This is a genomic window from Comamonas sp. C11 (assembly GCF_024496285.1).
Taxonomy (GTDB): domain Bacteria; phylum Pseudomonadota; class Gammaproteobacteria; order Burkholderiales; family Burkholderiaceae_C; genus Comamonas; species Comamonas testosteroni_F.
In genome coordinates, this window is record NZ_CP101743.1 from 566,137 (window position 1) to 623,807 (window position 57,671).

A 57,671-nucleotide genomic window follows, 5' to 3' on the forward strand; every position below is an offset into this window, starting at 1 on the left:
CTCGGTGACGGGCTTCGAGCTGATGGAGAACAGCAAGTTCGGCATCACCCAGTTTCAGGAGCGCCTCAACTTCCAGCGCGGCCTGGAAGGCGAGCTGACGCGCTCCATCCTGGCGCTCAATGCCGTGCAAAGTGCTCGCGTGCATCTGGCACTGCCCAATCAGAACGGATTTTTCCGTGAGCAGCAAAAGCCTTCGGCTTCCGTGCTGCTGAGCCTGCATCCTGGTCGAATGCTGGACCGTGCGCAGATTGCGGGCATCGTGCATCTGGTGGCATCCAGCGTGCCCGAGATGGAGCCTGCTGCCGTCAGCGTGGTGGACGACACCGGCAAGCTGCTTTCGCAGTCGCCTGACGGCAATGCCGGCGGCGTGGACATGCAGCAGTTCCTCTACACCCAGCAGGTGGAGCAGCAATATGTGCGCCGCATTCTGGACATTCTGGAGCCCGTGGTCGGCAAGAACAATGTGAAGGCCCAGGTTTCGGCCGAGCTGGACTTCAGCCAGACCGAATCGACTTCCGAACAGCATCGTCCGAACCAGTCCGCCGACGGCGGGGCCGTGCGCAGCCAGCAGGTGATGGAGACCAATGGCGAGAAGACGGCCACTCCACCTACTGGCGTGCCTGGCGCGACCAGCAACCAGCCTCCTCAGAACTCCACCGCACCCATCAACGGAGCCAATCCTGCGCCGCAGGCTGCGGGTGCAGGCCAGGGCAACGCCCAGGGCAACAAGCGCGAGTCCATCACCAATTACGAAGTGGACAAGACCGTCAGGGTCACACGCGGCAGCACCGGCACCGTCAAGCGCCTGACGGCTGCGGTGGTGGTCAATGCCCCGTTGGCTGCTGCGGCTGGCACCGATGCGGCGACAGCGGCAACGGCAGCAGCTGTCAGCTCCGGCCTGCGCCCTCTGACGGCGCAGCAGCAGGAGCAGTTGCTCACGCTGGTGCGCGAGACCGTGGGCTATAGCGCCGACCGAGGCGACTCGGTGAATCTGGTCAGTGCACCCTTCATGGACAGCGGTGCCGCTCCGGCCGAGCTGCCGATGTGGAAGGATCCCGAAATTCAGGCCATGGCCAAGAGCCTGGGCGTGCCGATTGCGCTGGCGCTGTTTGGTGCCCTGGTGTTGCTGGGCCTGGTGCGCCCCTTGCTCAAGGGGCGCAATACCGGCCCCGGCGCTCAGCTCAATGCCATTGAAGCCGAGGCGCTGGACAGGCCGGCTCTACCCGCCCCTGTGAAGGAGCTGTCGCCGACCAAGGAGCAGGAGCGACTGGACCAGGCCCGTCATCTGGCCAAGCAGAACCCGATTGCGGTGGCGAACATCGTGAAGACATGGATTAACGGTGAGGGGTGACGAAGTCACCCCCTGAGGCGCGTTGCGCCTTCCCCCTTCTCTCTTTGGGAGGGGGACGATGCCCTCGCTGCGGGGCGGCGGGGCCGCCTAGGCCCTTGCTCGGCATCCCCGGCATGGGACGGTTGAATAACTAGTAGAGAGTTTTGAATATGGACGATAGAGGTCTGAACGACGCTGCCATCTTGCTGGTCTCCCTCGGCGAGGAAGAAGCGGCCGAGGTGTTCAAGCACCTCACGCCCAAGGAAGTGCAGAAGCTGGGCGAGACGATTGCCCGCATGCGTGGCGTGACGCGGGAAAAGGTTGATTTCGTGATCGACCGCTTCACCAGCGATGCGGCGTCGCAGAGTCTGCTGGTCGACGATGCCAGCGACTATGTGCGCTCGGTGCTCAAGCGTGCCCTGGGCGATGACAAGGCGGCGCTGCTGATCGACCGCATCATGCAGGGCGGCGACATCTCGGGCATCGAAAGCCTGAAGTGGATGGACCCGCTGTCGGTGGCCGAGCTGCTGCGCGGCGAGCATCCGCAGATAGTGGCGGCGATTCTGGTGCACCTGGAATATGAGCAGGCTGCGGCCGTGCTGATGCAGTTCCCCGACCGCGCACGCAGCGAGGTCATGCTGCGCGTGGCCACGCTGGAAGGCATTCAGCCCACGGCGCTCAAGGACCTGAACGAAGTGCTGTTCAAGGTGCTGGCAGGCGGCGACAAGGTGCGCAAGACCTCGCTGGGCGGCGTCAAGACTGCAGCCGAAATGCTCAACCAGATGGGTGGCAATGCCGATGTGGCGGTGCTCGATACCATCCGCAACTACGACCCCGAGCTGGCGCAGAAGATCATGGACAAGATGTTCGTCTTCGACGACCTGGTCAAGCTCGACGACCGCTCGGTGCAGCTGGTGCTGCGCGAGGTGGTGTCCGAGACGCTGATCGTGGCGCTCAAGGGCGGCTCCATGGAAGTGCGCGACAAGATTCTGGCCAATATGTCCATGCGTGCGGCAGAGTCGCTGCGCGAGGACCTGGAAGGCCGCGGCCCCATGCGTCTGTCCGAAGTGGAAGCCCAGCAGAAGGAAATCCTCAAGGTCGTGCGTCGTCTGGTCGAGGAAGGCCAGGTAACCATCGGCTCTGGCCCGGAGGACAGCTATGTCTAAGGGCCAGCCTCCGCGCTCGCACTCGCGCTTTATTCCGCAGGAAGAGATCGACGACAGCACCGTGGTGCAATGGCGCTTCGGTGCAGTGGGCGCGCAGAGCGGTGGTGTCTTCGCGCCTGCACAGCCGGCGGCCTTCATCCCGGCTGGGGTAGAGCACTTCAACGGTTTTTTCCCCTCTATTGCCCATCAACCGCAGGCGCAACCAGAGGTGCAGGCCGTGGAGCCGGTGGAGCCGGCTGCCCCGGCTTTCGACGAGGAGCAGCTGCAGCAGATGCTGGAGCAGGCACGTGCCGAGGGCCATGCACAGGGCCTGGCCGAAGGCCGCACACAGACGCAGCAGCAATGGCAGCAGCATCTGGACGACCATATCAACGGCGCGGGCCGCGAGAGTGCGAAGCGTGTCGATGGCGTGTTGCAGGGCCTGGAAGACAACTTCAAGCAGCTGCAGTCGGGCATGGCCCAGGAGTTGCTGAATCTGGCCTGCGATATTGCCCGCCAGGTGGTGCGCCAGGAGCTGCGCAGCCAACCCCAGGCCTTGCTGCCCGTGATTCGCGAGGCGCTGGACATGCTGGTCGACGAGAGCCGCCCGGTGACCGTTCGTCTGAACCCCGCAGACTTTGAACTGCTCGATGAAGCCCTGCGTGCCGAGCATGGTGCGCACAGCCGCATCCAGTGGCTGGGCGATGCCTCGATTGCCCAGGGCGATGTCAAGGTGGAGTCGGGTGGTGCCGAGATCGACGGCGGCCTGGACAAGCGCTGGCGTCGCGCCGTGGCGGCTCTGGGTCTGGTCTCCACCTGGTATGACGGAGACAAGGCATGAACCCCTGGCAGCAGTTCATGAGCCAGGCGCGCGCACGCTATGCCGAGCCTGTGCCGCTGGAATGCCAGGGCCGTCTGACCCGGTTGACCGGCATGGTGCTGGAGGCTTCGGGGCTGCGCGTTCCCGTCGGGGCGCAATGCCATATTCATCAGCATGGGCAGGAGCCTGTGCTGGCCGAGGTGGTCGGCTTTGCCGGCGAGCGCGCCTTTCTGATGCCTGCGGGCGATATTCAGGGTCTATCCAGCGGCGCCATGGTGACGCCGGCAGCCCCCTTTGTTCCCGTGCCCCAGCTGGGCGTGCTGGAGACCGAGAAAGTCAGCCAGACCGTGGGCGTGCTGCGCCTGCCCATGGGGGATGGCTTGCTGGGGCGGGTGGTGGATTCGCAAGGCATTCCGCTGGACCATGCGGGCGAGCTGGGCAGCGTGGTGCCCGAGGTGCTGGACCGCAACCCCATCAACGCCATGGACCGGGATCCCGTGCGCGAGTCGCTGGATACCGGTGTCAAGGCGCTGAACGCGCTGCTGACCGTGGGTCGCGGCCAGCGTCTTGGCCTGTTTGCCGGCTCGGGTGTGGGCAAGTCCGTGCTGCTGGGCATGATGGCGCGCTACACCCAGGCCGATGTGATCGTGGTGGGCCTGATCGGCGAGCGTGGCCGGGAGGTCAAGGAGTTCGTCGAGGACATCCTGGGCGCCCAGGACCGCAGTCGCGCCGTGGTGGTGGCTGCCCCCGCCGATGCGCCGCCGCTGCTGCGCATGCAGGGCGCCAGCTACGCCACGGCGATTGCCGAGCACTTCCGCGACAAGGGAAAGCATGTGCTGCTGCTCATGGATTCCTTGACCCGCTATGCCATGGCCCAGCGCGAAATCGCCCTGGCCATCGGCGAGCCGCCGGCTACCAAGGGCTATCCGCCATCCTGCTTTGCCAAGCTGCCCGCGCTGGTGGAGCGCAGTGGCAACGGTCTGCACGGCGTAGGCTCGATCACGGCCTTCTACACCGTGCTGTCCGAGGGTGACGATCAGCAGGACCCGATTGCCGATGCGGCTCGCGCCATTCTCGACGGTCACGTCGTGCTCTCGCGGGCCCTGGCCGAGACCGGGCATTACCCGGCCATCGATATCGAGCAGTCGGCGTCTCGCGTCATGCACAACGTGGTCTCGCGCGAGCATTTCGAGCTGGCGCGTCGCTTTCGCGCCGTCTATTCGCGCTACCAGAAGGGGCGCGATCTCGTGCAGGTCGGTGCCTATGTGCCGGGCTCCGACCCGCAGCTGGACGAGGCGATTGCGCTGCAGCCCGCCATGACCGGGTTTCTGCAGCAAAGCATGTTTGAAAGCTCCAGCATGGAGCAAAGCCTGGCCGGCATGGCGCAAGCCATGCAGCGGGGCTGAGCATCAACGGGTTAGCCAGAGGGAGAGTCGCAGATGTCGTCCTTGAATGCCTTGAACGTCGCCATTGAAGCCGCAGAGCGCAAGCGTGACGAGGCCCGCACCGCCATGCAGGAGCGCCAGCGTGCTCAGCAGGCGGCGCAGGCCCAGATGGATCAGCTGCAGGGCTATGTCCTGGAGATGCAGGCGCGCTGGGGGGCCCAGGAAGGGATGGCCGTGCAGCCCGAGGTCATGCATCACCAGTATCAGTTCATGGAGCGCCTGCAGCATGCCATCGGCTTGCAGACCCGGGTTGTGGCCGACCAGAACATTCGCCTGGAGACCGCACGTCAGGCCCTGCTGGCGGCCGAGCTGCGCGTGACCAGTCTGCAGAAAGTGGTGCAGGCCCGCCGCCGTGATGTGGCACTGGCCCAGATGCGCCGCGAGCAAAAAGATACCGACGAGCGCGCCACCATGGCCTTTTTTCGACGCAGCTTCGGCCTGCAACTTCAGGAGGCCTGAGCATGGCGGAAACCAGAATTGATGGCCCGCGCAGCGGTGAATCTCGCACCGGCAAGGCCATGGCGCAGTCCATGAGCTCGGCCAAAAGCGCTACGGCGGAGGCAGGCGAGCCCGGCCAGGGCTTTTCATCGCTGCTGGCATCGCTGGATGGATTCGTGGCTGCAGGCCTGCCGCAGGCGGCGCAGCAGCCTGCCGAGGTGCAGGACGTGAAGCAGGCACCAGGCGAGCAGGATGCGCTGCTGATCGCTCAAGGCCATGCGCCGTGGATGAGCCTGGTCGGACAGACCGCCCAGCTGGATGGGCAGGGTGATGCCGATCTGCGCCAGGGCGTGGCCACCGACTTTCTTTCGGGCAGAGGCCATGCCGCGCAACTGGCCCATCGCCAGGCTTTGCAGCTCGGGTCCGGGCAGGCCCATGCCGCATTCATGGGCAAGGATTTGCAGTCAAATCAGGCTCAACTATATACAGTGCAAGCGCAAGCAGCTATTAATTCTGATGAGGCTGCCTTGCAGCCGCAGCGGGATGCAGTCGCGCAGGGGCAGGACAGCGTGCACAGCGCGCTGGCTTCGGCGACTGAAGAGGTGCCTGCTGCGCGCCTTGAGCCTGCTGCGCACAAGGCGCAGGCATTGCCGCAGCAGGGCATCGGCCTGCAGGGCATGACGGCCGTGCAGCCCCAGGCCCTGGAAGGTCTCAAGGATTTGCTGCGTGCGGCCCGCTCGTCCCAGCAGGATGACGCTGCGCCACAGGGCAAGACGGCGGCAGTGCAGGGCGGGGCCGACTTGCAGGCCGCAGCGGCAGCCGTAGGGGCAGCCATGGGAGCGTCGAGCGCGGGCATGCAGGGCGGTGGCCAGAACAGTTCAGACTTCGGCCAGAACCTGGCGGGGCAGGATGCCGCACCTGCAGAGCGCGAGCAGGAGGTTTCCGAGCAGGTGGCGTTCTGGGTGCATCAGAAAACGCAGAATGCCGCGCTGTCGATCCAGCATGAAGGCAAGGCTATCCAGGTCCAGGTGCAGTTGAACGGCCAGGAGGCTCATGTGCGCTTTGCCGCAGGCGATGAGCAGGCTCGCCAGTTGCTGGCCGACGGTCAGGCTCAGCTGCGCGAGCTTTTGCAGGCCCAGGGGCTGAATCTGAGCGGCGTCAGCGTGGATGCGGGCGGTGCCGATGCCCGGTCCGGGGGCGACAGCCAGGGCGAGGGCGTCCAGCACGGCCAGGCCAGGGTGGCCCGGGTCTCGGTCAATGCTGCCGAGCTGCCCATGGGCGCAGCCGGTGCGCGCAATGGCGCGCTGCCGGTGCAGTCTGGCGTGGACCTTTTTGTGTAAATGATCAGAGCCGGCTCACGGAAACGGTGAACCGGACATGGCGCGAAACCCGGAATGAAGCCGGGTTTCGCGCTTTTATTCGGGCAATGGTCAGCAGGGCGGGCGGCGAATAATTCAGGCGTGGATCTTCCGTGTCGCGGCAATGGCTGCGAGGTGGATGCAGTCCCCCACTCTTGAGGAATACCCGCCGTGTCAGCCAATCCCAATGCCGCCCCTGTCGCACCTGCTCCTGCCAAAAGCAAGAAGCTGATCGTCATCGTGGCCATCGTTGCCGTGCTGGCCATTGTGGCTGCCGCAGCCTATGTGCTGATGATGCAGCGCCAGCACAGCAGCGCCGATGGCGAAGAAGAAGTCAGCGCCAAAGCCACAGTGCCCACGTTTCTGCCGCTGGACAATATGGTGGCCAATCTGGCCGACCCCGGCGGCGACCGTTTTGTGCAGCTGGGCATCACGCTTGAGCTGTCCGACGAAAAGACGGCTTCCACCGTCAAGCAATACCTGCCCAGCATCCGCAACGGCATCCTGATGCTGGTGTCCCAGCGCACGGCCGACGAGCTGCTGGCGCGCGAGGGCAAGGAAAAGCTGGCTGCCGACATTCTGACCGAGGTCTCGGCACCGCTGGGCTTCGGCCCGGGCGCCAAGAAGCGCTCGCGCGACGATGAAGAGGCCGACGAAGACAGCCCGCGTGCCAATCGCAAGGGGCCTGTGCGTCGCGTGCTGTTCTCCAGCTTCATCATTCAGTAAGCAGGGAGGGAGTGCATGAGCGATTCTTTTCTCTCCCAGGAAGAGGTTGATGCTCTTCTTGAAGGCGTTACCGGCGAAAGCCAGCGCTCCGAGGTGGTGGAGGTCGATCTCGGCCAGGTCCGCAGCTACGACATCTCCAGCCAGGAACGCATCGTGCGTGGGCGCATGCCCACCATGGAAATTGTCAACGAGCGATTTGCCCGCAACTTCCGCATCGGCCTGTTCAACTTCATCCGCCGCAGCCCCGAGGTTTCCGTCGGCACGGTGACGGTGCAGCGCTACAGCGCCTTCCTGCGCGAGCTGGCCGTTCCGACCAATTTCAACATCATGGCCATTCGCCCGCTGCGCGGTAATGGTCTGATTGTCTGCGATCCCTCGCTGGTGTTCGGCGTGATCGACACGCTGTACGGCGGCACGGGTCGCCTGCAGACCCGCATCGAGGGGCGCGACTTCTCGACCACCGAGCAGCGCGTGATCAACCGCATGGTCAATGTGATCTGCGAGGAATACAAAAAAGCCTGGCATGGCATCTATCCGCTGGAGCTGGCCTATCAGCGCTCGGAAATGCAGCCGCAGTTCGCCAACATCGCCACGCCCAGCGAAATCGTGGTCTCCACGGCGTTTCAGCTGGAGATCGGCGATATCTCGGGCTCCATCCACATCTGCATGCCCTATGCGACGCTGGAGCCGATTCGCGACGTGCTGTATTCGTCCACTCAGGGCGACGCCATCGAAGTGGACCGCCGCTGGGTCAAGGTGCTGACGCGGGAGATTCAGGCCGCCGAGGTTACGCTGGTGGCCGAGCTGGCCCGCGCCGATGCCACGGTGGAGCAGCTGCTGGCCATGCGCCCGGGTGACTTTATCGAGCTCGACCGCGAGCCGCTGATTCGTGCCTCCATCGGTGGGGTGCCGGTTTTCGAGTGCCAGTACGGCACGCACAACGACAAATATGCAATCCGCGTGGAACGCAGCCTGCGCGGTGGCGAGACCAGCTGGATGGGAGAGAAGCATGGCAATTGATGACAACAACAAGCCCGCAGGTGACGATCCGTTCTCCGGCTGGGCCGAGGCGCTGGAAGAGCAGCGTCAGCATGACCAGGCCGTCGAAGGCCCCGAACTGTCCGACCAGGGCGGGCCGCTGGCGGGTGACGCCGCTCGCAGCTATGGCGATGTGCCGGTGCACGATATCAATATGGTGCTGGACATTCCGGTTCAGCTGTCCGTGGAGCTGGGCCGCACCAAGGTGCCCATCAAGTACATTCTGCAACTGGCTCAGGGCTCGGTGGTGGAACTTGATGCCCTGGCCGGCGAACCCATGGACGTGCTGGTCAACGGCTACCTGATCGCCCAGGGCGAGGTGGTGGTGGTCAACGACAAGTTCGGTATCCGCCTGACGGACGTGGTGACACCGTCCGAGCGTCTGCGCCGGGTCAGCCGTGGTTGATAACGCGGCCAACTCTGCGGCAGCGGCTCCTTCCATGTGGCCCACGCTGCTGCTGGTCATCCTGTTTGTGGCTGTCATGGCGGCGCTGCCCTGGCTGGTGCGTCGTCTGCAGCAAAAAAACCTCCTGCCCCGTGGCATGGGGATGGCCCGTGGTGCCGCCTCGGTTCCGGCGCAGGTGCTTGGCACGCTGGCCATTGGCCCGCAGCAGCGGGTGGTGACCGTGCAGCTGGGTGAAGGGGAGCAGGCCGTGCGCCTGGTGCTTGGTGTGACGGCGCAGCAGATCCAATGCCTGCATGTGCTGCAAGACCCATCCGCATCCTTGCAATCTGCCCGTGCGGCCCATTCACCTGGCGTCTCATCGTTCACCGACTCGCTGATGCGCGCGCAGGCCGACGAAGCGGCCCGGAATTCTGGAAATGTCTAAATTCGTCTCTCGTGCTGCTGCCGCTGTCCTGCTGGCCATGCCCCTGATGGCCGCAGCCCAGGGCGCACCCGCCAGTCTGCCGCTGCTGGTAGGCCAGGGCGCGGGCGGCACCAGCTATTCGGTGCCCATCCAGACACTGCTGTTTTTCACGGCACTGTCGTTCCTGCCCGCCATCTTGTTGTTGATGACGGGCTTTACCCGCATCGTCATCGTGCTGAGCCTGCTGCGCCAGGCGCTGGGCACGCAGTCCGCGCCGCCCAATCAGGTGGTGATCGGTCTGTCGCTGTTTCTCACCATGTTTGTGATGGGGCCCACGCTGGACAAGGTCTATCAGGAAGCCTATCTGCCCTACACGCAAAACAGCATCAGCTTCGAGCAAGCCATGGACAAGGCCGAAGCACCCATGCGCGGCTTCATGCTCAAGCAGACACGCCAGTCGGACTTTGCGCTGTTCAAGCGCCTGGCCAAGCTGGATGCGAATGTCACGGCGGAAACAGCACCTCTGCGGGTGCTGGTGCCGGCCTTTGTGACCAGCGAGCTGAAAACGGCTTTTCAGATCGGTTTCATGATCTTCATTCCGTTTCTGATCATCGATATGGTGGTGTCCTCCATCCTCATGTCGCTGGGCATGATGATGCTCTCGCCCGTGCTGGTGGCCCTGCCTTTCAAGCTCATGCTGTTTGTGCTGGCCGATGGCTGGAATCTGATCATCGGCTCTCTGGCGGCAAGCTTTGCTACATGAGATACCCCTGAGGCGCTTGCCTAGGCGGCCCCGTGCCTTCCCCAAGGGGGACGGTATCTGCTGCGAGGCGGCTCTTGCTCGATGCCTCTTACGTGGGCTGCGCTAGTTTCAAGTGCGTTTAATCCTGTCGCTGATCGGGGGAGAAAAACAATGACTTCTCAATTTGTTCTGACCTTTGGCCGCGAGGCGCTGACCCTGCTGCTCATGATCTCCATGCCTGTGCTGGGCGTGGTCATGGGCGTGGGTCTGCTGGTGAGCGTCTTTCAGGCTGTGACCCAGGTGCATGAGGCCACGCTGGCCTTTGTGCCCAAGCTCATCGCTGCCGTGCTGGTGTTTGCCGTGGCGGGACCGTGGATGCTGTCCACGCTGGTGGATTTCATTCGTCGCACCATAGAAAGCATTCCAGGTTCGGTGGGATGATCTCCTTTAGCGAAGCCCAGATTGCAGCCTGGCTCTCGCCACTGATCTGGCCGTTTGTGCGCGTGCTGGCGCTGTTCACCACGGCGCCCGTGTTTTCTCAGAAAGCCATTCCCATGCGGCTCAAGGTCGGGCTGGCTTTCCTGGTTGCGCTTTGCGCGCAGCCCGTGCTGGGCGAGCAGACGGTGGTCAGCATTGCCTCGGCCCAGGCACTGGGCACTCTGGTGCAGCAGGTGGTGATCGGCTTGTCCGTGGGCTTTGCCGTGCGTCTGGTGATGGCGGCCATCGAAGTCGCCGGTGAAGTGGTAGGCCTGCAGATGGGCTTGAACTTCGCGTCTTTCTTCGACCCGACCAGCAATGCCCAGCTCAGTGCCGTGGCGCGCTTCATGGTGCAGATCGCCACCTTGCTGTTCATCGTCATCAACGGTCATCTGCTGGTGCTGATGGCGGTTCTCAAGAGCTTTGAAGCCTTCCCCGTCGATGGCAACTTTCTGCAGGCCATCTCCCAGATGCGGATCCACGAGATGGGCAGTGCCGTCTTTGCCAGCGCTTTCTGGATTGCCCTGCCCATGATTGCCATGCTGCTCTTCGTCAACCTGGTGCTGGGGATCATCTCCCGGGTCGCGCCACAGATGAATATCTATGCCGTGGGCTTTCCTGTCACCTTGACTGTGGGTCTGCTGGGCTTGACGGCGACCCTGCCCTTGCTGGAGCAGCCCCTGGTGGCTCTGCTGCTAAAGGGGATGGCAGTCTTCGGGGTTTAGCGCGAAGCACTATCTGTTTGATAGCTTGGTGCGCTTTATGGCAAGGGGATAAGGCCGCTTTGGCCTCAAGCGAAAAAGCTGACTCGATGCGGGCGCACAAGCCAGTGATGAGCAGCCAGCGCATGGCCTGCAGCGCGGTTCAGGGTGTATCGATCAGTCCGTTCTTGATGGCATAGGCGGTCAGCTCCGCGTTGCTGCCCATGCCCAGCTTCTCCAGCACCCGTGCCCGGTACACGCTCACCGTCTTGGGGCTGAGCATCAACTCCTGCGCAATATCGGTCTGGCGCTGACCGCTGGCAATCTTCAGCAGCGTCTGCATCTCGCGCTCGGACAAGGTTTCATGCGGCACGGGGGCGGCTGGTTGGGCCAGGCTGTCGGCCAGCATCTGGGCCACTTCGGCAGTCAGGTATTTGCGTCCGCTGTGGACGGTGCGCACGGCGTCGATCAGCAGCACCGGATCCCCTGCCTTGTTGGCATAGCCGGCCGCGCCAGCCTTGATGCTGCGCAAGGCGTACTGGTCTTCGGGATACATGGAGACCATGATGACGCGGATCTGCGGATGCGTTTCGCGCACGCTGGCCAGCACTTCCAGGCCGCTGCGGCCCGGCATATTGATGTCCAGCAGCAGCACATCGCAAGCAGCGTCGCGCAGTTGCTCACGCAGTTCGGCATAGCTGCCGGCTTCTGCGGTGACGCTGATGTCCGTCGCCTCTGCCAGGGTGTCGCGTATGCCCCGGCGCAAAATGGCATGGTCGTCGCACAGCACCACGTGAATCAAGGTCGCTCTCCCAGGAAGTCAGATGGCAGACCGGACAAGCGCGCGGTTGGGTGGCTCATGCCTGGTTCTCTGCCAGAGGAATGGTGAGAATGATAGAGGTTCCTCGGCCGGGGTGGCTGCTCACATCCAGCCAGCCTTGAATTGTTCGTGCGCGCTCACTTAATCCCCGAAGTCCGAAAGATTGAGGCTTGTTGCGATCATCCTGGCTCAGGCCTATGCCGTTGTCTGTTACTTCCAGTGTCAAAAAACCTTCGTGGTCGGACAAATCCAGCGTCACCTGGCTGGCTTGTGCGTATTTGCTGATATTGGTCAAGGATTCCTGTGCCGTACGGTAGACCACCACCTGCTGCGCGGCGGCTATTTCCATATGCTCACGGCTGGTGTGCAACTGGGCGGGTATGCCGGTGCGGCGCTCGAAGTCCAGGGCCAGCCATTGCACGGCCGCCACCAGCCCCTGGTCCAGCACGGGTGGGCGCAGGTTCTGCATGATGCGCTGGCTGGCTCCCAGTGCGTGTTCCAGCATCTCCAGTGCCGACCTGGCATGCTCGCGCGGCTTGCCTTCGGGGCTGTTGCGGATCAGCCAGGCCAGGTCAAACTTGACGGCCGTGAGCGAGCCGCCGATGTCGTCGTGAATCTCGCGCGAGATACTGGCGCGCTCCTGCTCGATGCTGGTGTGCAGATGTTCGGTCAGCTCGGCCAGGCGCTTTTCGGACTCGGCCAGCTGTAGTGCGGCGCGGCGGCGGGCTCGCCTCGCCTCATGAACCTCCATGGCGCGCTTGACGACATGGGGCAGACCGTTGATCTGGTCCTTGAGCAGATAGTCGCTGATGCCCAGCCGCATGATGTCCACGGCGGCGGATTCGCCGATAGCGCCCGACAACAGCACAAAAGGAGGGGCATCGGCACGGGTTCGCACCAGGTCCCAGACGTCGAGAGCCGTGAAGCCGGGCAGATGATAGTCCGCCAGAATCAGGTCGAAATCCTGTGTCTCCAGGGCGCCCTGTACCTCCTGCAGACTGTCCACTGCCGTGAGCGAGCAGGGCAGCTGCCCGCGCTTGAGGCTCAGGCGTGCCAGAGCCTGATCTGCGACAGAGTCTTCAATATGAAGGATTTTCAGGGTCTGATTCCGGAATTGCATATCGCCAAGGACGCTATCATTGGATACATTTTGGAACATCGAGGGTAGTCGTCAAGTGTGGCCGTGTGGTCGCAGGGCGGGCTGCCGGGCGGTTCATTTCGTGGAGCATGACGGCGTGGCTGTCATGATGGTTTTACGCAGTTGGAGTAACAATGCAGACGATGCAAAACCCTTCGGGTGTGCCTGCAGTTGCCGTGCCGGTGATGGTGGCTGCGGAGCTGCAGGATGCCTTGCTGGTCACGCTGCGTGATCTGCAGCGTCTTGAAGGGCTGCTGGACCATGCCACGCACAATCTGCTGGAGCGCTTTGAGCAAGTCAACGGGCAATTGTCGCAGCCTGCCTTGCCCGATTCTGCAGCACTGGCTACAGCACGTGAGTCGCTGCGGCTGGCGGTGACCGAGCTCCAGTTTCACGATATGTCGTCTCAGCTGATTGCCCATATGGCACATACCTTGCAAGCCTGCGCTTTCAGGCTCGGGGCTGCCGCCATGGGCAGGGACGAGGATGAGGCGGAGTCCGCCATCAGTCTGCCAAACCTGCCCGAAAAGCCCAATCCCGTCACGCAAAGCGAGATGGATGCCGGCTCTGTGGAGCTGTTTTGAACTTCTACCCTGTTTTCCGTTGCCCGTCTGTTGGAGCTGTACATGCGATCGATTCTGGCTGTTGATGATTCCCCCTCGATGCGAAAGATGGTGTCTTTCACATTGAGCAGTGCTGGTTTTAAGGTGGTGGAAGCCGTCGACGGTGTGGATGCGCTGGAAAAAGCGCAGGCGCAAAACATTGATCTGGTGCTGGCCGACCAGAACATGCCGCGCCTGGACGGCATCGGTCTCACGCGCAAGCTACGTGAAAACCCGAAGTTCAAGGGCACGCCGATCTTGATACTGACCACGGAATCCAGCGATCTGATGAAGCAGGCGGGCCGGGCCGCAGGTGCCACAGGCTGGTTGGTCAAGCCCTTCGATCCCAATCGATTGATCGAAGTTATTCAAAAAGTGCTGCGTTAAGCCGATAACAACGAATCACAGCAGGAAACACCATGGCGGATACACACCAGGATGGCGCAGGTTCGGGCGCAGACTTCGACCTTAGCCAGTTCTATCAAATCTTTTTCGAGGAAGCCAGCGAGAACCTCGACCAGATGGAGCAGATGTTGCTCAGCCTGGACCTTTCGGCCGCCAACGATGAAGAGCTCAACGGTATTTTCCGCTGCGCCCACTCCATCAAGGGCGGTGCGGCGACCTTCGGCTTCTCGGATGTGACCGAGCTCACGCACCGCATGGAGTCCCTGCTGGACCGCCTGCGCCGCCACGAAATCACGCCTATCCCCGAGATGGTCGATGTGCTTCTGGAGTCGGCGGACGCCAGCCGCAGCTTGCTGGCACGTCACCAGTCCGGCGACGAGGGCGAGCCGGTTTCGACTGCGGAACTGGTGGTGCGTATCGAGGCCCTGGCCCAGGGCCTGACCGAAATCCCCCAGGTCAATCGCAGCGCGGGAGCTGCCGGGCCTGTGCAGTCGGCTGCCGCTGTTGCCTCGGTGGCGACGGATACGCCTGCTCCAGCACCGGCCCCCGCAGCCGCCCAGGTTGCAGAGCCAGGTCCTGTGATCGGTACCGAGCCTCCCGAGGGCGCGCGCGAGCTGACTATCGAGATCGGCCCGCTGTCCCGGCTGGAGCTGGGCGACGCCATCAAGGAGCTGTTCCGCGATATTCCGGGCCTGGGCACGATTCAGGACCAGGTCGGCACCAAGGCCGATCACCGCCTGTTCAAGGTCAGGACGGTGTCCACCGATGACGAACTGCGCGATCTGTTTGTCTTCCATGTCTCCAAGGAGCAGGTGCAGATCAGCGATGCCGCCCAGCCGCAGTCAGCAGCCGAGCCGGTAGTCGAGCCGGTAGTCGAGCCGGAAGCCCTGGCGGATGAAGAGGCGGCCATGCCGCCCCACAATCTGCCGGCCGAAGAAGCCTACGGCTTTTTTGCGGGCGCTCCGGGCAGCCCCGAGGCCCAGCAAAATCAGGAGCATGCCGCACTTGGCGGCGCTGGTGGCGTGGCGCAAAAGGCGGCACCCAAGGCCGCTGCTGCGCATATGGAGTCCACCAGCATCCGTGTCGATGTGAAGAAAGTGGATCAGCTCATCAATCTGGTGGGCGAGCTGGTCATCACCCAGGCCATGCTGGCGCAGAACAGTCAGGGGCTGGACCCGACGACCTATCAGCAGCTGCTGGCCGGCCTGGCCGATCTGGATCGCAACACGCGCGACCTGCAAGAGTCTGTGATGTCGATCCGCATGATTCCCATGTCCACCGTGTTCAGCCGCTTCCCGCGCATGCTGCGCGATCTGGCGGGCAAGCTGGGCAAGAAGATCGATCTGGTCACGCTGGGTGAGGCCACCGAGCTGGACAAGGGACTGGTCGAAAAGATCACCGATCCGCTGACCCATCTGGTGCGCAACAGTGTGGACCACGGCATCGAGATGCCCGAGGACCGCATCGCTGCGGGCAAGTCAGAGCATGGCACGCTGACGCTGGCGGCATCCCACCAGGGAGGCTCCATCGTCATCGAGGTGCGCGACGACGGCAAGGGCATGAATCGCGAGAGGATTCTGAACAAGGCCCGCGAGCGCGGCATGGATGTCTCCGACAGCATGCCCGACAGCGATGTCTGGCAGCTGATCTTTGCGCCGGGCTTTTCGACGGCCGATGTGGTCACCGATGTCTCGGGCCGCGGCGTGGGCATGGACGTGGTCAAGCGAAACATCACCTCGCTGGGCGGCACGGTCGAGATCGAGTCCGTCGCCGGCGTGGGCATGAAGGTGGCGGTGCGCCTGCCGCTGACGCTGGCCATCATGGACGGCATGTCCGTCGGTGTGGGCGAAGAGGTCTATATCCTGCCGCTGTCCTCGGTGGTCGAGTCCTTCCAGGTCAAGGCCGACGATGTCAACACCGTGGCCAACGGCACGCAGCTGGTCAAGGTGCGCGACGAATACATGCCGGTGATCGCGCTGGAGCGTACTTTCCAGGTGCCGCGCGCCGATGAAAGCCAGACCAGCAACATCATGGTGGTGGTCGAGGCCGAAGGCAGCCGCGTGGCGCTGCTGGTCGACGAGCTGCTGGGCCAGCATCAGGTGGTGGTGAAGAACCTGGAAAGCAATTACCGCAAGGTGCCCAATGTATCGGGTGCCACCATTTTGGGCGACGGATCCGTGGCGCTGATTCTGGATACGGGCGCTCTGGTGCGCCGTACCCGCCACTGAGGCAGCCGACCCGAACAACGCAGAGAGAGCCGACATGAACATCATCAACAAGACTGCCGAAGGCGTGGCCACCGGGGCGCGCGAATATCTGACCTTCCGCCTGGGCGAGGAGGAATACGGCATCGACATCCTCAAGGTGCAGGAAATCCGTGGCTACGAGCAGCCCACGCGCATTGCCAACGCGCCCGAGTTCATCAAGGGTGTGGTCAATCTGCGCGGCACCATCGTTCCCATCGTGGACATGCGCCTGCGCTTCAACTGCTCCGAGGTGGAGTACAACGCCTTCACCGTGGTCATCATCCTGAACCTGCGCAATCGCGTGGTCGGCATTGTGGTGGACTCGGTCAGCGATGTGATGGAGCTGCCCGCCGATGCCGTGCGTCCTGCACCCGATATCGAAAGCGCCATCGACAGCGGCTGCATCCTGGGCCTGGGTTCGGTGGGCGAGCGCATGCTGATCCTGCTGGACATCGAGAAGCTCATGGGTAATGTCGACATGGGCCTGGTGGCCTCCGAAGCCTGAGCGCGCCAGAGGCCCGTGTGCTGAACCTGGGACGTAATGCTTCATTCGCAGCATCCCCTGCCAGGCCTGAGCAGGATGATGAGGCGCTGCCGGGCGGCATGTCCGGCCCGCTGGCGCAGGGGCGCGAGTTCGTCTGGTCCAACCGCGACTTTGCCCGTGTCCAGGCCCTGATCTACAAGCGTGCCGGCATCAGCCTGCATGATGGCAAGCACGCCATGGTCTACAGCCGTCTGTCGCGCCGCCTGCGCGAGACTGGGCATGAGAGCTTTGTCAGCTATCTGGACTGGCTGGAGAGCATCAACGATGGCCCTGAATGGCAGGAATTCGTCAATGCGCTGACCACGAATCTGACCTCGTTCTTCCGCGAGCAGCATCACTTCGACATCCTGGCCCAGCATCTGCGCAGCCACAAGCCCGGCGGCAATGGCTGGAAGGTATGGTGCAGCGCGGCCTCCACGGGAGAGGAGCCTTATTCCATCCTGATGACAGCGGTCGAGAGTCTCGGCGCCTCGGCCAGCTTTCAGCTCATGGCCAGCGATATCGACTCGCGCGTGCTGGAGACCGCCTCGCGCGGCATCTACCGGGCGGAGAGCCTCAAGGGCGTGAGCACCGAGCGGCTGCACCGCTTTTTCCTGCGCGGGCGCTCTGCCAACTCGGGCATGGTGCGGGTCAAACCCGAGCTGCGCCGCATGGTGGACTTTCTCAACGTCAACCTGATCGCCGGCGATTGGCCGTTCCGGGAGACGTTCGACATCGTCTTCTGCCGCAATGTGATGATTTATTTCGACGCACCGACCCAGCGTCGCGTGCTGGAGCGCATTCATCAGGTGATGCGTCCGGGTGGGCTGCTGTTTGTCGGTCATGCCGAGAACTTCAGCGATTCGCGCGATCTGTTCGCGCTCAAGGGCAAGACCGTCTATGAGCGCCAATGAAGCTGAAGGGCAGGGCTGCAAGTCATGAGGAATCTGAGCTCTCCGCTGGATCTGCCAGGTGCTGGCGCTGCCAGACCCCTGCGCGGCAACAGCTTCGTGCCCCAGGGTTATCCTGATCCGGCCATGCCGGCGCCGGTCTCATCGCTGGAGCAGCTCAAGCGCCAACCGCGCCAGCCGGGCGAGGCCTCGTTCTTCTACTACGACCCGCACTTCCAGCTCAATTCGGCCAAGGTGCTGCCGGGCGAATATTTTGTCTCGCGCGACGAGATGGCCATCGTCACCGTGCTGGGCTCCTGCATCGCGGCCTGCCTGTGGGATCGCTTTATGCGCATCGGCGGCATGAACCACTTCATGCTGCCCGACGGCGACAGCAACGATGTGTCGGGGCGCTATGGTTCGTACGCGATGGAGCTGCTGATCAATGAGATGCTCAAGCTGGGTGCGCGTCGAGAATCCATGCAGGCCAAGATTTTTGGCGGCGCCCAGGTCATGGCCAATTTCACGACCATGAATGTGGGGGAGCGCAACACCAGTTTTGTGACAGAGTATCTGCAAACCGAGCGCATTCCCATCGTCTCCGAAGACGTGCTGGATATCTATCCGCGCAAGGTGGTGTTTTTCCCGTCCACGGGCAAGGCCATGGTCAAGCGCCTGGCCCATGCCCATCCCGAGGCCTTGGTGCAGCAGGAAATCAGCCGCGGCAGCGCGGCTGCGGTGGCGCGCAATACGGCGGGCGGTTCGGTGGATCTGTTTTGAGGAAGGTTGAGCGTTGTTAAAGCCAAAAATCCGGGTGATCGTGGTGGATGACTCTGCGCTGGTGCGCAGTCTTCTGGCCGAGATCATCAACCGCCAGCATGATATGGAGTGCATCGGCTCGGCCAATGATCCGTTGATCGCACGCGAAATGATCCGCGATCTGAACCCCGACGTCATCACGCTGGATGTGGAAATGCCCCGCATGGACGGCATTGATTTCCTGGGGCGGCTCATGCGCCTGCGTCCCATGCCGGTGGTGATGATCTCCACGCTGACCGAGCGTGGCGCCGAAGTCACCATGCGCGCCCTGGAGCTGGGCGCCATTGATTTTGTGGCCAAGCCCCGCGTCGGCGTGGCCAACGGCCTGCAGGAGCTGGCCAGCCAGATCGTGGACAAGATTCGCGTGGCCGCCGTGGCCCAGGTGCACCGCCTGCCGGTGGTTCCGCACGGCGTTGCTGCGGCCGCGGGTGCGGGCGCCAAGCCTGCTGCGCCGCGTGCGCCGGTGGCACCCAGCCTGCTGGGACGTATCTCGACCGAAAAAATCATCGCCATCGGTGCCTCCACGGGAGGGACGGAAGCGATTCGTGAGGTGCTCACGCACCTGCCGGCCGACTGCCCGGCCATCGTCATCACCCAGCACATGCCGCCGGGCTTCACCACCAGTTTTGCGGCGCGCCTCAACAGCCTGTGCCAGATGACGGTCAAGGAAGCCACGCATGGCGAGCGTTTGCTGCCCGGTCACGCCTATATCGCCCCTGGTGGCAAGCATTTCTCCATCACGCGCAGCGGTGCCAACTATGTGGCCGTGGTCGATGATGCGCCGCCCGTCAACCGTCACAAGCCCTCGGTGGAAGTGCTGTTCAAGTCCGTGGCCGCCAGCGCCGGGCGCAATGCCTACGGCATCATGCTCACTGGCATGGGGGCCGATGGTGCCACCGCCATGCGCGAGATGCGCGATGCCGGCAGCTACAACCTGGTGCAGGACGAGAGCACCTGCATCGTCTTCGGCATGCCCCGCGAAGCCATTGCCCACGGTGCGGCCGACGAGGTGCTGCCTCTTCCGCAGATCGCTCATGCCCTGCTGACCAAGCTGCGTGGCGGCTCGGATCAGGTGCACCACCGCATCTAAGATTGCATAAAAAGAGAGCGCTTTGCGCTTGTCAGGTAATGACTTCAGGCTTATAGAGCTTTGAAATCAAGACTTGACCGGCGCAAGGCGCTCTCTTATTTGATGGTCTGATTATTCGGACAGCAAGGTCCAGCGCTCCAGCGCCTCCATCAGTGCTTCATCGATCTCCGCGTCGCGCTGGTGCATGGCGACGGCCTTGGCATTGTCGCTGGCAAACAGGCTGCCGTCGGCCAGCGCCTGCTGGATCTGCTTTTGCTCGGCCTCCAGTGCGGCAATCGTGGCCGGCAGGGCTTCCAGCTCGCGCTGATCCTTGTAGCTGAGCTTCTTCTTGGGGCTGGCCGCGGCGTCGGAGCGGCTTGCGACGGGCTTGGGCTCCTCCTTGGGGGTGGACTTGGCCTGTGCGGCTTCGGCCATGGCCTTGCTGCGGCGCGATTGCTCCATCCAGTCCGTTACGCCACCTTCGTATTCACGCCAGTGGCCGGGGCCCTCCCAGGCAATCGTGCTGGTGACCACGTTGTCGAGGAAAGTGCGGTCGTGGCTGACCAGAAAGACCGTGCCGTCATAGCTTTGCAGCAGGTCTTCCAGCATGTCCAGCGTCTCGATGTCCAGGTCGTTGGTTGGCTCGTCCAGCACCAGGACATTGGCCGGGCGCGCAAACAAACGGGCCAGCAGCAAGCGGTTGCGCTCGCCGCCTGACAGCGATCGGACCGGGGAATGCGCACGCGCCGGAGAGAACAGAAAGTCCGCCAGATAGCTCTTGACGTGCTTTTTCTGGCTGCCGATCTCGATCCACTCGCTGCCGGGGCTGATGAAGTCCTCCAGCGTGGCATCCAGATTCACCTGATGGCGCATCTGGTCAAAGTAGGCCACTTGCAGATTGCCGCCCAGGCGCACCTGGCCGCTGTCCGGAGCCAGCTCGCCCAGGATCATCTTCAGCAGCGTCGTCTTGCCTGCGCCGTTGGGGCCCAGCAAGCCGACCTTGTCGCCACGCAAAATGGTGCCGCTGAACTTCTCGACGATCTTCTTTTCGCCAAAGGACTTGCTGACATCGGTCAGCTCGGCCACGATCTTGCCCTGATAACCGTCGCCCTTGCCGGATGCGATATCCATATTCACGCTGCCCAGCACATCTCGGCGCTGGGCACGGCTGGCACGCAATTCCTGCAGACGGCTGATGCGGCTCTGGCTGCGGGTGCGGCGGGCTTCCACGCCCTTGCGAATCCAGACTTCTTCCTGGGCCAGCAGCTTGTCCGCCTTGGCGTTGATGACGGCTTCCTGGCTGAGCTGCTCTTCCTTTTGTAGCACGTACTGAGAGAAGTTGCCCGGGTAGGTGCGCAGAACGCCCCGATCCAGCTCCACGATGCGAGTGGCAATACGGTCCAGAAAGCTGCGGTCGTGGGTGATCGTGATCACACTGCCCTTGAAGGCAATCAACAACTCTTCCAGCCACTCGATGGAGTCCAGATCCAGGTGGTTGGTCGGCTCGTCGAGCAGCAATACATCGGGGCGGGCCACCAGGGCCTGGGCCAGTGCCACACGCTTGCGGGTGCCGCCAGACAGGCTGCCCACCAGGGCGTTCGGGTCCAGATGCAGACGCTGCAATGTTTCCTCTACGCGCTGCTCCCAGTTCCAGGCGTCATAGGCCTCGATTTGCGTCTGCAGCTCGTCCAGATCCTCGCCCTCGCCACCGGCCAGATAGCGCTCACGAATCGCAATCACGGCCGCAATGCCGTCGGATGCCGACTCGAAGATGGTGTGCGCAGGGTTCAGATCGGGCTCCTGTGCCACATAGGTAATGCGGATCCCGTTCTGCACCTGGAGCTGGCCATCATCGGCCTTTGCCAGGCCGCCCAGAATCTTGAGCAGCGAAGACTTGCCGGCGCCGTTGCGGCCGATCAGACCGACGCGCTCGCCGGTCTCCAGGGAAAAATTAGCGTGGTCCAGTAGAGCCACGTGCCCGAACGCCAATTGAGCGTCTAACAAAGTAATCAGTGCCATCGTGCCTGCATTATCGTTGGCCTCCATAGAGACAGCGGCCGTGAGGCCGCTGTCTCTATCTCTGGCAGTGGATGCAACGGTCGCAAAGACCACTCTGGCAGATGAATCTTTTGTGTCAGAAGCGGCGTGGCTAGGGTTTTACCTATGCTATAGTTCAGTCCATCGCAGCAAACGACTGCCTCGCAAAACTCCAAAGTTCTTGCGCAGGAATGAAAAAGTTGTGATACACTGCAAGGCTTCGCTGATCGCAGCAAGCAACGAGATTCAAGATCGGTTCTTCTGATTTTGCGCTCGGTTCCTTAAAAAAATACAGCCGATAAGCGTGGGCGTTTGAGGGCAAGCAGCCAGTTCTTCGGAACAAACTCTTCGGAGTTATCAAACGCTCACAAAAACAGTAATGAGGAAGAATTTATTCTTCTTGATTCCGTCAAGTGAGTGAGCAGTCGAAAGACTTTAAATTCAAGATCGAACTATAGAGTTTGATCCTGGCTCAGATTGAACGCTGGCGGCATGCTTTACACATGCAAGTCGAACGGTAACAGGTCTTCGGATGCTGACGAGTGGCGAACGGGTGAGTAATACATCGGAACGTGCCTAGTAGTGGGGGATAACTACTCGAAAGAGTAGCTAATACCGCATGAGATCTACGGATGAAAGCAGGGGACCTTCGGGCCTTGTGCTACTAGAGCGGCTGATGGCAGATTAGGTAGTTGGTGGGGTAAAGGCTTACCAAGCCTGCGATCTGTAGCTGGTCTGAGAGGACGACCAGCCACACTGGGACTGAGACACGGCCCAGACTCCTACGGGAGGCAGCAGTGGGGAATTTTGGACAATGGGCGAAAGCCTGATCCAGCAATGCCGCGTGCAGGATGAAGGCCCTCGGGTTGTAAACTGCTTTTGTACGGAACGAAAAGCCTGGGGCTAATATCCCCGGGTCATGACGGTACCGTAAGAATAAGCACCGGCTAACTACGTGCCAGCAGCCGCGGTAATACGTAGGGTGCAAGCGTTAATCGGAATTACTGGGCGTAAAGCGTGCGCAGGCGGTTTTGTAAGACAGTGGTGAAATCCCCGGGCTCAACCTGGGAACTGCCATTGTGACTGCAAGGCTAGAGTGCGGCAGAGGGGGATGGAATTCCGCGTGTAGCAGTGAAATGCGTAGATATGCGGAGGAACACCGATGGCGAAGGCAATCCCCTGGGCCTGCACTGACGCTCATGCACGAAAGCGTGGGGAGCAAACAGGATTAGATACCCTGGTAGTCCACGCCCTAAACGATGTCAACTGGTTGTTGGGTCTTAACTGACTCAGTAACGAAGCTAACGCGTGAAGTTGACCGCCTGGGGAGTACGGCCGCAAGGTTGAAACTCAAAGGAATTGACGGGGACCCGCACAAGCGGTGGATGATGTGGTTTAATTCGATGCAACGCGAAAAACCTTACCCACCTTTGACATGGCAGGAACTTACCAGAGATGGTTTGGTGCTCGAAAGAGAACCTGCACACAGGTGCTGCATGGCTGTCGTCAGCTCGTGTCGTGAGATGTTGGGTTAAGTCCCGCAACGAGCGCAACCCTTGCCATTAGTTGCTACATTCAGTTGAGCACTCTAATGGGACTGCCGGTGACAAACCGGAGGAAGGTGGGGATGACGTCAAGTCCTCATGGCCCTTATAGGTGGGGCTACACACGTCATACAATGGCTGGTACAAAGGGTTGCCAACCCGCGAGGGGGAGCTAATCCCATAAAGCCAGTCGTAGTCCGGATCGCAGTCTGCAACTCGACTGCGTGAAGTCGGAATCGCTAGTAATCGTGGATCAGAATGTCACGGTGAATACGTTCCCGGGTCTTGTACACACCGCCCGTCACACCATGGGAGCGGGTCTCGCCAGAAGTAGGTAGCCTAACCGCAAGGAGGGCGCTTACCACGGCGGGGTTCGTGACTGGGGTGAAGTCGTAACAAGGTAGCCGTATCGGAAGGTGCGGCTGGATCACCTCCTTTCTGGAAAAATGCTGCTTCAAATTGAACGTCCACACTTATCGGTTGTTGGAACAAGCCAGGTGGCCTGCTGAGTGACGGCGGGCTGCATGGAATGGGTCTGTAGCTCAGCTGGTTAGAGCACTGTGTTGATAACGCAGGGGTCGTTGGTTCGAGCCCAACTAGACCCACCAAGATTCCAATATCTGGTCAGAGGATCCCGGGGGATTAGCTCAGCTGGGAGAGCACCTGCTTTGCAAGCAGGGGGTCGTCGGTTCGATCCCGTCATCCTCCACCAAAAATGATAGCGCTAATGGTGCTATAATCGTTGGCTCAGCAGATGTGAAGCGCAAGCGAAGCAAAAGCAGAGTGAAAGCGAAAAAACCAAATTCAATATAAAAGCAGTCTGCATCAGACTGCTTTTATATTGATCTTTGATCAATAGGCTGTTCTTTAAAAATTCATAGAGTCGAAATCAGCGTTGCTGGTGGAAAGCACAAACCAAGGTTTGTGCACCGTGCCGCCAGCAACATTTTGATTGCGTCAAAACAGATATTTTGCGAATGCAAATGTATCTAGTAATGACGAATATTCTCTAAGCTGCGTCGAAAGATGCAGCCAAAGATATTCACATTACGGCATAACGCGTGAGGTGCAAGACCTCACCAGTCTTTGAACACCAGGCTTTGATTCTCGACGAGAGAGTCCAAAGTTATAGGGTCAAGTGACTAAGAGCATATGGTGGATGCCTTGGCGATGATAGGCGACGAAAGACGTGATAGCCTGCGATAAGCTTCGGGGAGCTGGCAAATAAGCTTTGATCCGGAGATTTCTGAATGGGGGAACCCACCTCGCAAGAGGTATCGTGCACTGAATACATAGGTGCACGAAGCGAACCTGGAGAACTGAAACATCTAAGTACCCAGAGGAAAAGACATCAACCGAGATTCCGATAGTAGTGGCGAGCGAATTCGGAAGAGCCTTGCAGTGATAGTCGATCAGTTAACAAAACGGCATGGAAAGGCCGACCATAGTGGGTGATAGTCCCGTATGTGAAAACCGATCGGTGGTACTAGGCTGCAGACAAGTAGGGCGGGGCACGAGAAACCCTGTCTGAATATGGGGGGACCATCCTCCAAGGCTAAATACTCATCATCGACCGATAGTGAACCAGTACCGTGAGGGAAAGGCGAAAAGAACCCCGGGAGGGGAGTGAAATAGATCCTGAAACCGTATGCTTACAAAAAGTCGGAGCCCTTAGGGGTGACGGCGTACCTTTTGTATAATGGGTCAGCGACTTACATTCAGTGGCAAGCTTAACCGAATAGGGGAGGCGAAGAGAAATCGAGTCCGAATAGGGCGACTAGTCGCTGGGTGTAGACCCGAAACCAAGTGATCTATCCATGGCCAGGATGAAGGTGCCGTAACAGGTACTGGAGGTCCGAACCCACTAATGTTGCAAAATTAGGGGATGAGCTGTGGATAGGGGTGAAAGGCTAAACAAACTTGGAAATAGCTGGTTCTCTCCGAAAACTATTTAGGTAGTGCCTCAAGTATTACCGTCGGGGGTAGAGCACTGTTTAGGCTAGGGGGTCATGGCGACTTACCAAACCTATGCAAACTCCGAATACCGACGAGTACAGCTTGGGAGACAGAGCACCGGGTGCTAACGTCCGGACTCAAGAGGGAAACAACCCAGACCGCCAGCTAAGGTCCCTAAAATTGGCTAAGTGGGAAACGAAGTGGGAAGGCTAAAACAGTCAGGATGTTGGCTTAGAAGCAGCCATCATTTAAAGAAAGCGTAATAGCTCACTGATCGAGTCGTCCTGCGCGGAAGATGTAACGGGGCTAAGCCAGTTACCGAAGCTGCGGATTTGCAATTTATTGCAAGTGGTAGGAGAGCGTTCTGTAAGCCTGTGAAGGTGTCTGGTAACGGATGCTGGAGGTATCAGAAGTGCGAATGCTGACATGAGTAGCGTTAAAGGGGGTGAAAAGCCCCCTCGCCGTAAGCGCAAGGTTTCCTACGCAACGTTCATCGGCGTAGGGTGAGTCGGCCCCTAAGGCGAGGCAGAGATGCGTAGCTGATGGGAAACAGGTCAATATTCCTGTACCGATCAATAGTGCGATGTGGGGACGGAGAAGGTTAGCTCAGCCAACTGTTGGATATGTTGGTTCAAGCCTGTAGTCGTGCCTGGTAGGCAAATCCGCCAGGCTTAGATGAGGGGTGATAACGAGTCTGCTTGCAGACGAAGTGAGTGATACCCTGCTTCCAGGAAAAGCCACTAAGCTTCAGCTATTGACGACCGTACCGCAAACCGACACTGGTGCGCGAGATGAGTATTCTAAGGCGCTTGAGAGAACTCAGGAGAAGGAACTCGGCAAATTGACACCGTAACTTCGGGAGAAGGTGTACCCCAAGTAAGTGAAGTTGTACAAACGGAGCTCAAAGGGGTTGCAAAAAATTGGTGGCTGCGACTGTTTAATAAAAACACAGCACTCTGCAAACACGAAAGTGGACGTATAGGGTGTGACGCCTGCCCGGTGCTGGAAGATTAAATGATGGGGTGCAAGCTCTTGATTGAAGTCCCAGTAAACGGCGGCCGTAACTATAACGGTCCTAAGGTAGCGAAATTCCTTGTCGGGTAAGTTCCGACCTGCACGAATGGCGTAACGATGGCCACACTGTCTCCTCCTGAGACTCAGCGAAGTTGAAATGTTTGTGATGATGCAATCTCCCCGCGGAAAGACGGAAAGACCCCATGAACCTTTACTGTAGCTTTGTATTGGACTTTGAACGGATCTGTGTAGGATAGGTGGGAGGCTTTGAAGTGCGGTCGCTAGATCGCATGGAGCCAACGTTGAAATACCACCCTGGTGCGTTTGAGGTTCTAACCTGGATCCATTATCTGGATCGGGGACAGTGCATGGTAGGCAGTTTGACTGGGGCGGTCTCCTCCCAAAGCGTAACGGAGGAGTTCGAAGGTACGCTAGTTACGGTCGGACATCGTGACGATAGTGCAATGGCATAAGCGTGCTTAACTGCGAGACTGACAAGTCGAGCAGATGCGAAAGCAGGACATAGTGATCCGGTGGTTCTGTATGGAAGGGCCATCGCTCAACGGATAAAAGGTACTCTGGGGATAACAGGCTGATACCGCCCAAGAGTTCATATCGACGGCGGTGTTTGGCACCTCGATGTCGGCTCATCTCATCCTGGGGCTGTAGTCGGTCCCAAGGGTATGGCTGTTCGCCATTTAAAGAGGTACGTGAGCTGGGTTTAAAACGTCGTGAGACAGTTTGGTCCCTATCTTCCGTGGGCGCTGCAGATTTGAGGAAGCCTGCTCCTAGTACGAGAGGACCGGAGTGGACACACCTCTGGTGTACCTGTTGTCACGCCAGTGGCATCGCAGGGTAGCTAAGTGTGGAAGAGATAACCGCTGAAAGCATCTAAGCGGGAAACTCGTTTCAAGATGAGATCTGCCGGGGCCTTGAGCCCCCTGAAGGGTCGTTGTAGACCACGACGTTGATAGGCTGGGTGTGGAAGCGCAGCAATGCGTTAAGCTAACCAGTACTAATTGCCCGTGCGGCTTGACCCTATAACTTTGGGTAAGCCTGGAAAAATAAAGACAGAACGCAAGTTCTAGTTATGCCGAAAAGGCGCAATCGAAAAGCTGATCGAAGACTCTATGAATTCGTTGGACTGAAGGTGAGCGAGATTAAGAAGTTAATCGAGGCGCCGTCAATCTGACAAAAAGTTTATGCCTGATGACCATAGCAAGTTGGTACCACTCCTTCCCATCCCGAACAGGACAGTGAAACGACTTAGCGCCGATGATAGTGCGGGTTCCCGTGTGAAAGTAGGTCATCGTCAGGCTCTTACGCCAAAACGCCTGGCTCACGCCAGGCGTTTTCTTCTCCCTCCTTGTGCTAAGGGGCGAGAAGAAAACGCAAAAACGTTTTAAAAGTGCTGTGAAAACAGTGCTACAATAGAAGGCTTCGCTGATCGCAGCAAGCAACGAGATTCAAGATCGGTTCTTCTGATTTTGTACTCGGTTCCTTAAAAAAATACAGCCGATAAGCGTGGGCGTTTGAGGGCAAGCAGCCAGTTCTTCGGAACAAACTCTTCGGAGTTATCAAACGCTCACAAAAACAGTAATGAGGAAGAATTTATTCTTCTTGATTCCGTCAAGTGAGTGAGCAGTCGAAAGACTTTAAATTCAAGATCGAACTATAGAGTTTGATCCTGGCTCAGATTGAACGCTGGCGGCATGCTTTACACATGCAAGTCGAACGGTAACAGGTCTTCGGATGCTGACGAGTGGCGAACGGGTGAGTAATACATCGGAACGTGCCTAGTAGTGGGGGATAACTACTCGAAAGAGTAGCTAATACCGCATGAGATCTACGGATGAAAGCAGGGGACCTTCGGGCCTTGTGCTACTAGAGCGGCTGATGGCAGATTAGGTAGTTGGTGGGGTAAAGGCTTACCAAGCCTGCGATCTGTAGCTGGTCTGAGAGGACGACCAGCCACACTGGGACTGAGACACGGCCCAGACTCCTACGGGAGGCAGCAGTGGGGAATTTTGGACAATGGGCGAAAGCCTGATCCAGCAATGCCGCGTGCAGGATGAAGGCCCTCGGGTTGTAAACTGCTTTTGTACGGAACGAAAAGCCTGGGGCTAATATCCCCGGGTCATGACGGTACCGTAAGAATAAGCACCGGCTAACTACGTGCCAGCAGCCGCGGTAATACGTAGGGTGCAAGCGTTAATCGGAATTACTGGGCGTAAAGCGTGCGCAGGCGGTTTTGTAAGACAGTGGTGAAATCCCCGGGCTCAACCTGGGAACTGCCATTGTGACTGCAAGGCTAGAGTGCGGCAGAGGGGGATGGAATTCCGCGTGTAGCAGTGAAATGCGTAGATATGCGGAGGAACACCGATGGCGAAGGCAATCCCCTGGGCCTGCACTGACGCTCATGCACGAAAGCGTGGGGAGCAAACAGGATTAGATACCCTGGTAGTCCACGCCCTAAACGATGTCAACTGGTTGTTGGGTCTTAACTGACTCAGTAACGAAGCTAACGCGTGAAGTTGACCGCCTGGGGAGTACGGCCGCAAGGTTGAAACTCAAAGGAATTGACGGGGACCCGCACAAGCGGTGGATGATGTGGTTTAATTCGATGCAACGCGAAAAACCTTACCCACCTTTGACATGGCAGGAACTTACCAGAGATGGTTTGGTGCTCGAAAGAGAACCTGCACACAGGTGCTGCATGGCTGTCGTCAGCTCGTGTCGTGAGATGTTGGGTTAAGTCCCGCAACGAGCGCAACCCTTGCCATTAGTTGCTACATTCAGTTGAGCACTCTAATGGGACTGCCGGTGACAAACCGGAGGAAGGTGGGGATGACGTCAAGTCCTCATGGCCCTTATAGGTGGGGCTACACACGTCATACAATGGCTGGTACAAAGGGTTGCCAACCCGCGAGGGGGAGCTAATCCCATAAAGCCAGTCGTAGTCCGGATCGCAGTCTGCAACTCGACTGCGTGAAGTCGGAATCGCTAGTAATCGTGGATCAGAATGTCACGGTGAATACGTTCCCGGGTCTTGTACACACCGCCCGTCACACCATGGGAGCGGGTCTCGCCAGAAGTAGGTAGCCTAACCGCAAGGAGGGCGCTTACCACGGCGGGGTTCGTGACTGGGGTGAAGTCGTAACAAGGTAGCCGTATCGGAAGGTGCGGCTGGATCACCTCCTTTCTGGAAAAATGCTGCTTCAAATTGAACGTCCACACTTATCGGTTGTTGGAACAAGCCAGGTGGCCTGCTGAGTGACGGCGGGCTGCATGGAATGGGTCTGTAGCTCAGCTGGTTAGAGCACTGTGTTGATAACGCAGGGGTCGTTGGTTCGAGCCCAACTAGACCCACCAAGATTCCAATATCTGGTCAGAGGATCCCGGGGGATTAGCTCAGCTGGGAGAGCACCTGCTTTGCAAGCAGGGGGTCGTCGGTTCGATCCCGTCATCCTCCACCAAAAATGATAGCGCCCAAAGGTGCTATAATCGTTGGCTCAGCAGATGTGAAGCGCAAGCGAAGCAAAAGCAGAGTGAAAGCGAAAAAACCAAATTCAATATAAAAGCAGTCTGCATCAGACTGCTTTTATATTGATCTTTGATCAATAGGCTGTTCTTTAAAAATTCATAGAGTCGAAATCAGCGTTGCTGGTGGAAAGAGTTGAAAAATACTCACCGTGCCGCCAGCAACATTTTGATTGCGTCAAAACAGATATTTTGCGAATGCAAATGTATCTAGTAATGACGAATATTCTCTAAGCTGCATCGAAAGATGCAGCCAAAGATATTCACATTACGGCATAACGCGTGAGGTGCAAGACCTCACCAGTCTTTGAAACCAGGCTTTGATTCTCGACGAGAGAGTCCAAAGTTATAGGGTCAAGTGACTAAGAGCATATGGTGGATGCCTTGGCGATGATAGGCGACGAAAGACGTGATAGCCTGCGATAAGCTTCGGGGAGCTGGCAAATAAGCTTTGATCCGGAGATTTCTGAATGGGGGAACCCACCTCGCAAGAGGTATCGTGCACTGAATACATAGGTGCACGAAGCGAACCTGGAGAACTGAAACATCTAAGTACCCAGAGGAAAAGACATCAACCGAGATTCCGATAGTAGTGGCGAGCGAATTCGGAAGAGCCTTGCAGTGATAGTCGATCAGTTAACAAAACGGCATGGAAAGGCCGACCATAGTGGGTGATAGTCCCGTATGTGAAAACCGATCGGTGGTACTAGGCTGCAGACAAGTAGGGCGGGGCACGAGAAACCCTGTCTGAATATGGGGGGACCATCCTCCAAGGCTAAATACTCATCATCGACCGATAGTGAACCAGTACCGTGAGGGAAAGGCGAAAAGAACCCCGGGAGGGGAGTGAAATAGATCCTGAAACCGTATGCTTACAAAAAGTCGGAGCCCTTAGGGGTGACGGCGTACCTTTTGTATAATGGGTCAGCGACTTACATTCAGTGGCAAGCTTAACCGAATAGGGGAGGCGAAGAGAAATCGAGTCCGAATAGGGCGACTAGTCGCTGGGTGTAGACCCGAAACCAAGTGATCTATCCATGGCCAGGATGAAGGTGCCGTAACAGGTACTGGAGGTCCGAACCCACTAATGTTGCAAAATTAGGGGATGAGCTGTGGATAGGGGTGAAAGGCTAAACAAACTTGGAAATAGCTGGTTCTCTCCGAAAACTATTTAGGTAGTGCCTCAAGTATTACCGTCGGGGGTAGAGCACTGTTTAGGCTAGGGGGTCATGGCGACTTACCAAACCTATGCAAACTCCGAATACCGACGAGTACAGCTTGGGAGACAGAGCACCGGGTGCTAACGTCCGGACTCAAGAGGGAAACAACCCAGACCGCCAGCTAAGGTCCCTAAAATTGGCTAAGTGGGAAACGAAGTGGGAAGGCTAAAACAGTCAGGATGTTGGCTTAGAAGCAGCCATCATTTAAAGAAAGCGTAATAGCTCACTGATCGAGTCGTCCTGCGCGGAAGATGTAACGGGGCTAAGCCAGTTACCGAAGCTGCGGATTTGCAATTTATTGCAAGTGGTAGGAGAGCGTTCTGTAAGCCTGTGAAGGTGTCTGGTAACGGATGCTGGAGGTATCAGAAGTGCGAATGCTGACATGAGTAGCGTTAAAGGGGGTGAAAAGCCCCCTCGCCGTAAGCGCAAGGTTTCCTACGCAACGTTCATCGGCGTAGGGTGAGTCGGCCCCTAAGGCGAGGCAGAGATGCGTAGCTGATGGGAAACAGGTCAATATTCCTGTACCGATCAATAGTGCGATGTGGGGACGGAGAAGGTTAGCTCAGCCAACTGTTGGATATGTTGGTTCAAGCCTGTAGTCGTGCCTGGTAGGCAAATCCGCCAGGCTTAGATGAGGGGTGATAACGAGTCTGCTTGCAGACGAAGTGAGTGATACCCTGCTTCCAGGAAAAGCCACTAAGCTTCAGCTATTGACGACCGTACCGCAAACCGACACTGGTGCGCGAGATGAGTATTCTAAGGCGCTTGAGAGAACTCAGGAGAAGGAACTCGGCAAATTGACACCGTAACTTCGGGAGAAGGTGTACCCCAAGTAAGTGAAGTTGTACAAACGGAGCTCAAAGGGGTTGCAAAAAATTGGTGGCTGCGACTGTTTAATAAAAACACAGCACTCTGCAAACACGAAAGTGGACGTATAGGGTGTGACGCCTGCCCGGTGCTGGAAGATTAAATGATGGGGTGCAAGCTCTTGATTGAAGTCCCAGTAAACGGCGGCCGTAACTATAACGGTCCTAAGGTAGCGAAATTCCTTGTCGGGTAAGTTCCGACCTGCACGAATGGCGTAACGATGGCCACACTGTCTCCTCCTGAGACTCAGCGAAGTTGAAATGTTTGTGATGATGCAATCTCCCCGCGGAAAGACGGAAAGACCCCATGAACCTTTACTGTAGCTTTGTATTGGACTTTGAACGGATCTGTGTAGGATAGGTGGGAGGCTTTGAAGTGCGGTCGCTAGATCGCATGGAGCCAACGTTGAAATACCACCCTGGTGCGTTTGAGGTTCTAACCTGGATCCATTATCTGGATCGGGGACAGTGCATGGTAGGCAGTTTGACTGGGGCGGTCTCCTCCCAAAGCGTAACGGAGGAGTTCGAAGGTACGCTAGTTACGGTCGGACATCGTGACGATAGTGCAATGGCATAAGCGTGCTTAACTGCGAGACTGACAAGTCGAGCAGATGCGAAAGCAGGACATAGTGATCCGGTGGTTCTGTATGGAAGGGCCATCGCTCAACGGATAAAAGGTACTCTGGGGATAACAGGCTGATACCGCCCAAGAGTTCATATCGACGGCGGTGTTTGGCACCTCGATGTCGGCTCATCTCATCCTGGGGCTGTAGTCGGTCCCAAGGGTATGGCTGTTCGCCATTTAAAGAGGTACGTGAGCTGGGTTTAAAACGTCGTGAGACAGTTTGGTCCCTATCTTCCGTGGGCGCTGCAGATTTGAGGAAGCCTGCTCCTAGTACGAGAGGACCGGAGTGGACACACCTCTGGTGTACCTGTTGTCACGCCAGTGGCATCGCAGGGTAGCTAAGTGTGGAAGAGATAACCGCTGAAAGCATCTAAGCGGGAAACTCGTTTCAAGATGAGATCTGCCGGGGCCTTGAGCCCCCTGAAGGGTCGTTGTAGACCACGACGTTGATAGGCTGGGTGTGGAAGCGCAGCAATGCGTTAAGCTAACCAGTACTAATTGCCCGTGCGGCTTGACCCTATAACTTTGGGTAAGCCTGGAAAAATAAAGACAGAACGCAAGTTCTAGTTATGCCGAAAAGGCGCAATCGAAAAGCTGATTGAAGACTCTATGAATTCGTTGGACTGAGGGTGAGCGAGATTAAGAAGTTAATCGAGGCGCCGTCAATCTGACAAAAAGTTTATGCCTGATGACCATAGCAAGTTGGTACCACTCCTTCCCATCCCGAACAGGACAGTGAAACGACTTAGCGCCGATGATAGTGCGGGTTCCCGTGTGAAAGTAGGTCATCGTCAGGCTCTTACGCCAAAACGCCTGGCTCACGCCAGGCGTTTTCTTCTCCCTCCTTGTGCTAAGGGGTGAGAAGAAAACGCAAAAACGTTTCAAAAGTGCTGTGAAAACAGTGCTACAATAGAAGGCTTCGCTGATCGCAGCAAGCAACGAGATTCAAGATCGGTTCTTCTGATTTTGCACTCGGTTCCTTAAAAAAATACAGCCGATAAGCGTGGGCGTTTGAGGGCAAGCAGCCAGTTCTTCGGAACAAACTCTTCGGAGTTATCAAACGCTCACAAAAACAGTAATGAGGAAGAATTTATTCTTCTTGATTCCGTCAAGTGAGTGAGCAGTCGAAAGACTTTAAATTCAAGATCGAACTATAGAGTTTGATCCTGGCTCAGATTGAACGCTGGCGGCATGCTTTACACATGCAAGTCGAACGGTAACAGGTCTTCGGATGCTGACGAGTGGCGAACGGGTGAGTAATACATCGGAACGTGCCTAGTAGTGGGGGATAACTACTCGAAAGAGTAGCTAATACCGCATGAGATCTACGGATGAAAGCAGGGGACCTTCGGGCCTTGTGCTACTAGAGCGGCTGATGGCAGATTAGGTAGTTGGTGGGGTAAAGGCTTACCAAGCCTGCGATCTGTAGCTGGTCTGAGAGGACGACCAGCCACACTGGGACTGAGACACGGCCCAGACTCCTACGGGAGGCAGCAGTGGGGAATTTTGGACAATGGGCGAAAGCCTGATCCAGCAATGCCGCGTGCAGGATGAAGGCCCTCGGGTTGTAAACTGCTTTTGTACGGAACGAAAAGCCTGGGGCTAATATCCCCGGGTCATGACGGTACCGTAAGAATAAGCACCGGCTAACTACGTGCCAGCAGCCGCGGTAATACGTAGGGTGCAAGCGTTAATCGGAATTACTGGGCGTAAAGCGTGCGCAGGCGGTTTTGTAAGACAGTGGTGAAATCCCCGGGCTCAACCTGGGAACTGCCATTGTGACTGCAAGGCTAGAGTGCGGCAGAGGGGGATGGAATTCCGCGTGTAGCAGTGAAATGCGTAGATATGCGGAGGAACACCGATGGCGAAGGCAATCCCCTGGGCCTGCACTGACGCTCATGCACGAAAGCGTGGGGAGCAAACAGGATTAGATACCCTGGTAGTCCACGCCCTAAACGATGTCAACTGGTTGTTGGGTCTTAACTGACTCAGTAACGAAGCTAACGCGTGAAGTTGACCGCCTGGGGAGTACGGCCGCAAGGTTGAAACTCAAAGGAATTGACGGGGACCCGCACAAGCGGTGGATGATGTGGTTTAATTCGATGCAACGCGAAAAACCTTACCCACCTTTGACATGGCAGGAACTTACCAGAGATGGTTTGGTGCTCGAAAGAGAACCTGCACACAGGTGCTGCATGGCTGTCGTCAGCTCGTGTCGTGAGATGTTGGGTTAAGTCCCGCAACGAGCGCAACCCTTGCCATTAGTTGCTACATTCAGTTGAGCACTCTAATGGGACTGCCGGTGACAAACCGGAGGAAGGTGGGGATGACGTCAAGTCCTCATGGCCCTTATAGGTGGGGCTACACACGTCATACAATGGCTGGTACAAAGGGTTGCCAACCCGCGAGGGGGAGCTAATCCCATAAAGCCAGTCGTAGTCCGGATCGCAGTCTGCAACTCGACTGCGTGAAGTCGGAATCGCTAGTAATCGTGGATCAGAATGTCACGGTGAATACGTTCCCGGGTCTTGTACACACCGCCCGTCACACCATGGGAGCGGGTCTCGCCAGAAGTAGGTAGCCTAACCGCAAGGAGGGCGCTTACCACGGCGGGGTTCGTGACTGGGGTGAAGTCGTAACAAGGTAGCCGTATCGGAAGGTGCGGCTGGATCACCTCCTTTCTGGAAAAATGCTGCTTCAAATTGAACGTCCACACTTATCGGTTGTTGGAACAAGCCAGGTGGCCTGCTGAGTGACAGCGGGCTGCATGGAATGGGTCTGTAGCTCAGCTGGTTAGAGCACTGTGTTGATAACGCAGGGGTCGTTGGTTCGAGCCCAACTAGACCCACCAAGATTCCAATATCTGGTCAGAGGATCCCGGGGGATTAGCTCAGCTGGGAGAGCACCTGCTTTGCAAGCAGGGGGTCGTCGGTTCGATCCCGTCATCCTCCACCAAAAATGATAGCGCTAATGGTGCTATAATCGTTGGCTCAGCAGATGTGAAGCGCAAGCGAAGCAAAAGCAGAGTGAAAGCGAAAAAACCAAATTCAATATAAAAGCAGTCTGCATCAGACTGCTTTTATATTGATCTTTGATCAATAGGCTGTTCTTTAAAAATTCATAGAGTCGAAATCAGCGTTGCTGGTGGAAAGCACAAACCAAGGTTTGTGCACCGTGCCGCCAGCAACATTTTGATTGCGTCAAAACAGATATTTTGCGAATGCAAATTTATCTAGTAATGACGAATATTCTCTAAGCTGCGTCGAAAGATGCAGCCAAAGATATTCACATTACGGCATAACGCGTGAGGTGCAAGACCTCACCAGTCTTTGAACACCAGGCTTTGATTCTCGACGAGAGAGTCCAAAGTTATAGGGTCAAGTGACTAAGAGCATATGGTGGATGCCTTGGCGATGATAGGCGACGAAAGACGTGATAGCCTGCGATAAGCTTCGGGGAGCTGGCAAATAAGCTTTGATCCGGAGATTTCTGAATGGGGGAACCCACCTCGCAAGAGGTATCGTGCACTGAATACATAGGTGCACGAAGCGAACCTGGAGAACTGAAACATCTAAGTACCCAGAGGAAAAGACATCAACCGAGATTCCGATAGTAGTGGCGAGCGAATTCGGAAGAGCCTTGCAGTGATAGTCGATCAGTTAACAAAACGGCATGGAAAGGCCGACCATAGTGGGTGATAGTCCCGTATGTGAAAACCGATCGGTGGTACTAGGCTGCAGACAAGTAGGGCGGGGCACGAGAAACCCTGTCTGAATATGGGGGGACCATCCTCCAAGGCTAAATACTCATCATCGACCGATAGTGAACCAGTACCGTGAGGGAAAGGCGAAAAGAACCCCGGGAGGGGAGTGAAATAGATCCTGAAACCGTATGCTTACAAAAAGTCGGAGCCCTTAGGGGTGACGGCGTACCTTTTGTATAATGGGTCAGCGACTTACATTCAGTGGCAAGCTTAACCGAATAGGGGAGGCGAAGAGAAATCGAGTCCGAATAGGGCGACTAGTCGCTGGGTGTAGACCCGAAACCAAGTGATCTATCCATGGCCAGGATGAAGGTGCCGTAACAGGTACTGGAGGTCCGAACCCACTAATGTTGCAAAATTAGGGGATGAGCTGTGGATAGGGGTGAAAGGCTAAACAAACTTGGAAATAGCTGGTTCTCTCCGAAAACTATTTAGGTAGTGCCTCAAGTATTACCGTCGGGGGTAGAGCACTGTTTAGGCTAGGGGGTCATGGCGACTTACCAAACCTATGCAAACTCCGAATACCGACGAGTACAGCTTGGGAGACAGAGCACCGGGTGCTAACGTCCGGACTCAAGAGGGAAACAACCCAGACCGCCAGCTAAGGTCCCTAAAATTGGCTAAGTGGGAAACGAAGTGGGAAGGCTAAAACAGTCAGGATGTTGGCTTAGAAGCAGCCATCATTTAAAGAAAGCGTAATAGCTCACTGATCGAGTCGTCCTGCGCGGAAGATGTAACGGGGCTAAGCCAGTTACCGAAGCTGCGGATTTGCAATTTATTGCAAGTGGTAGGAGAGCGTTCTGTAAGCCTGTGAAGGTGTCTGGTAACGGATGCTGGAGGTATCAGAAGTGCGAATGCTGACATGAGTAGCGTTAAAGGGGGTGAAAAGCCCCCTCGCCGTAAGCGCAAGGTTTCCTACGCAACGTTCATCGGCGTAGGGTGAGTCGGCCCCTAAGGCGAGGCAGAGATGCGTAGCTGATGGGAAACAGGTCAATATTCCTGTACCGATCAATAGTGCGATGTGGGGACGGAGAAGGTTAGCTCAGCCAACTGTTGGATATGTTGGTTCAAGCCTGTAGTCGTGCCTGGTAGGCAAATCCGCCAGGCTTAGATGAGGGGTGATAACGAGTCTGCTTGCAGACGAAGTGAGTGATACCCTGCTTCCAGGAAAAGCCACTAAGCTTCAGCTATTGACGACCGTACCGCAAACCGACACTGGTGCGCGAGATGAGTATTCTAAGGCGCTTGAGAGAACTCAGGAGAAGGAACTCGGCAAATTGACACCGTAACTTCGGGAGAAGGTGTACCCCAAGTAAGTGAAGTTGTACAAACGGAGCTCAAAGGGGTTGCAAAAAATTGGTGGCTGCGACTGTTTAATAAAAACACAGCACTCTGCAAACACGAAAGTGGACGTATAGGGTGTGACGCCTGCCCGGTGCTGGAAGATTAAATGATGGGGTGCAAGCTCTTGATTGAAGTCCCAGTAAACGGCGGCCGTAACTATAACGGTCCTAAGGTAGCGAAATTCCTTGTCGGGTAAGTTCCGACCTGCACGAATGGCGTAACGATGGCCACACTGTCTCCTCCTGAGACTCAGCGAAGTTGAAATGTTTGTGATGATGCAATCTCCCCGCGGAAAGACGGAAAGACCCCATGAACCTTTACTGTAGCTTTGTATTGGACTTTGAACGGATCTGTGTAGGATAGGTGGGAGGCTTTGAAGTGCGGTCGCTAGATCGCATGGAGCCAACGTTGAAATACCACCCTGGTGCGTTTGAGGTTCTAACCTGGATCCATTATCTGGATCGGGGACAGTGCATGGTAGGCAGTTTGACTGGGGCGGTCTCCTCCCAAAGCGTAACGGAGGAGTTCGAAGGTACGCTAGTTACGGTCGGACATCGTGACGATAGTGCAATGGCATAAGCGTGCTTAACTGCGAGACTGACAAGTCGAGCAGATGCGAAAGCAGGACATAGTGATCCGGTGGTTCTGTATGGAAGGGCCATCGCTCAACGGATAAAAGGTACTCTGGGGATAACAGGCTGATACCGCCCAAGAGTTCATATCGACGGCGGTGTTTGGCACCTCGATGTCGGCTCATCTCATCCTGGGGCTGTAGTCGGTCCCAAGGGTATGGCTGTTCGCCATTTAAAGAGGTACGTGAGCTGGGTTTAAAACGTCGTGAGACAGTTTGGTCCCTATCTTCCGTGGGCGCTGCAGATTTGAGGAAGCCTGCTCCTAGTACGAGAGGACCGGAGTGGACACACCTCTGGTGTACCTGTTGTCACGCCAGTGGCATCGCAGGGTAGCTAAGTGTGGAAGAGATAACCGCTGAAAGCATCTAAGCGGGAAACTCGTTTCAAGATGAGATCTGCCGGGGCCTTGAGCCCCCTGAAGGGTCGTTGTAGACCACGACGTTGATAGGCTGGGTGTGGAAGCGCAGCAATGCGTTAAGCTAACCAGTACTAATTGCCCGTGCGGCTTGACCCTATAACTTTGGGTAAGCCTGGAAAAATAAAGACAGAACGCAAGTTCTAGTTATGCCGAAAAGGCGCAATCGAAAAGCTGATTGAAGACTCTATGAATTCGTTGGACTGAAGGTGAGCGAGATTAAGAAGTTAATCGAGGCGCCGTCAATCTGACAAAAAGTTTATGCCTGATGACCATAGCAAGTTGGTACCACTCCTTCCCATCCCGAACAGGACAGTGAAACGACTTAGCGCCGATGATAGTGCGGGTTCCCGTGTGAAAGTAGGTCATCGTCAGGCTCTTACGCCAAAACGCCTGGCTCACGCCAGGCGTTTTCTTCTCCCTCCTTGTGCTAAGGGGCGAGAAGAAAACGCAAAAACGTTTTAAAAGTGCTGTGAAAACAGTGCTACAATAGAAGGCTTCGCTGATCGCAGCAAGCAACGAGATTCAAGATCGGTTCTTCTGATTTTGTACTCGGTTCCTTAAAAAAATACAGCCGATAAGCGTGGGCGTTTGAGGGCAAGCAGCCAGTTCTTCGGAACAAACTCTTCGGAGTTATCAAACGCTCACAAAAACAGTAATGAGGAAGAATTTATTCTTCTTGATTCCGTCAAGTGAGTGAGCAGTCGAAAGACTTTAAATTCAAGATCGAACTATAGAGTTTGATCCTGGCTCAGATTGAACGCTGGCGGCATGCTTTACACATGCAAGTCGAACGGTAACAGGTCTTCGGATGCTGACGAGTGGCGAACGGGTGAGTAATACATCGGAACGTGCCTAGTAGTGGGGGATAACTACTCGAAAGAGTAGCTAATACCGCATGAGATCTACGGATGAAAGCAGGGGACCTTCGGGCCTTGTGCTACTAGAGCGGCTGATGGCAGATTAGGTAGTTGGTGGGGTAAAGGCTTACCAAGCCTGCGATCTGTAGCTGGTCTGAGAGGACGACCAGCCACACTGGGACTGAGACACGGCCCAGACTCCTACGGGAGGCAGCAGTGGGGAATTTTGGACAATGGGCGAAAGCCTGATCCAGCAATGCCGCGTGCAGGATGAAGGCCCTCGGGTTGTAAACTGCTTTTGTACGGAACGAAAAGCCTGGGGCTAATATCCCCGGGTCATGACGGTACCGTAAGAATAAGCACCGGCTAACTACGTGCCAGCAGCCGCGGTAATACGTAGGGTGCAAGCGTTAATCGGAATTACTGGGCGTAAAGCGTGCGCAGGCGGTTTTGTAAGACAGTGGTGAAATCCCCGGGCTCAACCTGGGAACTGCCATTGTGACTGCAAGGCTAGAGTGCGGCAGAGGGGGATGGAATTCCGCGTGTAGCAGTGAAATGCGTAGATATGCGGAGGAACACCGATGGCGAAGGCAATCCCCTGGGCCTGCACTGACGCTCATGCACGAAAGCGTGGGGAGCAAACAGGATTAGATACCCTGGTAGTCCACGCCCTAAACGATGTCAACTGGTTGTTGGGTCTTAACTGACTCAGTAACGAAGCTAACGCGTGAAGTTGACCGCCTGGGGAGTACGGCCGCAAGGTTGAAACTCAAAGGAATTGACGGGGACCCGCACAAGCGGTGGATGATGTGGTTTAATTCGATGCAACGCGAAAAACCTTACCCACCTTTGACATGGCAGGAACTTACCAGAGATGGTTTGGTGCTCGAAAGAGAACCTGCACACAGGTGCTGCATGGCTGTCGTCAGCTCGTGTCGTGAGATGTTGGGTTAAGTCCCGCAACGAGCGCAACCCTTGCCATTAGTTGCTACATTCAGTTGAGCACTCTAATGGGACTGCCGGTGACAAACCGGAGGAAGGTGGGGATGACGTCAAGTCCTCATGGCCCTTATAGGTGGGGCTACACACGTCATACAATGGCTGGTACAAAGGGTTGCCAACCCGCGAGGGGGAGCTAATCCCATAAAGCCAGTCGTAGTCCGGATCGCAGTCTGCAACTCGACTGCGTGAAGTCGGAATCGCTAGTAATCGTGGATCAGAATGTCACGGTGAATACGTTCCCGGGTCTTGTACACACCGCCCGTCACACCATGGGAGCGGGTCTCGCCAGAAGTAGGTAGCCTAACCGCAAGGAGGGCGCTTACCACGGCGGGGTTCGTGACTGGGGTGAAGTCGTAACAAGGTAGCCGTATCGGAAGGTGCGGCTGGATCACCTCCTTTCTGGAAAAATGCTGCTTCAAATTGAACGTCCACACTTATCGGTTGTTGGAACAAGCCAGGTGGCCTGCTGAGTGACGGCGGGCTGCATGGAATGGGTCTGTAGCTCAGCTGGTTAGAGCACTGTGTTGATAACGCAGGGGTCGTTGGTTCGAGCCCAACTAGACCCACCAAGATTCCAATATCTGGTCAGAGGATCCCGGGGGATTAGCTCAGCTGGGAGAGCACCTGCTTTGCAAGCAGGGGGTCGTCGGTTCGATCCCGTCATCCTCCACCAAAAATGATAGCGCTAATGGTGCTATAATCGTTGGCTCAGCAGATGTGAAGCGCAAGCGAAGCAAAAGCAGAGTGAAAGCGAAAAAACCAAATTCAATATAAAAGCAGTCTGCATCAGACTGCTTTTATATTGATCTTTGATCAATAGGCTGTTCTTTAAAAATTCATAGAGTCGAAATCAGCGTTGCTGGTGGAAAGCACAAACCAAGGTTTGTGCACCGTGCCGCCAGCAACATTTTGATTGCGTCAAAACAGATATTTTGCGAATGCAAATGTATCTAGTAATGACGAATATTCTCTAAGCTGCGTCGAAAGATGCAGCCAAAGATATTCACATTACGGCATAACGCGTGAGGTGCAAGACCTCACCAGTCTTTGAACACCAGGCTTTGATTCTCGACGAGAGAGTCCAAAGTTATAGGGTCAAGTGACTAAGAGCATATGGTGGATGCCTTGGCGATGATAGGCGACGAAAGACGTGATAGCCTGCGATAAGCTTCGGGGAGCTGGCAAATAAGCTTTGATCCGGAGATTTCTGAATGGGGGAACCCACCTCGCAAGAGGTATCGTGCACTGAATACATAGGTGCACGAAGCGAACCTGGAGAACTGAAACATCTAAGTACCCAGAGGAAAAGACATCAACCGAGATTCCGATAGTAGTGGCGAGCGAATTCGGAAGAGCCTTGCAGTGATAGTCGATCAGTTAACAAAACGGCATGGAAAGGCCGACCATAGTGGGTGATAGTCCCGTATGTGAAAACCGATCGGTGGTACTAGGCTGCAGACAAGTAGGGCGGGGCACGAGAAACCCTGTCTGAATATGGGGGGACCATCCTCCAAGGCTAAATACTCATCATCGACCGATAGTGAACCAGTACCGTGAGGGAAAGGCGAAAAGAACCCCGGGAGGGGAGTGAAATAGATCCTGAAACCGTATGCTTACAAAAAGTCGGAGCCCTTAGGGGTGACGGCGTACCTTTTGTATAATGGGTCAGCGACTTACATTCAGTGGCAAGCTTAACCGAATAGGGGAGGCGAAGAGAAATCGAGTCCGAATAGGGCGACTAGTCGCTGGGTGTAGACCCGAAACCAAGTGATCTATCCATGGCCAGGATGAAGGTGCCGTAACAGGTACTGGAGGTCCGAACCCACTAATGTTGCAAAATTAGGGGATGAGCTGTGGATAGGGGTGAAAGGCTAAACAAACTTGGAAATAGCTGGTTCTCTCCGAAAACTATTTAGGTAGTGCCTCAAGTATTACCGTCGGGGGTAGAGCACTGTTTAGGCTAGGGGGTCATGGCGACTTACCAAACCTATGCAAACTCCGAATACCGACGAGTACAGCTTGGGAGACAGAGCACCGGGTGCTAACGTCCGGACTCAAGAGGGAAACAACCCAGACCGCCAGCTAAGGTCCCTAAAATTGGCTAAGTGGGAAACGAAGTGGGAAGGCTAAAACAGTCAGGATGTTGGCTTAGAAGCAGCCATCATTTAAAGAAAGCGTAATAGCTCACTGATCGAGTCGTCCTGCGCGGAAGATGTAACGGGGCTAAGCCAGTTACCGAAGCTGCGGATTTGCAATTTATTGCAAGTGGTAGGAGAGCGTTCTGTAAGCCTGTGAAGGTGTCTGGTAACGGATGCTGGAGGTATCAGAAGTGCGAATGCTGACATGAGTAGCGTTAAAGGGGGTGAAAAGCCCCCTCGCCGTAAGCGCAAGGTTTCCTACGCAACGTTCATCGGCGTAGGGTGAGTCGGCCCCTAAGGCGAGGCAGAGATGCGTAGCTGATGGGAAACAGGTCAATATTCCTGTACCGATCAATAGTGCGATGTGGGGACGGAGAAGGTTAGCTCAGCCAACTGTTGGATATGTTGGTTCAAGCCTGTAGTCGTGCCTGGTAGGCAAATCCGCCAGGCTTAGATGAGGGGTGATAACGAGTCTGCTTGCAGACGAAGTGAGTGATACCCTGCTTCCAGGAAAAGCCACTAAGCTTCAGCTATTGACGACCGTACCGCAAACCGACACTGGTGCGCGAGATGAGTATTCTAAGGCGCTTGAGAGAACTCAGGAGAAGGAACTCGGCAAATTGACACCGTAACTTCGGGAGAAGGTGTACCCCAAGTAAGTGAAGTTGTACAAACGGAGCTCAAAGGGGTTGCAAAAAATTGGTGGCTGCGACTGTTTAATAAAAACACAGCACTCTGCAAACACGAAAGTGGACGTATAGGGTGTGACGCCTGCCCGGTGCTGGAAGATTAAATGATGGGGTGCAAGCTCTTGATTGAAGTCCCAGTAAACGGCGGCCGTAACTATAACGGTCCTAAGGTAGCGAAATTCCTTGTCGGGTAAGTTCCGACCTGCACGAATGGCGTAACGATGGCCACACTGTCTCCTCCTGAGACTCAGCGAAGTTGAAATGTTTGTGATGATGCAATCTCCCCGCGGAAAGACGGAAAGACCCCATGAACCTTTACTGTAGCTTTGTATTGGACTTTGAACGGATCTGTGTAGGATAGGTGGGAGGCTTTGAAGTGCGGTCGCTAGATCGCATGGAGCCAACGTTGAAATACCACCCTGGTGCGTTTGAGGTTCTAACCTGGATCCATTATCTGGATCGGGGACAGTGCATGGTAGGCAGTTTGACTGGGGCGGTCTCCTCCCAAAGCGTAACGGAGGAGTTCGAAGGTACGCTAGTTACGGTCGGACATCGTGACGATAGTGCAATGGCATAAGCGTGCTTAACTGCGAGACTGACAAGTCGAGCAGATGCGAAAGCAGGACATAGTGATCCGGTGGTTCTGTATGGAAGGGCCATCGCTCAACGGATAAAAGGTACTCTGGGGATAACAGGCTGATACCGCCCAAGAGTTCATATCGACGGCGGTGTTTGGCACCTCGATGTCGGCTCATCTCATCCTGGGGCTGTAGTCGGTCCCAAGGGTATGGCTGTTCGCCATTTAAAGAGGTACGTGAGCTGGGTTTAAAACGTCGTGAGACAGTTTGGTCCCTATCTTCCGTGGGCGCTGCAGATTTGAGGAAGCCTGCTCCTAGTACGAGAGGACCGGAGTGGACACACCTCTGGTGTACCTGTTGTCACGCCAGTGGCATCGCAGGGTAGCTAAGTGTGGAAGAGATAACCGCTGAAAGCATCTAAGCGGGAAACTCGTTTCAAGATGAGATCTGCCGGGGCCTTGAGCCCTCTGAAGGGTCGTTGTAGACCACGACGTTGATAGGCTGGGTGTGGAAGCGCAGCAATGCGTTAAGCTAACCAGTACTAATTGCCCGTGCGGCTTGACCCTATAACTTTGGGTAAGCCTGGAAAAATAAAGACAGAACGCAAGTTCTAGTTATGCCGAAAAGGCGCAATCGAAAAGCTGATTGAAGACTCTATGAATTCGTTGGACTGAGGGTGAGCGAGATTAAGAAGTTAATCGAGGCGCCGTCAATCTGACAAAAAGTTTATGCCTGATGACCATAGCAAGTTGGTACCACTCCTTCCCATCCCGAACAGGACAGTGAAACGACTTAGCGCCGATGATAGTGCGGGTTCCCGTGTGAAAGTAGGTCATCGTCAGGCTCTTACAGTGAAAACCCCGTAGTCGAAAGATTACGGGGTTTTTTATTGGGCGCCTCAAAATGAGGAGCGCCTGCCGTAGGCTGGCAAAGCATTGCAGCCGTAAAAATACCGGAAGCCTATAAAAAGAGAGCGCCAGGCGCTCTCTTTTTATTTCTGCATGTTGGGGGCATAGAAGCGCAGGATGCCGTTTTCATCCAGCCGCCGCGTCAGTTGCCGGCTGAACCAGAGGTAGTGCAGGTGAGCCAGAGCCTCGCCCATGGCGAAAGTCATCTGGTGAGTGTCCAGTTGGCGTTTGAAGAGGATGGGAAGGATGTCGGCAGCGCTCAGCCCCTGTTGCCGGGAGGCCTGCATGATGTCGACCAGACGTTCCTGATGATGGTCCAGCAGTTGCTGGACACGGGTATGCAATCCTGTGAATGGCTTGCCATGCGAGGGCAGAACATAGGTGTCCTGAGGGAGAGCGAAGTAGCGCTTCAGCGATGTGAGAAACAGCTGCAGCGGGTTGGCTTCGGGCTCGGAAGAGTGCACGCTGACATTGGCGGAAATACGGGGCAGCACCATGTCACCGCTGATCAGTGTCTTGAGCTCGGCGCAATAAAGCGCCATGTGCTCCGGCGCGTGACCGTAGCCGGCAATGCACTGCCATGTGCGGCCGTTGATGTCTATCTGGTCGCCATCCATGATGCGCTGATAGATGTCGGGGATAGGCGCTACCAGGGAAGAGTAGTAGCTGCCACGGCCACGCACATGGAGCAGAAATTCTTCATCTCTCTGTCCGTGCAGGCTGTAGAAGTCCGCACCAGATTCGCCGCCGAAGCCATCTCTGTCTTTCATGGCGACGCGGGCGACGTTGTAATCGGTGGCACTGACCCACAAGGGCGCATTCCATTGATGGCAGAGCCAGCCGGCCAGACCGATATGGTCGGGGTGCATATGGGTGACGATGACACGCAGAATAGGCAGGCCTTCAAGCGCAGAGGCAAAAATCTGCTCCCATTGCTCGCGAGCTTCAGTGCGATTGACGCAGCAGTCGACGACCGTCCAGCCCTCGTGTACCTGGCCATGTGGATCCGTTTGGCGATCACGCAGCAGCCAGAGGTTGATGTGATCAAGGGCAAATGGCAAGGTCATGCGGATCCACTTGACGCCGGGTGCCACTTCCAGAGTCTGGGCTGGACCGGGCAAGGTATCACCCAGTGGGTAGTGAAGAGCGGATTCTTGGCTTGAGGTCATGGGGCGGTAATTCGTTTAGCATTGACGTTAACGTAAACGTCAGTTTTGTCAAAGCATTTTAGAGATCAAGCCGCTTCTGGCAGTCGCCTGTGCGATGCAAGACCTACAACCCTAAAGAATCATGTCGACCATTTACACCATCAGCGATCTTGCCAAAGAGTTCGATCTCACGACTCGGGCCATCCGTTTTTATGAGGACATGGGCTTGCTGCAGCCGGAGCGCTCCGGCGCAGGCGGCCGCAACCGCGTGTATTCATCGAGAGACCGCGCACGTCTGCGCCTGACGCTGCGGGCCAAGCGCCTGGGGTTGTCGCTGTCGGAGGCCAAGGAAATCATCGACATGTATGACAGCCCGCGTGATACGGGCGTGCAGCTGCGCAAGTTTCTCGATGTGCTGGCGATCCACCGCAAGCAGCTCGAAGCGCAGATGGCCGATCTGCAAGTGACACTGGATGAGGTGCGAGAGCAGGAAAAAGAGGCGCGCACGCTATTGAAGAGGAGCGAGAGCAAAAATGGCGCATAATTGACGTTTACGTAAACGTCAATTTCAAAGCATTGCTGGAGCGTTGTCATGTCTGTTGCAGGTGTCACCGAGTCTCTGGATTTTGTTCATCGGGTGAGGCAGAGCTTTGCCAGGCAAGGCGCCATGGCCACGATTGGCGCGGAGCTGACCCTGGTGGAGCCAGGCGTTGTCGATATCTGTCTGGACTGGGCTCCGGGCCTGACACAGCAGCATGGTTTTTTGCACGCCGGCATGGTGTCCACCGCTCTCGACTCGGCCTGCGGCTATGCGGGCCTGACGCTGATGCCAACGGATGCCGCCGTGCTCACCATCGAATTCAAGATCAATCTGCTCGCCCCGGCCAAGGGCCAGCGCTTTCGCATGGAGGGCCGGGTCATCAAGCCCGGACGCACCATCACCGTATCCGAAGGCAAGGCATTCGCCATTGACCAGGGAAAAGAGAAACTGATCGCCACAATGGGCTGCACTCTGATGTGTGTGCAGAACCGTGAAGGCATACAACACTGACAAGACGATTCGTCAGACCCATATCTACAGGAGACAACCATGAGCCTTGCCAATCTGCCCGGACTGAACTTCCAGCTCGGTGAAGACATCGATGCGCTGCGTGATGCGGTGCGTGAGTTCGCACAGAGCGAGATTGCTCCGCGTGCGGCCGAGATCGACCGCAGCGACCAGTTCCCCATGGACGTGTGGCGCAAGTTCGGCGAGCTGGGCGTGCTCGGCATCACCGTACCCGAGCAGTACGGCGGCGCCGATATGGGCTATCTGGCGCATATGGTGGCGATGGAGGAAATCTCGCGCGCCAGTGCCTCGGTGGGCCTGTCCTATGGCGCGCACAGCAATCTGTGCGTGAACCAGATCAATCGCAACGGCAGCGAGGCGCAGAAGGCCAAATACCTGCCCAAGCTCATCACTGGGGAACACGTGGGCGCGCTGGCCATGAGCGAGCCCGGTGCCGGCTCTGACGTCATCAGCATGAAGCTCAATGCCGAGGACAAGGGTGGCTACTACCTGCTCAATGGCAGCAAGATGTGGATTACCAACGGGCCCGATGCCGACACCCTGGTGGTCTATGCCAAGACCGAGCCGGAGATGGGCGCTCGTGGCGTGACGGCCTTTCTGATCGAGAAGGGCATGAAGGGCTTCTCGATCGCGCAAAAGCTGGACAAGCTGGGCATGCGAGGCAGCCATACGGGCGAGCTGGTGTTCCAGGATGTGGAAGTGCCGGCTGAAAACATTCTTGGTGGCCTGAACATGGGCGCCAAGGTATTGATGAGCGGCCTGGACTATGAGCGCGCCGTCCTGACCGGCGGCCCGCTGGGCATCATGCAGTCCGTCATGGACAATGTCGTGCCCTATATCCACGACCGCAAGCAGTTCGGCCAGAGCATCGGCGAGTTCCAGCTGATCCAGGGCAAGGTGGCGGACATGTACACCGTGCTGCAAGCAGGCCGCTCTTTTGCCTATACGGTCGCTAAAAACCTGGATCTTCTGGGAACCGATCATGTGCGCCAGGTTCGCAAGGATTGCGCCAGCGTGATCTTGTGGTGCGCCGAGAAGGCCACCTGGATGGCCGGCGAGGGCGTGCAAATCTATGGCGGCAATGGGTATATCAACGAGTATCCGCTTGGTCGTCTGTGGCGAGATGCGAAACTCTATGAGATTGGCGCTGGCACCAGCGAAATTCGCCGCATGCTCATAGGCCGCGAGCTGTTTGCTGAAACCTGCTGAAAAAGCAGGAGCTGCGCCGTTCTTTCAACCACAAAAAGAAGGATAGCTTCATGACAACGACCTCCATCGAAGAACTGTTTGTCCACAACCGCGAATGGGCAGACCAGATGGAGCGTGATCGTCCTGGTTTCTTTACCGGACTGATGGCGCAGCAAAAACCCAAGTACATGTGGATCGGCTGCTCGGACAGCCGCGTGCCAGCCAACCAGATCACGGGTCTGGAGCCTGGCGAGGTGTTCGTGCACCGCAACGTGGCCAACGTGGTGGTGCCCAGCGATCTGAACTGCCTGTCCACCATTCAGTACTCGGTCGATCATCTGAAGATCGAGCACCTGATGGTGGTGGGCCACTATGGCTGCGGCGGCGTGTATGCGGCGCTGAACAATCTGCGCCTGGGTCTGGTGGACAACTGGACCCGCCACGTGCGCGACGTGCGCGACAAGCACATCAAGCTGCTCGAAGGCATCTCCACCCAGTTCCGCCACGATGTGCTGTGCGAGCTCAACGCCATCGAGCAGGTGGTCAACGTGGCCCAGTCCACCGTGATGCAGGATGCCTGGGCCCGCGGCCAGAAGGTGACTCTGCACGGCTGGTGCTACAGCCTGAACAACGGCCACATCACCAACCTCGAAATGACCGTGCCTGGTGTGGGCGGCCTGGAGGATGTCTACAACAAGGCTGTCGAGAAGGTCGCTGCGCGCAAGCGCGACTGATCGCTGCCGCAGCGCAGTTGCAGTGCCCTCAAGCGGACTCAAGGCCTGTGTCGCTTGTTCTGTTTGAGAGTGCTGCTCACTTATCTGGAGCGACTGGCCCGCCATGTTTCCGCAACGACTGGACGCCCCCGAGGCCTATGCCATTGCGCAGGCCCTGATGCACGGCTACAACCAGCATTACCGCATGTTCAGTGCGGAAGCTGCCCGAGCCAAGCAACGCTTCGAGACCATGGACTGGCAGGGCCAGCAGCAGGCTCAGCGCGAACGCATAGAGTTCTACGACCGGCAGGTGCGTGCCTGCATCCAGAGGCTGGAAGAGGGGTTTGCCGCCAGCCTGCAGAGCATGGCTGTCTGGCAGCAGGTCAAGCTGCATTACATCGGCCTGATGGTCGATCATCTGCAGCCGGAGCTGGCCGAGACCTTCTTCAACTCGGTCACCACCAAGATTCTGCACCGCACCCATTTCCAGAACGACTTCATCTTCGTGCGTGCGGCCGTCAGCACCGAGTATCTGGAAAACACTGCGCCGGGTGCCGTACCCATCTACCGCGCCTACTACCCCGGCAACCTCGACCGCATCGAAGGCACGCTGCAGAGCCTGTTCGAGCAGCTGCAACTGCAATGCGGCTTCGAAGACCTGCCGCGCGACGTGCATCTGCTGGCCGAGCGCATACGCGAGAGGCTGGCGGGTCTGACGCTCAGGGCCAACTTCCAGCTTCAGGTGCTGTCCAGCCTGTTCTACCGCAACAAGGGGGCCTATCTGGTCGGCAAGATCATCACCGGCTATACCGAGCTGCCGCTGGCGATTCCCATACTGCATGGAGAGCAGGGGCAGCTGATACTGCACGCGGCCCTGTTCGGCGAGGACGACCTGCATGCGCTGTTCAGCTTTGCGCGCGCCTATTTCATGGTGGACATGGAAGTGCCCAGCGCCTATGTGAGCTTTCTGCGCAGCCTCATGCCGCGCAAGCCCAAGGCGGAAATCTATAACGCCCTGGGTCTGGCCAAGCAGGGCAAGACGCTGTTCTACCGCGACTTTCTGCATCATCTGCGCCATTCCAGCGATCAGCTGCGCATTGCGCCCGGCATCAAGGGCCTGGTCATGCTGGTGTTCGACCTGCCCAGCTTCCCCTATGTGTTCAAGCTCATCAAGGACCGTATCGCCAGCAGCAAGGATGTGTCGCGTCCCCAGGTCAAGGCCAAGTACCAGCTGGTCAAGAAGCATGACCGTGGCGGCCGTATGGCCGACACCATGGAGTACAGCCTGGTGGCTTTTCCCAGGGAGCGCTTCAGCGATGAGCTGCTGGCCGAGCTGCATGCCCAGGCTCCCGAGCAGATCGAGATCAGTGACCGTGATGGCGACGGGCAGATGGAAGTCATCATCAGCCATCTCTACATAGAGCGCCGCCTGGTGCCGCTGAACCTGTTCCTGATGGAGTGTCTGGCCGAGGCAGATACCAAGCCGGAGCGCCGCGCTGCCATGGAGAGGGCGATTCTCGAGTACGGCAATGCCATCAAGGATCTGGTCGCCACCAATATCTTTCCCGGCGACATGCTGTGGAAGAATTTTGGCGTCACGCGCGGCGGCAAGGTGGTGTTCTACGACTATGACGAGATCGAATACCTGACCGATTGCAATTTCCGCGAGGTGCCGCAGCCGCGAACCGAGGAAGAGGAGATGTCGGGCGACATCTGGTACTCGGTCGGCCCCAGGGATGTCTTCCCCGAGACCTTCGGGCCTTTTCTGCTGGGCCATCCGGCCGTGCGCGACATCTTCATGCGCCATCACGCCGATCTGCTGGAGGCCGAGTTCTGGCGCGGCCATCAGAGCCGTATCCGTGACGGTCATTTTCTGGACGTGTTCCCCTACGAGCGCAGCCGCTTCCTGCATGCTGGCGACGCAGGCCTGGACACGCAGCGTTTCGAGATTCCCGTCAATAGCCTCGCCTGAAGAGGCAGATCACATCCATCCATTTTTCAAGGAGACAAACCATGCATCAGGATCCCGTTGTCATCGTCAGCGCTGCTCGCACTCCCATGGGCGCGTTCCAGGGCGATTTTTCCGATCTGGCCGCCCATGACCTGGGCGGCGCAGCCATCAAGGCGGCAGTCGAACGTGCCGGAATCCGGCCTGAGCTGGTGGAAGAAGTGCTATTTGGCAACTGCCTGATGGCCGGCCAGGGCCAGGCTCCGGCTCGTCAGGCCGGCTTCAAGGGCGGCCTGCCGCAAAGCACAGGTGCCGTGACCCTGTCCAAGATGTGCGGCGCCGGTATGGAGGCCACCATCCTGGCGCACGACCAGCTCATCGCCGGCAGCCGCGAGGTGATGATTGCCGGCGGCATGGAGAGCATGACCAATGCCCCTTATCTGCTCAAGAAGGGGCGTGGCGGCTATCGCATGGGACACGACAAGATCTTCGATCACATGATGCTCGACGGTCTCGAAGACGCCTATGAAGCGGGCCGCTCCATGGGCACCTTCGGTGAGGACTGCGCCGCCAAATACCAGTTCACGCGTGAAGCGCAGGACGCGTTTGCCATTGCCAGCGTGCAGCGCGCCCAGGCCGCGGCGCAAAGCGGCGCCTTCGATGCCGAAATCACTCCTGTCACCGTCAAGACCCGCAAGGGCGACGTGACCGTCAGCGTTGACGAAGGCCCGGCCAAGGCCAAGCTGGACAAGATCTCCAGTCTCAAGCCTGCGTTCAAGAAGGACGGCACCATCACGGCGGCGTCGAGCTCCAGCATCAACGACGGCGCTGCCGCCATGGTGCTGATGCGCGAGTCCACCGCAAGGCAGCTGGGCTGCAAGCCGCTGGCGCGCATCGTCTCGCACGCGACCTTTGCACAGGCCCCCGAGTGGTTTACCACTGCACCCGTGGGCGCCACCGAAAAGGCGCTGAAGAAGGCCGGATGGGCCGTGGAGGATGTGGACCTGTGGGAAATCAACGAAGCCTTCGCCGTGGTGCCCATGGCGCTGATGGCCGATCTCAAGGTCTCGCATGACAAGGTCAACGTGAATGGCGGCGCCTGCGCTCTCGGACACCCGATTGGCGCCAGCGGTGCGCGCATTCTGGTCACCCTGCTGCATGCGCTCAAGACACGCGGCAAGAAGAAGGGCCTGGCCACGCTGTGCATCGGCGGCGGCGAGGCCACGGCCATGGCAATTGAGCTGATCTGACGCCATTTGCTCAGAACCGTCACCGGTTTGCTCTACAGTGAACGCATGTTCAACGGATTGCACGCATTCGCGCTGAATGTGTGCAGCTCACATTGCGGAAATCATTCATGAGCGCAGACATTCACCACGACGAGAGCGAGACCATCAAGCCGCTGGAGCCGCAGCAGATTGATGCTTTCTGGGGCGATTTTTCCAACCAGCTGAGCCAGCTGGAGGGGCTTGATCGCCATGAGTTTGTGGAAAGCTCCAATGAGTTGCTGCACCAATATGCGCCGGGCCTGAGTCTGGAGCTGGAAGGCAAGCTCGGGGAAGCCGGCTCCCGTCTGGTGATCTCGGCCCATGGCAACACGGCGCAGTTCGAGAATGCCCAGGCACTGGTACGCCAGGCGCCGCGTTTCGAGCATTACGGCGTGCAGGCGTTTCGCAGCCGCGCGCTGGGCAGCAACTTCGGCATGCGCATGGACGGCTTCGAGCTGGCCTGCTCCGATATCCGGGTGGGCTATTACGATGCGGGCGGCATCATAGGCCTCAAGCTCTCGTTCGAGAAGCCCATTGCCAGGGACATGGCCGAGCATGCGCAGCACATGGCTTTCATCATGCTGGACCATGTGCTGGGCGAGTGGGATTTTTCCGTACGCGTGGGCCCGGTCGAGTTCGTCGACGAGGCTGCGGCCGATGTCTACGGCTCCGCTCTGCTGTCGGAGTTCCCGCCGCTGTTCGATGGCTTCATCCGCCAGCAGCTGGGCCGCAGCTATGAATTCCCCCAGGAAGACAGCGACCGCTGGCTCTCGCTCGAAGTGCGTGCACAGGATGCCGACGAGGATGCGCCGCCCGATATCCTGACCTTCCACGACGGGGCCAATGCCGTGGCCACGCGTGCCGATCTGTCGCATTTCATGGAGTGGCGCTTCACTTTCTCCAGCCAGCAAGAGCTGGACGGCGTGCGTGACGCCCAGGATGCGCTGGATGAACAACTCAGCCGCGAGCAGCGCGGCATTCTTGCCTTCTCGCGCGTGGAAAACATGAGTGCCCGCGTGGCCACCTACTATGTGGAAGATCCGGTCCATGCGGTGCAACTGGCCGGACAACTGGGCAGACAGCATGTGCCCGAGCTGGAGGGTGAGCTCAGCGTGAGCTTCGATCCTTCCTGGAACGAGTTCCTGTCTCTGTACGCCGCCATTCACCGCAACGACCGTCCCGAGGAGGTCCTGGCTTCATGATCACTTCGCGTGAGCAACTGCTGCAGTTGTATGACCCGCCGGCCGAGAGGGCGCTGCTCAAGCAGCAGTGGGAGCTGGATCGGCACTGCCTGCGCTTTATCGCGCTGTCGCCGTTTCTGGTCATGGCCACGGGCGGTCCAGGCGAAGCCTTGCTCGATGCCTCGCCACGAGGCGGCAAGCCTGGCTTCGTCAAGGCACCGGACGCCAATACCTTGCTCATTCCCGATGCCGGCGGCAACAACCGGCTGGACAGCCTGAGCAACCTGCTCGACGACCCGCGCCTGGGCCTGCTGTTCTTTGTGCCGGGCTTCGACGAAACCCTGCGTGTCAACGGCACGGCCCAGCTGCGTGACGAGGCGCATTACACGGCCTTGTTTGCCAGCGATCATTTCCGCCCCAAGCTGGTGATCGAAGTCCATGTGCAGGAAGCCTATCTGCACTGTGCCAAGGCGCTGATGCGCTCGCGCCTGTGGAGCGAGGAAGCCAGGGTGGCGCGCAACGTCATGCCCACGCTCAATCAGATCATCCATGCCCAAATGGGGCTGACCGCACAACCTGAATCGCAGGAAAGCATGGTGGCCCGCTATGGCGCCATGATTGCCGCCGAGCAGATCAAGAAAAGTTGATAGCTGACAGCGCCTGTCATGAAAGGATTCTCGATGAAAAACGTTTTGAAACCCAATATTCATAGGCGCAAACAGCTATGGCTTTGATACTGATTCTTGGCGCATCACGCGGTCTGGGGCGGGCCCTGGCCGAGGCCTACCTGGCGCAGGGCCACCAGGTGATTGCCACCGTGCGCAAGGCTGAAGACATGGTCGACCTGCAGGCACGGGGCGCCCGGGTGCTGCAGGTCGATCTGGCCGATCCGGCCAGCGTCAGCGGCCTGGCCTGGCAGCTTGACGGGGCCAGCATCGATATCGCGCTGTACGTGGCCGGCGTCTGGGACGGTCATGACGCAGGCGTGCCGCCTACCCAGCAGCAGTTCGACCTGGTGATGCACAGCAATGTGCTGGGCTTCATGCAGGCCCTGCCGCAGATTGCGCCCATGGTGCAGGAGGCTGGCGGCGTGATCGGCGCCTTCTCCAGCGGCATGTCCCTGCTGGGCGATGCGGACGAGAGCGCCTGGCTGTACCGCGTCAGCAAGGCTGCGCTCAATATGGCCGTGGTCTCGGCCTGCCGCCAATGGCCGGGCCTGACGCTGCTGGCGCTGGACCCGGGCTGGGTGCAGACCGAGATGGGCGGCGCTGCGGCCCCGCTGTCGGTGGCTCAAAGCGTGCAGGGACTGATGCAGGCCCTGGCGCAGGTCAAGCCCGAAGACCGTGGCCAGCTGCTGCGCCACGACGGCAGATACATCAAGCTTCTAGACGCCTAGCCCAGGCTGAACAACGGGCATATAGCTATAAATATCGGAGACAACATGCTGCTGAATCAGGACCAGGAAATGATCCGCGACGCTTTGCGCGATTTTGTGCGCGAGCAGATCACCCCCCATGCCGCGCGCTGGGACAAGGAACACCAGTTCCCCAAGGATGTGCACCAGGGGCTGGCCGCGCTCGGTGCCTATGGCATCTGCGTGCCCGAGGAGCTCGGTGGTGCGGGCCTGGACTATGTGAGCCTGGCGCTGGTGCTCGAGGAAATTGCCGCCGGCGATGGTGGCACCAGCACCGTCATCAGCGTGACCAATTGCCCGGTCAATGCCATCCTCATGAAGTACGGCAGTGCCAGCCAGCAGGAGCAATGGCTGCGTCCGCTGGCCCAGGGGCAGATGCTGGGTGCCTTCTGCCTGACCGAGCCCCATGTGGGCAGCGATGCCTCGGCGCTGCGTACCACGGCTGTGCGCGATGGCGAGGACTACGTCATCAACGGCGTCAAGCAGTTCATCACCAGCGGCAAGAATGGCGATGTCGCCATCGTCATCGCCGTCACCGACAAGGCTGCGGGCAAGAAAGGCATGAGTGCCTTCATCGTGCCCACCGTCAATCCCGGCTACCAGGTGGCACGCCTGGAGGACAAGCTGGGCCAGCACAGCAGCGATACGGCACAGATCAATTTCGAGAACTGCCGCATTCCCGGGTCTAACCTGATCGGGGCCGAGGGCGAGGGCTACAGGATTGCGCTGTCCGCACTCGAGGGCGGGCGTATCGGCATTGCCGCGCAAAGCGTGGGCATGGCGCGTGCGGCCTTTGAATGCGCCCTGCAATACAGCAAGGAACGCGAGAGCTTTGGCCAGCCCATCTTCAACCATCAGGCCGTGGGCTTCAGGCTCGCCGAATGTGCCACGCAAATTGAAGCAGCCCGGCAGCTGATCTGGCATGCTGCCAGCCTGCGTGATGCGGGTCTTCCCTGCCTGAAGGAAGCCGCCATGGCCAAGCTCTTTGCCAGCGAGATGGCCGAGCGCGTATGCAGCGCCGCCATCCAGACCCTGGGCGGCTATGGCGTGGTGAGCGACTTCCCCGTGGAGCGGATCTATCGCGATGTGCGTGTGTGCCAGATCTACGAAGGCACCAGCGATGTGCAGAAGATATTGATCCAGCGGGCGCTGGCCTGATCTGCGCCTGGCGGCAAAAGCCCGCCGTTGTCAACTGCTGTGCACGAGGCTGTGGCACATCAGGGGACGGGCCGGTTGCCGATGTCACAAGGCCTGCTTAGGATGTGCTCAGTGGGGGAGTTCCCCCAGGGGTTTCAACCATTTGCAGCAGGAGTCCGCAGCATGCCTTTTGCCCAGGTCAATGGTCAGAATATCTACTACGAGGACACGGGAGGGCGTGGCCCGGCCATTGTGTTCTCGCACGGCCTGCTCATGGATCACACCATGTTCGAGCCACAGATACAGGCTTTGCAGGGGCTGTATCGCTGCATCAGCTGGGACGAGCGTGGTCATGGGCAGACGGCGGACCCCGAGCATTGCGAAGCGTTCAGCTACTATGACTCGGCCGACGATCTGGCGGCCTTGCTCAAATATCTGGGTGTGGAAAAAGCCGTGCTGGTGGGCATGTCGCAAGGCGGCTATCTCTCGCTGCGCTGCGCGCTGATTCATCCGGATGTCGTGGGCGCGCTGGTGTTGATCGACACCCAGGCCATGCTGGAGGATCCCGAACAGATGCCGCACCATGAGGCGCTGCTCAAGGCCTGGATGGAGCATGGGCTGTCGGATGACATGGCCACCATCGTGGAGCACACGATTCTGGGCCAGGGTTGGCCGGGAGCTGAGCAGTGGCGCGCCAAATGGAAACAGGCCTCTCCGATCAACCTGGGGCAGAGCTTTGCGACGCTGGCGCTGCGCGACGACATCAGCCCGCGCCTGGCCGAAATCAAGGTGCCTGCGCTGGTGATTCATGGCGACAAGGATGCGGCCATCGGTGTGGAGCGTGCGCGGGCCATGTTCAAGGGCCTGCCCCAGGCCCAGTGGGTGGATGTGGCCGGCGCAGGCCATGCAGCCAATCTCACGCACCCGGAACCCGTGAATGCGGCCATCAGGCAGTTTCTGGACGGCCTGCACTGAGAACCAACACGTACTGAGGTTCAGGCCTCTCCCAGCTCTGCCATGCTGCGCTTGCGCAGTACCACGGTGATCTGTCCGTTGGTCTCGATCGTGGCGCGCTCCACCTCATGCGCGTTGAGGCAGCCATTGGAGCGCAGGGCTGCCGCGAGGTCTTCGGCAGTGATCTGCTCCTGCGTCATCAGACTGGGTTGCACAATGCCCTGGTGAATCAGGACCTTGGGCTTGCCATTCACCAGCCTGCGAAGCCTCGCAAAGCGGTAACTCAGGTGGGAGAGCAGCGCATGGCAGGCCAGCAGCGTGCCGGCACTGATCAGGCCGCCGATCAGCGAGTTGTCGCCCGCATTCATGGAGTTCTGTACTGCGTTGGAAAGAATCAGCAGCAGCACCAGATCGAAAGGTGCGTACTGGCCGGTCTGGCGCCTGCCGGTCAGACGCAGAAACACCAGCAGAAACAGGTAGACGCTAACACCGCGAATCACGAACTCCCACCAGGGAACCGCCATGGAGAACATAGACAAACCTTTGAGCAGCGAGCTTTGAACTGCCGCTACTGTGCTATGAGGCGACCGACTGCGCAAGCCGGCTTGTTCGTTGTTCGACTTGGTCGACAATGCAGCATTGCCAATCAAGACTGCCAAAGTTGTGAAAGAAGCTGAGAAAAAGCGGGACTGTCCCTGTGGACGCAAGAATGCCAAAGGCCGGCTGCTGGCCTATGCCGATTGCTGCGGCCGTTACATCGATCACTGGGATACCCGGCCCGCTCCCGATGCCGAGGCTCTGATGCGCTCGCGCTATACGGCCTTCGTGTCTGAGAACCAGGAATACTTGCAAGCCACCTGGCATGCCAGCCAGCGCCCGTCCCAGCTTGATTTTGATGCCGCCACCAAATGGCTGGGGCTGGATGTTAAGCAGTTTCAGTCGACCGGGGATGCTTCAGCAGAGGTCGAATTCGTCGCCC

General features: G+C 57.8%; 37 protein-coding genes, 8 tRNA genes and 12 rRNA genes (2 of these 57 only partly in view). 52 read left to right on the forward strand and 5 right to left on the reverse strand.

Features of this window, described 5'->3' with window-relative positions; all coding sequences use genetic code 11:
- The 13 genes from fliF to fliR form a co-directional block, all read left to right on the forward strand.
- Window positions 1-1,351: the 3' portion of a flagellar basal-body MS-ring/collar protein FliF gene (fliF, locus tag NOX35_RS02595; RefSeq protein WP_256495628.1), read on the forward strand. The gene continues 356 nt to the left of window position 1, outside the view; only the last 1,351 of its 1,707 coding nucleotides appear in the window; its start codon lies off the left edge, out of view; it ends in the stop codon at window positions 1,349-1,351.
- A gap of 149 nt (window positions 1,352-1,500) precedes the next feature.
- Window positions 1,501-2,496: a flagellar motor switch protein FliG gene (gene fliG, locus NOX35_RS02600; RefSeq protein ID WP_003059149.1), complete on the forward strand. Its 996-nt coding sequence runs from the start codon at window positions 1,501-1,503 to the stop codon at window positions 2,494-2,496.
- Window positions 2,489-3,316: a FliH/SctL family protein gene (locus tag NOX35_RS02605; RefSeq protein WP_256495630.1), complete on the forward strand. Its 828-nt coding sequence runs from the start codon at window positions 2,489-2,491 to the stop codon at window positions 3,314-3,316. Before fliG ends, NOX35_RS02605 begins: the two co-directional genes overlap by 8 nt.
- Complete coding sequence (gene fliI, locus NOX35_RS02610) at window positions 3,313-4,701, forward strand: flagellar protein export ATPase FliI (RefSeq protein WP_182285507.1); 1,389 nt, start codon at window positions 3,313-3,315, stop codon at window positions 4,699-4,701. The genes NOX35_RS02605 and fliI overlap by 4 nt, the downstream gene beginning before the upstream one ends.
- A 33-nt stretch (window positions 4,702-4,734) precedes the next feature.
- The gene (fliJ, locus tag NOX35_RS02615) at window positions 4,735-5,199 is read left to right on the forward strand and encodes a flagellar export protein FliJ (protein ID WP_182285508.1); all 465 of its coding nucleotides are present in this window, start codon (window positions 4,735-4,737) and stop codon (window positions 5,197-5,199) included.
- Window positions 5,200-5,201: 2 nt separating this feature from the next.
- Entirely contained in the window at window positions 5,202-6,518 is a 1,317-nt protein-coding gene (locus tag NOX35_RS02620) for a flagellar hook-length control protein FliK (RefSeq protein WP_256495632.1), read from the forward strand.
- A 189-nt stretch (window positions 6,519-6,707) separates the two neighbouring features.
- A complete protein-coding gene (fliL, locus tag NOX35_RS02625; RefSeq protein ID WP_182285510.1) occupies window positions 6,708-7,262 on the forward strand; it encodes a flagellar basal body-associated protein FliL in 555 nt (184 codons plus the stop codon).
- Between the two features lie 15 nt (window positions 7,263-7,277).
- A complete protein-coding gene (gene fliM / locus NOX35_RS02630; protein ID WP_003065459.1) occupies window positions 7,278-8,282 on the forward strand; it encodes a flagellar motor switch protein FliM in 1,005 nt (334 codons plus the stop codon).
- Window positions 8,272-8,706, forward strand: a complete 435-nt coding sequence (gene fliN, locus NOX35_RS02635) for a flagellar motor switch protein FliN (protein ID WP_003077935.1) — start codon at window positions 8,272-8,274, stop codon at window positions 8,704-8,706. The genes fliM and fliN overlap by 11 nt, the downstream gene beginning before the upstream one ends.
- 34 nt (window positions 8,707-8,740) lie before the next feature.
- A complete protein-coding gene (locus NOX35_RS02640) occupies window positions 8,741-9,130 on the forward strand; it encodes a flagellar biosynthetic protein FliO (protein ID WP_182287083.1) in 390 nt (129 codons plus the stop codon).
- On the forward strand, window positions 9,123-9,872 hold the full coding sequence (fliP, locus tag NOX35_RS02645) for a flagellar type III secretion system pore protein FliP (protein ID WP_371878514.1): 750 nt from the start codon (window positions 9,123-9,125) through the stop codon (window positions 9,870-9,872). The genes NOX35_RS02640 and fliP overlap by 8 nt, the downstream gene beginning before the upstream one ends.
- Window positions 9,873-10,022: 150 nt before the next feature.
- Window positions 10,023-10,292, forward strand: coding sequence for a flagellar biosynthesis protein FliQ (gene fliQ, locus NOX35_RS02650; protein ID WP_003059126.1), 270 nt, complete (start codon window positions 10,023-10,025; stop codon window positions 10,290-10,292).
- The gene (fliR, locus tag NOX35_RS02655; RefSeq protein ID WP_182285512.1) at window positions 10,289-11,053 is read left to right on the forward strand and encodes a flagellar biosynthetic protein FliR; all 765 of its coding nucleotides are present in this window, start codon (window positions 10,289-10,291) and stop codon (window positions 11,051-11,053) included. Before fliQ ends, fliR begins: the two co-directional genes overlap by 4 nt.
- 139 nt (window positions 11,054-11,192) lie before the next feature.
- On the opposite strand, the gene NOX35_RS02660 is transcribed toward fliR, so the two are convergent.
- Window positions 11,193-11,831 (reverse strand): response regulator transcription factor, encoded by a 639-nt coding sequence (locus NOX35_RS02660; RefSeq protein WP_003065450.1) that lies wholly within the window; start codon window positions 11,829-11,831, stop codon window positions 11,193-11,195.
- A gap of 55 nt (window positions 11,832-11,886) precedes the next feature.
- The gene (locus NOX35_RS02665; protein WP_256495634.1) at window positions 11,887-13,008 is read right to left on the reverse strand and encodes an ATP-binding protein; all 1,122 of its coding nucleotides are present in this window, start codon (window positions 13,006-13,008) and stop codon (window positions 11,887-11,889) included.
- Between the two features lie 113 nt (window positions 13,009-13,121).
- Between NOX35_RS02665 and NOX35_RS02670 the strand changes: the two genes are divergently transcribed.
- From NOX35_RS02670 to NOX35_RS02700, 7 genes are read left to right on the forward strand one after another with little or no spacing between them, the layout of a single operon-like run.
- Complete coding sequence (locus NOX35_RS02670) at window positions 13,122-13,571, forward strand: hypothetical protein (RefSeq protein ID WP_003065446.1); 450 nt, start codon at window positions 13,122-13,124, stop codon at window positions 13,569-13,571.
- A 42-nt stretch (window positions 13,572-13,613) separates the two neighbouring features.
- Window positions 13,614-13,976, forward strand: a complete 363-nt coding sequence (locus NOX35_RS02675; RefSeq protein ID WP_003059121.1) for a response regulator — start codon at window positions 13,614-13,616, stop codon at window positions 13,974-13,976.
- Window positions 13,977-14,008: 32 nt separating this feature from the next.
- Window positions 14,009-16,222 carry a chemotaxis protein CheW gene (locus NOX35_RS02680; protein ID WP_256495636.1) on the forward strand — a complete coding sequence of 738 codons (2,214 nt, stop codon included), beginning with the start codon at window positions 14,009-14,011 and terminating at the stop codon, window positions 16,220-16,222.
- Between the two features lie 34 nt (window positions 16,223-16,256).
- Window positions 16,257-16,745, forward strand: coding sequence for a chemotaxis protein CheW (locus NOX35_RS02685; protein WP_003077929.1), 489 nt, complete (start codon window positions 16,257-16,259; stop codon window positions 16,743-16,745).
- Window positions 16,746-16,762: 17 nt separating this feature from the next.
- Complete coding sequence (locus tag NOX35_RS02690) at window positions 16,763-17,677, forward strand: CheR family methyltransferase (protein WP_256495637.1); 915 nt, start codon at window positions 16,763-16,765, stop codon at window positions 17,675-17,677.
- A 24-nt stretch (window positions 17,678-17,701) separates the two neighbouring features.
- Complete coding sequence (gene cheD / locus NOX35_RS02695) at window positions 17,702-18,433, forward strand: chemoreceptor glutamine deamidase CheD (protein ID WP_087085274.1); 732 nt, start codon at window positions 17,702-17,704, stop codon at window positions 18,431-18,433.
- Window positions 18,434-18,446: 13 nt separating this feature from the next.
- A complete protein-coding gene (locus NOX35_RS02700; RefSeq protein WP_198424708.1) occupies window positions 18,447-19,562 on the forward strand; it encodes a chemotaxis response regulator protein-glutamate methylesterase in 1,116 nt (371 codons plus the stop codon).
- A 111-nt stretch (window positions 19,563-19,673) separates the two neighbouring features.
- On the opposite strand, the gene NOX35_RS02705 is transcribed toward NOX35_RS02700, so the two are convergent.
- Window positions 19,674-21,560, reverse strand: coding sequence for an ATP-binding cassette domain-containing protein (locus NOX35_RS02705; RefSeq protein ID WP_182285516.1), 1,887 nt, complete (start codon window positions 21,558-21,560; stop codon window positions 19,674-19,676).
- Window positions 21,561-22,027: 467 nt separating this feature from the next.
- Here NOX35_RS02705 and NOX35_RS02710 point away from each other — a divergent pair.
- The 20 genes from NOX35_RS02710 (at window position 22,028) to rrf (NOX35_RS02805) (ending at window position 44,608) form a co-directional block, all read left to right on the forward strand.
- Window positions 22,028-23,560, forward strand: a 16S ribosomal RNA gene (locus tag NOX35_RS02710).
- A gap of 93 nt (window positions 23,561-23,653) precedes the next feature.
- A tRNA-Ile gene (locus NOX35_RS02715) sits at window positions 23,654-23,730 on the forward strand.
- 28 nt (window positions 23,731-23,758) lie between these two features.
- Window positions 23,759-23,834, forward strand: a tRNA-Ala gene (locus NOX35_RS02720).
- A 420-nt stretch (window positions 23,835-24,254) separates the two neighbouring features.
- Window positions 24,255-27,132, forward strand: a 23S ribosomal RNA gene (locus NOX35_RS02725).
- Between the two features lie 165 nt (window positions 27,133-27,297).
- Window positions 27,298-27,410: ribosomal RNA gene (gene rrf, locus NOX35_RS02730) — 5S ribosomal RNA — on the forward strand.
- 351 nt (window positions 27,411-27,761) lie between these two features.
- Window positions 27,762-29,294 (forward strand): 16S ribosomal RNA (locus NOX35_RS02735).
- A gap of 93 nt (window positions 29,295-29,387) precedes the next feature.
- Window positions 29,388-29,464: transfer RNA gene (locus NOX35_RS02740), tRNA-Ile, on the forward strand.
- 28 nt (window positions 29,465-29,492) lie between these two features.
- Window positions 29,493-29,568, forward strand: a tRNA-Ala gene (locus NOX35_RS02745).
- Between the two features lie 416 nt (window positions 29,569-29,984).
- Window positions 29,985-32,862 (forward strand): 23S ribosomal RNA (locus tag NOX35_RS02750).
- 165 nt (window positions 32,863-33,027) lie between these two features.
- Window positions 33,028-33,140 (forward strand): 5S ribosomal RNA (gene rrf, locus NOX35_RS02755).
- Between the two features lie 351 nt (window positions 33,141-33,491).
- Window positions 33,492-35,024: ribosomal RNA gene (locus NOX35_RS02760) — 16S ribosomal RNA — on the forward strand.
- A 93-nt stretch (window positions 35,025-35,117) separates the two neighbouring features.
- Window positions 35,118-35,194, forward strand: a tRNA-Ile gene (locus NOX35_RS02765).
- 28 nt (window positions 35,195-35,222) lie between these two features.
- Window positions 35,223-35,298, forward strand: a tRNA-Ala gene (locus NOX35_RS02770).
- Between the two features lie 420 nt (window positions 35,299-35,718).
- A 23S ribosomal RNA gene (locus NOX35_RS02775) occupies window positions 35,719-38,596 on the forward strand.
- A gap of 165 nt (window positions 38,597-38,761) precedes the next feature.
- Window positions 38,762-38,874, forward strand: a 5S ribosomal RNA gene (gene rrf, locus NOX35_RS02780).
- A gap of 351 nt (window positions 38,875-39,225) precedes the next feature.
- Window positions 39,226-40,758: ribosomal RNA gene (locus tag NOX35_RS02785) — 16S ribosomal RNA — on the forward strand.
- Between the two features lie 93 nt (window positions 40,759-40,851).
- A tRNA-Ile gene (locus tag NOX35_RS02790) sits at window positions 40,852-40,928 on the forward strand.
- A 28-nt stretch (window positions 40,929-40,956) separates the two neighbouring features.
- Window positions 40,957-41,032 (forward strand) — tRNA-Ala (locus NOX35_RS02795).
- 420 nt (window positions 41,033-41,452) lie between these two features.
- Window positions 41,453-44,330, forward strand: a 23S ribosomal RNA gene (locus NOX35_RS02800).
- 165 nt (window positions 44,331-44,495) lie between these two features.
- Window positions 44,496-44,608 (forward strand): 5S ribosomal RNA (rrf, locus tag NOX35_RS02805).
- The 16S, 23S and 5S rRNA genes sit together here with 8 tRNA genes alongside, the layout of an rRNA operon.
- Before the next feature lie 147 nt (window positions 44,609-44,755).
- Here rrf (NOX35_RS02805) and NOX35_RS02810 read toward each other — a convergent pair.
- Complete coding sequence (locus NOX35_RS02810; RefSeq protein WP_256495638.1) at window positions 44,756-45,841, reverse strand: MBL fold metallo-hydrolase; 1,086 nt, start codon at window positions 45,839-45,841, stop codon at window positions 44,756-44,758.
- 121 nt (window positions 45,842-45,962) lie between these two features.
- On the opposite strand from NOX35_RS02810, the gene NOX35_RS02815 reads away from it, so the two are divergent.
- The 11 genes from NOX35_RS02815 (at window position 45,963) to NOX35_RS02865 (ending at window position 56,713) form a co-directional block, all read left to right on the forward strand.
- Window positions 45,963-46,364: a MerR family DNA-binding transcriptional regulator gene (locus NOX35_RS02815; protein ID WP_003061601.1), complete on the forward strand. Its 402-nt coding sequence runs from the start codon at window positions 45,963-45,965 to the stop codon at window positions 46,362-46,364.
- Between the two features lie 48 nt (window positions 46,365-46,412).
- Window positions 46,413-46,871, forward strand: a complete 459-nt coding sequence (locus NOX35_RS02820) for a PaaI family thioesterase (protein WP_256495639.1) — start codon at window positions 46,413-46,415, stop codon at window positions 46,869-46,871.
- Between the two features lie 39 nt (window positions 46,872-46,910).
- Window positions 46,911-48,098: an isovaleryl-CoA dehydrogenase gene (locus NOX35_RS02825; RefSeq protein ID WP_256495640.1), complete on the forward strand. Its 1,188-nt coding sequence runs from the start codon at window positions 46,911-46,913 to the stop codon at window positions 48,096-48,098.
- Window positions 48,099-48,148: 50 nt separating this feature from the next.
- Window positions 48,149-48,811, forward strand: coding sequence for a carbonate dehydratase (can, locus tag NOX35_RS02830; RefSeq protein WP_003059108.1), 663 nt, complete (start codon window positions 48,149-48,151; stop codon window positions 48,809-48,811).
- A 103-nt stretch (window positions 48,812-48,914) separates the two neighbouring features.
- On the forward strand, window positions 48,915-50,762 hold the full coding sequence (gene aceK, locus NOX35_RS02835) for a bifunctional isocitrate dehydrogenase kinase/phosphatase (protein ID WP_256495641.1): 1,848 nt from the start codon (window positions 48,915-48,917) through the stop codon (window positions 50,760-50,762).
- Between the two features lie 41 nt (window positions 50,763-50,803).
- A complete protein-coding gene (locus tag NOX35_RS02840; protein ID WP_256495642.1) occupies window positions 50,804-51,988 on the forward strand; it encodes an acetyl-CoA C-acyltransferase in 1,185 nt (394 codons plus the stop codon).
- Between the two features lie 107 nt (window positions 51,989-52,095).
- On the forward strand, window positions 52,096-53,208 hold the full coding sequence (locus NOX35_RS02845; protein ID WP_256495643.1) for a hypothetical protein: 1,113 nt from the start codon (window positions 52,096-52,098) through the stop codon (window positions 53,206-53,208).
- Window positions 53,205-53,834 (forward strand): MSMEG_1061 family FMN-dependent PPOX-type flavoprotein, encoded by a 630-nt coding sequence (locus NOX35_RS02850; RefSeq protein ID WP_182285523.1) that lies wholly within the window; start codon window positions 53,205-53,207, stop codon window positions 53,832-53,834. The genes NOX35_RS02845 and NOX35_RS02850 overlap by 4 nt, the downstream gene beginning before the upstream one ends.
- Window positions 53,835-53,911: 77 nt before the next feature.
- Window positions 53,912-54,583 (forward strand): SDR family oxidoreductase, encoded by a 672-nt coding sequence (locus NOX35_RS02855; RefSeq protein ID WP_182285524.1) that lies wholly within the window; start codon window positions 53,912-53,914, stop codon window positions 54,581-54,583.
- Window positions 54,584-54,628: 45 nt separating this feature from the next.
- Complete coding sequence (locus tag NOX35_RS02860; protein ID WP_256495645.1) at window positions 54,629-55,759, forward strand: acyl-CoA dehydrogenase family protein; 1,131 nt, start codon at window positions 54,629-54,631, stop codon at window positions 55,757-55,759.
- Window positions 55,760-55,921: 162 nt separating this feature from the next.
- The gene (locus tag NOX35_RS02865) at window positions 55,922-56,713 is read left to right on the forward strand and encodes an alpha/beta fold hydrolase (RefSeq protein ID WP_182285526.1); all 792 of its coding nucleotides are present in this window, start codon (window positions 55,922-55,924) and stop codon (window positions 56,711-56,713) included.
- 20 nt (window positions 56,714-56,733) lie between these two features.
- Here the strand turns inward: NOX35_RS02865 and NOX35_RS02870 are convergent, their stop codons facing one another.
- Complete coding sequence (locus NOX35_RS02870; RefSeq protein ID WP_182285527.1) at window positions 56,734-57,225, reverse strand: DUF421 domain-containing protein; 492 nt, start codon at window positions 57,223-57,225, stop codon at window positions 56,734-56,736.
- A gap of 130 nt (window positions 57,226-57,355) precedes the next feature.
- Here NOX35_RS02870 and NOX35_RS02875 point away from each other — a divergent pair, with 130 nt between their 5' ends.
- On the forward strand, window positions 57,356-57,671 hold the 5' portion of the coding sequence (locus tag NOX35_RS02875; RefSeq protein ID WP_182287085.1) for a YchJ family protein. Its footprint extends 98 nt past the window's final position; the window shows 316 of its 414 coding nt (coding positions 1-316); its start codon is at window positions 57,356-57,358; its stop codon lies beyond the right edge, outside the window.

Excerpts from the sequence above, each read along its gene's own strand:
- fliG (WP_003059149.1), top strand. The coding sequence starts at position 1,501 with ATGGACGATAGAGGTCTGAACGACGCTGCCATCTTGCTGGTCTCCCTC.
- NOX35_RS02605 (WP_256495630.1), top strand. The coding sequence starts at position 2,489 with ATGTCTAAGGGCCAGCCTCCGCGCTCGCACTCGCGCTTTATTCCGCAG.
- fliI (WP_182285507.1), top strand. The coding sequence starts at position 3,313 with ATGAACCCCTGGCAGCAGTTCATGAGCCAGGCGCGCGCACGCTATGCC.
- fliJ (WP_182285508.1), top strand. The coding sequence starts at position 4,735 with ATGTCGTCCTTGAATGCCTTGAACGTCGCCATTGAAGCCGCAGAGCGC.
- NOX35_RS02620 (WP_256495632.1), top strand. The coding sequence starts at position 5,202 with ATGGCGGAAACCAGAATTGATGGCCCGCGCAGCGGTGAATCTCGCACC.
- fliM (WP_003065459.1), top strand. The coding sequence starts at position 7,278 with ATGAGCGATTCTTTTCTCTCCCAGGAAGAGGTTGATGCTCTTCTTGAA.
- fliN (WP_003077935.1), top strand. The coding sequence starts at position 8,272 with ATGGCAATTGATGACAACAACAAGCCCGCAGGTGACGATCCGTTCTCC.
- NOX35_RS02640 (WP_182287083.1), top strand. The coding sequence starts at position 8,741 with ATGTGGCCCACGCTGCTGCTGGTCATCCTGTTTGTGGCTGTCATGGCG.
- fliP (WP_371878514.1), top strand. The coding sequence starts at position 9,123 with ATGTCTAAATTCGTCTCTCGTGCTGCTGCCGCTGTCCTGCTGGCCATG.
- fliQ (WP_003059126.1), top strand. The coding sequence starts at position 10,023 with ATGACTTCTCAATTTGTTCTGACCTTTGGCCGCGAGGCGCTGACCCTG.
- fliR (WP_182285512.1), top strand. The coding sequence starts at position 10,289 with ATGATCTCCTTTAGCGAAGCCCAGATTGCAGCCTGGCTCTCGCCACTG.
- NOX35_RS02665 (WP_256495634.1), bottom strand. The coding sequence starts at position 13,008 with ATGTTCCAAAATGTATCCAATGATAGCGTCCTTGGCGATATGCAATTC.
- NOX35_RS02670 (WP_003065446.1), top strand. The coding sequence starts at position 13,122 with ATGCAGACGATGCAAAACCCTTCGGGTGTGCCTGCAGTTGCCGTGCCG.
- NOX35_RS02675 (WP_003059121.1), top strand. The coding sequence starts at position 13,614 with ATGCGATCGATTCTGGCTGTTGATGATTCCCCCTCGATGCGAAAGATG.
- NOX35_RS02680 (WP_256495636.1), top strand. The coding sequence starts at position 14,009 with ATGGCGGATACACACCAGGATGGCGCAGGTTCGGGCGCAGACTTCGAC.
- NOX35_RS02685 (WP_003077929.1), top strand. The coding sequence starts at position 16,257 with ATGAACATCATCAACAAGACTGCCGAAGGCGTGGCCACCGGGGCGCGC.
- cheD (WP_087085274.1), top strand. The coding sequence starts at position 17,702 with ATGAGGAATCTGAGCTCTCCGCTGGATCTGCCAGGTGCTGGCGCTGCC.
- NOX35_RS02705 (WP_182285516.1), bottom strand. The coding sequence starts at position 21,560 with ATGGCACTGATTACTTTGTTAGACGCTCAATTGGCGTTCGGGCACGTG.
- NOX35_RS02810 (WP_256495638.1), bottom strand. The coding sequence starts at position 45,841 with ATGACCTCAAGCCAAGAATCCGCTCTTCACTACCCACTGGGTGATACC.
- NOX35_RS02815 (WP_003061601.1), top strand. The coding sequence starts at position 45,963 with ATGTCGACCATTTACACCATCAGCGATCTTGCCAAAGAGTTCGATCTC.
- NOX35_RS02820 (WP_256495639.1), top strand. The coding sequence starts at position 46,413 with ATGTCTGTTGCAGGTGTCACCGAGTCTCTGGATTTTGTTCATCGGGTG.
- NOX35_RS02825 (WP_256495640.1), top strand. The coding sequence starts at position 46,911 with ATGAGCCTTGCCAATCTGCCCGGACTGAACTTCCAGCTCGGTGAAGAC.
- can (WP_003059108.1), top strand. The coding sequence starts at position 48,149 with ATGACAACGACCTCCATCGAAGAACTGTTTGTCCACAACCGCGAATGG.
- aceK (WP_256495641.1), top strand. The coding sequence starts at position 48,915 with ATGTTTCCGCAACGACTGGACGCCCCCGAGGCCTATGCCATTGCGCAG.
- NOX35_RS02840 (WP_256495642.1), top strand. The coding sequence starts at position 50,804 with ATGCATCAGGATCCCGTTGTCATCGTCAGCGCTGCTCGCACTCCCATG.
- NOX35_RS02845 (WP_256495643.1), top strand. The coding sequence starts at position 52,096 with ATGAGCGCAGACATTCACCACGACGAGAGCGAGACCATCAAGCCGCTG.
- NOX35_RS02850 (WP_182285523.1), top strand. The coding sequence starts at position 53,205 with ATGATCACTTCGCGTGAGCAACTGCTGCAGTTGTATGACCCGCCGGCC.
- NOX35_RS02855 (WP_182285524.1), top strand. The coding sequence starts at position 53,912 with ATGGCTTTGATACTGATTCTTGGCGCATCACGCGGTCTGGGGCGGGCC.
- NOX35_RS02860 (WP_256495645.1), top strand. The coding sequence starts at position 54,629 with ATGCTGCTGAATCAGGACCAGGAAATGATCCGCGACGCTTTGCGCGAT.
- NOX35_RS02865 (WP_182285526.1), top strand. The coding sequence starts at position 55,922 with ATGCCTTTTGCCCAGGTCAATGGTCAGAATATCTACTACGAGGACACG.
- NOX35_RS02870 (WP_182285527.1), bottom strand. The coding sequence starts at position 57,225 with ATGTTCTCCATGGCGGTTCCCTGGTGGGAGTTCGTGATTCGCGGTGTT.